The organism is Bradyrhizobium sp. Mp19 (genome assembly GCF_029952935.1).
Lineage (GTDB): Bacteria > Pseudomonadota > Alphaproteobacteria > Rhizobiales > Xanthobacteraceae > Bradyrhizobium > Bradyrhizobium elkanii.
Genome location: NZ_JASAUT010000022.1, coordinates 1 through 56,530, shown reverse-complemented (window position 1 = coordinate 56,530; position 56,530 = coordinate 1). Strand labels below are relative to the sequence as shown.

At 64.2% G+C, this 56,530-nt stretch carries 51 protein-coding genes and 3 pseudogenes; 27 read left to right on the top strand and 27 right to left on the bottom strand.

Going from position 1 to position 56,530, the window contains the following annotated elements; all coding sequences use genetic code 11:
• The first annotated feature begins 53 nt into the window (after positions 1 to 53).
• The 4 genes from pheS to QJT82_RS23330 all read left to right on the top strand — a co-directional run bounded on the left by pheS (position 54) and on the right by QJT82_RS23330 (position 5,681).
• On the top strand, positions 54 to 1,136 hold the full coding sequence (pheS, locus tag QJT82_RS23345; RefSeq protein ID WP_028341736.1) for a phenylalanine--tRNA ligase subunit alpha: 1,083 nt from the start codon (positions 54 to 56) through the stop codon (positions 1,134 to 1,136).
• Between the two features lie 163 nt (positions 1,137 to 1,299).
• Entirely contained in the window at positions 1,300 to 3,708 is a 2,409-nt protein-coding gene (gene pheT / locus QJT82_RS23340; RefSeq protein ID WP_028341737.1) for a phenylalanine--tRNA ligase subunit beta, read from the top strand.
• Positions 3,709 to 3,924: 216 nt separating this feature from the next.
• On the top strand, positions 3,925 to 4,701 hold the full coding sequence (locus QJT82_RS23335) for a sulfite exporter TauE/SafE family protein (protein WP_028341738.1): 777 nt from the start codon (positions 3,925 to 3,927) through the stop codon (positions 4,699 to 4,701).
• A 35-nt stretch (positions 4,702 to 4,736) separates the two neighbouring features.
• The gene (locus tag QJT82_RS23330) at positions 4,737 to 5,681 is read left to right on the top strand and encodes an MBL fold metallo-hydrolase (RefSeq protein WP_028341739.1); all 945 of its coding nucleotides are present in this window, start codon (positions 4,737 to 4,739) and stop codon (positions 5,679 to 5,681) included.
• Between the two features lie 310 nt (positions 5,682 to 5,991).
• Here the strand turns inward: QJT82_RS23330 and QJT82_RS23325 are convergent, their stop codons facing one another.
• The gene (locus QJT82_RS23325) at positions 5,992 to 7,404 is read right to left on the bottom strand and encodes an NAD(P)/FAD-dependent oxidoreductase (protein WP_028341740.1); all 1,413 of its coding nucleotides are present in this window, start codon (positions 7,402 to 7,404) and stop codon (positions 5,992 to 5,994) included.
• Positions 7,405 to 7,602: 198 nt separating this feature from the next.
• Here QJT82_RS23325 and QJT82_RS23320 point away from each other — a divergent pair, with 198 nt between their 5' ends.
• On the top strand, positions 7,603 to 8,475 hold the full coding sequence (locus QJT82_RS23320) for a YiiX/YebB-like N1pC/P60 family cysteine hydrolase (RefSeq protein ID WP_245288768.1): 873 nt from the start codon (positions 7,603 to 7,605) through the stop codon (positions 8,473 to 8,475).
• Positions 8,476 to 8,602: 127 nt separating this feature from the next.
• Here QJT82_RS23320 and QJT82_RS23315 read toward each other — a convergent pair whose 3' ends face one another.
• Positions 8,603 to 9,550, bottom strand: coding sequence for a hydroxymethylglutaryl-CoA lyase (locus QJT82_RS23315; RefSeq protein ID WP_028341741.1), 948 nt, complete (start codon positions 9,548 to 9,550; stop codon positions 8,603 to 8,605).
• A 7-nt stretch (positions 9,551 to 9,557) separates the two neighbouring features.
• Positions 9,558 to 10,727, bottom strand: coding sequence for a CoA transferase (locus tag QJT82_RS23310; protein ID WP_035631891.1), 1,170 nt, complete (start codon positions 10,725 to 10,727; stop codon positions 9,558 to 9,560).
• A 171-nt stretch (positions 10,728 to 10,898) separates the two neighbouring features.
• On the opposite strand from QJT82_RS23310, the gene QJT82_RS23305 reads away from it, so the two are divergent.
• The 3 genes from QJT82_RS23305 (at position 10,899) to QJT82_RS23295 (ending at position 14,445) form a co-directional block, all read left to right on the top strand.
• Complete coding sequence (locus tag QJT82_RS23305; protein ID WP_028341743.1) at positions 10,899 to 11,822, top strand: LysR family transcriptional regulator; 924 nt, start codon at positions 10,899 to 10,901, stop codon at positions 11,820 to 11,822.
• A 253-nt stretch (positions 11,823 to 12,075) separates the two neighbouring features.
• Complete coding sequence (locus tag QJT82_RS23300; protein WP_028341744.1) at positions 12,076 to 13,488, top strand: MFS transporter; 1,413 nt, start codon at positions 12,076 to 12,078, stop codon at positions 13,486 to 13,488.
• Between the two features lie 204 nt (positions 13,489 to 13,692).
• The gene (locus tag QJT82_RS23295) at positions 13,693 to 14,445 is read left to right on the top strand and encodes a sulfate transporter family protein (protein WP_028341745.1); all 753 of its coding nucleotides are present in this window, start codon (positions 13,693 to 13,695) and stop codon (positions 14,443 to 14,445) included.
• Here QJT82_RS23295 and QJT82_RS23290 read toward each other — a convergent pair.
• The 6 genes from QJT82_RS23290 to nth form a co-directional block, all read right to left on the bottom strand.
• Positions 14,442 to 16,001, bottom strand: a complete 1,560-nt coding sequence (locus tag QJT82_RS23290) for a DHA2 family efflux MFS transporter permease subunit (RefSeq protein ID WP_210199788.1) — start codon at positions 15,999 to 16,001, stop codon at positions 14,442 to 14,444. The genes QJT82_RS23295 and QJT82_RS23290 overlap by 4 nt on opposite strands.
• Positions 15,998 to 16,510, bottom strand: coding sequence for an isoprenylcysteine carboxylmethyltransferase family protein (locus tag QJT82_RS23285; protein ID WP_028341746.1), 513 nt, complete (start codon positions 16,508 to 16,510; stop codon positions 15,998 to 16,000). Before QJT82_RS23285 ends, QJT82_RS23290 begins: the two co-directional genes overlap by 4 nt.
• Entirely contained in the window at positions 16,507 to 17,559 is a 1,053-nt protein-coding gene (locus tag QJT82_RS23280) for a type III polyketide synthase (protein ID WP_028341747.1), read from the bottom strand. Before QJT82_RS23280 ends, QJT82_RS23285 begins: the two co-directional genes overlap by 4 nt.
• Positions 17,560 to 17,699: 140 nt before the next feature.
• A complete protein-coding gene (locus QJT82_RS23275; protein WP_028341748.1) occupies positions 17,700 to 19,328 on the bottom strand; it encodes an MFS transporter in 1,629 nt (542 codons plus the stop codon).
• A complete protein-coding gene (locus QJT82_RS23270) occupies positions 19,315 to 20,448 on the bottom strand; it encodes an HlyD family secretion protein (RefSeq protein ID WP_028341749.1) in 1,134 nt (377 codons plus the stop codon). Before QJT82_RS23270 ends, QJT82_RS23275 begins: the two co-directional genes overlap by 14 nt.
• A 66-nt stretch (positions 20,449 to 20,514) precedes the next feature.
• On the bottom strand, positions 20,515 to 21,300 hold the full coding sequence (nth, locus tag QJT82_RS23265) for an endonuclease III (protein WP_028341750.1): 786 nt from the start codon (positions 21,298 to 21,300) through the stop codon (positions 20,515 to 20,517).
• A 22-nt stretch (positions 21,301 to 21,322) separates the two neighbouring features.
• On the opposite strand from nth, the gene QJT82_RS23260 reads away from it, so the two are divergent.
• Together QJT82_RS23260 and QJT82_RS23255 are read left to right on the top strand one after the other, a co-directional pair.
• Positions 21,323 to 21,883, top strand: a complete 561-nt coding sequence (locus tag QJT82_RS23260; protein ID WP_028341751.1) for a DUF2244 domain-containing protein — start codon at positions 21,323 to 21,325, stop codon at positions 21,881 to 21,883.
• Between the two features lie 107 nt (positions 21,884 to 21,990).
• Positions 21,991 to 22,884: a bifunctional helix-turn-helix domain-containing protein/methylated-DNA--[protein]-cysteine S-methyltransferase gene (locus QJT82_RS23255; protein ID WP_281446657.1), complete on the top strand. Its 894-nt coding sequence runs from the start codon at positions 21,991 to 21,993 to the stop codon at positions 22,882 to 22,884.
• A gap of 169 nt (positions 22,885 to 23,053) precedes the next feature.
• Here the strand turns inward: QJT82_RS23255 and QJT82_RS23250 are convergent, their stop codons facing one another.
• From QJT82_RS23250 to dnaK, 8 genes are all read right to left on the bottom strand, one after another.
• Complete coding sequence (locus QJT82_RS23250; protein ID WP_028341753.1) at positions 23,054 to 23,677, bottom strand: 2,3-bisphosphoglycerate-dependent phosphoglycerate mutase; 624 nt, start codon at positions 23,675 to 23,677, stop codon at positions 23,054 to 23,056.
• A 47-nt stretch (positions 23,678 to 23,724) separates the two neighbouring features.
• Positions 23,725 to 24,537: a 4-hydroxy-tetrahydrodipicolinate reductase gene (gene dapB, locus QJT82_RS23245; protein WP_028341754.1), complete on the bottom strand. Its 813-nt coding sequence runs from the start codon at positions 24,535 to 24,537 to the stop codon at positions 23,725 to 23,727.
• A gap of 65 nt (positions 24,538 to 24,602) precedes the next feature.
• Entirely contained in the window at positions 24,603 to 24,905 is a 303-nt protein-coding gene (locus QJT82_RS23240) for a DUF1330 domain-containing protein (protein WP_028335765.1), read from the bottom strand.
• 21 nt (positions 24,906 to 24,926) lie between these two features.
• On the bottom strand, positions 24,927 to 25,637 hold the full coding sequence (pyrF, locus tag QJT82_RS23235; RefSeq protein WP_028341755.1) for an orotidine-5'-phosphate decarboxylase: 711 nt from the start codon (positions 25,635 to 25,637) through the stop codon (positions 24,927 to 24,929).
• Positions 25,638 to 25,643: 6 nt separating this feature from the next.
• Positions 25,644 to 26,222, bottom strand: coding sequence for an NAD(P)H-dependent oxidoreductase (locus QJT82_RS23230; RefSeq protein ID WP_028341756.1), 579 nt, complete (start codon positions 26,220 to 26,222; stop codon positions 25,644 to 25,646).
• A gap of 51 nt (positions 26,223 to 26,273) precedes the next feature.
• Positions 26,274 to 26,876: an rRNA adenine N-6-methyltransferase family protein gene (locus QJT82_RS23225; protein ID WP_028341757.1), complete on the bottom strand. Its 603-nt coding sequence runs from the start codon at positions 26,874 to 26,876 to the stop codon at positions 26,274 to 26,276.
• A gap of 99 nt (positions 26,877 to 26,975) precedes the next feature.
• Complete coding sequence (gene dnaJ / locus QJT82_RS23220; protein ID WP_028341758.1) at positions 26,976 to 28,103, bottom strand: molecular chaperone DnaJ; 1,128 nt, start codon at positions 28,101 to 28,103, stop codon at positions 26,976 to 26,978.
• Positions 28,104 to 28,273: 170 nt separating this feature from the next.
• Entirely contained in the window at positions 28,274 to 30,175 is a 1,902-nt protein-coding gene (gene dnaK, locus QJT82_RS23215; protein WP_026192053.1) for a molecular chaperone DnaK, read from the bottom strand.
• 566 nt (positions 30,176 to 30,741) lie between these two features.
• On the opposite strand from dnaK, the gene QJT82_RS23210 reads away from it, so the two are divergent.
• From QJT82_RS23210 to QJT82_RS23195, 4 genes are all read left to right on the top strand, one after another.
• Positions 30,742 to 31,677 (top strand): hypothetical protein, encoded by a 936-nt coding sequence (locus QJT82_RS23210; RefSeq protein ID WP_028341759.1) that lies wholly within the window; start codon positions 30,742 to 30,744, stop codon positions 31,675 to 31,677.
• Between the two features lie 84 nt (positions 31,678 to 31,761).
• Positions 31,762 to 32,472 (top strand): bifunctional nicotinamidase/pyrazinamidase, encoded by a 711-nt coding sequence (gene pncA / locus QJT82_RS23205; RefSeq protein WP_259245060.1) that lies wholly within the window; start codon positions 31,762 to 31,764, stop codon positions 32,470 to 32,472.
• Between the two features lie 22 nt (positions 32,473 to 32,494).
• Entirely contained in the window at positions 32,495 to 33,349 is an 855-nt protein-coding gene (locus QJT82_RS23200) for a helix-turn-helix domain-containing protein (protein ID WP_028341761.1), read from the top strand.
• A gap of 68 nt (positions 33,350 to 33,417) precedes the next feature.
• Positions 33,418 to 33,843 carry a VOC family protein gene (locus tag QJT82_RS23195; protein ID WP_028341762.1) on the top strand — a complete coding sequence of 142 codons (426 nt, stop codon included), beginning with the start codon at positions 33,418 to 33,420 and terminating at the stop codon, positions 33,841 to 33,843.
• 39 nt (positions 33,844 to 33,882) lie between these two features.
• Here the strand turns inward: QJT82_RS23195 and grpE are convergent, their stop codons facing one another.
• Together grpE and hrcA are read right to left on the bottom strand one after the other, a co-directional pair.
• Positions 33,883 to 34,488: a nucleotide exchange factor GrpE gene (gene grpE, locus QJT82_RS23190; RefSeq protein WP_028341763.1), complete on the bottom strand. Its 606-nt coding sequence runs from the start codon at positions 34,486 to 34,488 to the stop codon at positions 33,883 to 33,885.
• A 165-nt stretch (positions 34,489 to 34,653) separates the two neighbouring features.
• Entirely contained in the window at positions 34,654 to 35,742 is a 1,089-nt protein-coding gene (gene hrcA, locus QJT82_RS23185) for a heat-inducible transcriptional repressor HrcA (protein WP_016841498.1), read from the bottom strand.
• A gap of 170 nt (positions 35,743 to 35,912) precedes the next feature.
• Between hrcA and rph the strand changes: the two genes are divergently transcribed.
• From rph to hemW, 3 genes are read left to right on the top strand one after another with little or no spacing between them, the layout of a single operon-like run.
• On the top strand, positions 35,913 to 36,626 hold the full coding sequence (gene rph / locus QJT82_RS23180; RefSeq protein WP_028341764.1) for a ribonuclease PH: 714 nt from the start codon (positions 35,913 to 35,915) through the stop codon (positions 36,624 to 36,626).
• Between the two features lie 11 nt (positions 36,627 to 36,637).
• Entirely contained in the window at positions 36,638 to 37,273 is a 636-nt protein-coding gene (gene rdgB / locus QJT82_RS23175) for an RdgB/HAM1 family non-canonical purine NTP pyrophosphatase (RefSeq protein WP_028341765.1), read from the top strand.
• Positions 37,260 to 38,417, top strand: a complete 1,158-nt coding sequence (gene hemW / locus QJT82_RS23170) for a radical SAM family heme chaperone HemW (RefSeq protein ID WP_028341766.1) — start codon at positions 37,260 to 37,262, stop codon at positions 38,415 to 38,417. Before rdgB ends, hemW begins: the two co-directional genes overlap by 14 nt.
• 88 nt (positions 38,418 to 38,505) lie before the next feature.
• Here the strand turns inward: hemW and QJT82_RS23165 are convergent, their stop codons facing one another.
• Positions 38,506 to 39,720: a penicillin-binding protein activator gene (locus QJT82_RS23165; RefSeq protein WP_028341767.1), complete on the bottom strand. Its 1,215-nt coding sequence runs from the start codon at positions 39,718 to 39,720 to the stop codon at positions 38,506 to 38,508.
• Between the two features lie 322 nt (positions 39,721 to 40,042).
• Between QJT82_RS23165 and rsmI the strand changes: the two genes are divergently transcribed.
• The 4 genes from rsmI (at position 40,043) to QJT82_RS23145 (ending at position 43,500) form a co-directional block, all read left to right on the top strand.
• Positions 40,043 to 40,996: a 16S rRNA (cytidine(1402)-2'-O)-methyltransferase gene (gene rsmI / locus QJT82_RS23160; protein ID WP_028341768.1), complete on the top strand. Its 954-nt coding sequence runs from the start codon at positions 40,043 to 40,045 to the stop codon at positions 40,994 to 40,996.
• The gene (locus tag QJT82_RS23155) at positions 40,983 to 41,369 is read left to right on the top strand and encodes a YraN family protein (RefSeq protein WP_016841492.1); all 387 of its coding nucleotides are present in this window, start codon (positions 40,983 to 40,985) and stop codon (positions 41,367 to 41,369) included. The genes rsmI and QJT82_RS23155 overlap by 14 nt, the downstream gene beginning before the upstream one ends.
• A 25-nt stretch (positions 41,370 to 41,394) precedes the next feature.
• Positions 41,395 to 42,342 (top strand): glutathione synthase, encoded by a 948-nt coding sequence (gene gshB, locus QJT82_RS23150; RefSeq protein ID WP_028341769.1) that lies wholly within the window; start codon positions 41,395 to 41,397, stop codon positions 42,340 to 42,342.
• A gap of 186 nt (positions 42,343 to 42,528) precedes the next feature.
• Positions 42,529 to 43,500 carry an MBL fold metallo-hydrolase gene (locus tag QJT82_RS23145; RefSeq protein ID WP_028341770.1) on the top strand — a complete coding sequence of 324 codons (972 nt, stop codon included), beginning with the start codon at positions 42,529 to 42,531 and terminating at the stop codon, positions 43,498 to 43,500.
• A gap of 95 nt (positions 43,501 to 43,595) precedes the next feature.
• Here QJT82_RS23145 and fsrB read toward each other — a convergent pair whose 3' ends face one another.
• Both fsrB and QJT82_RS23135 read right to left on the bottom strand, forming a co-directional pair.
• Positions 43,596 to 44,885, bottom strand: a complete 1,290-nt coding sequence (gene fsrB, locus QJT82_RS23140; protein WP_028341771.1) for a siderophore utilization protein FsrB — start codon at positions 44,883 to 44,885, stop codon at positions 43,596 to 43,598.
• 29 nt (positions 44,886 to 44,914) lie between these two features.
• On the bottom strand, positions 44,915 to 46,906 hold the full coding sequence (locus QJT82_RS23135) for a TonB-dependent siderophore receptor (protein ID WP_028341772.1): 1,992 nt from the start codon (positions 46,904 to 46,906) through the stop codon (positions 44,915 to 44,917).
• A gap of 721 nt (positions 46,907 to 47,627) precedes the next feature.
• On the opposite strand from QJT82_RS23135, the pseudogene QJT82_RS23130 reads away from it, so the two are divergent.
• Positions 47,628 to 48,284 (top strand): annotated as a pseudogene (locus tag QJT82_RS23130) (magnesium chelatase domain-containing protein); the annotation flags it as partial.
• 153 nt (positions 48,285 to 48,437) lie between these two features.
• Positions 48,438 to 49,112 (top strand): hypothetical protein, encoded by a 675-nt coding sequence (locus QJT82_RS23125; protein ID WP_028341773.1) that lies wholly within the window; start codon positions 48,438 to 48,440, stop codon positions 49,110 to 49,112.
• A 323-nt stretch (positions 49,113 to 49,435) separates the two neighbouring features.
• On the opposite strand, the gene QJT82_RS23120 is transcribed toward QJT82_RS23125, so the two are convergent.
• From QJT82_RS23120 to QJT82_RS23100, 5 genes are all read right to left on the bottom strand, one after another.
• On the bottom strand, positions 49,436 to 49,963 hold the full coding sequence (locus QJT82_RS23120) for a hypothetical protein (protein ID WP_155258576.1): 528 nt from the start codon (positions 49,961 to 49,963) through the stop codon (positions 49,436 to 49,438).
• A 964-nt stretch (positions 49,964 to 50,927) separates the two neighbouring features.
• Positions 50,928 to 51,413 (bottom strand): IS5 family transposase, encoded by a 486-nt coding sequence (locus tag QJT82_RS23115; protein WP_080686800.1) that lies wholly within the window; start codon positions 51,411 to 51,413, stop codon positions 50,928 to 50,930.
• Positions 51,311 to 51,559, bottom strand: a complete 249-nt coding sequence (locus QJT82_RS23110; protein WP_245288770.1) for a hypothetical protein — start codon at positions 51,557 to 51,559, stop codon at positions 51,311 to 51,313. The genes QJT82_RS23115 and QJT82_RS23110 overlap by 103 nt, the downstream gene beginning before the upstream one ends.
• Positions 51,560 to 51,671: 112 nt before the next feature.
• Complete coding sequence (locus QJT82_RS23105; RefSeq protein WP_028341777.1) at positions 51,672 to 51,875, bottom strand: CsbD family protein; 204 nt, start codon at positions 51,873 to 51,875, stop codon at positions 51,672 to 51,674.
• Positions 51,876 to 52,152: 277 nt separating this feature from the next.
• Positions 52,153 to 52,506, bottom strand: coding sequence for a hypothetical protein (locus QJT82_RS23100; RefSeq protein ID WP_155258578.1), 354 nt, complete (start codon positions 52,504 to 52,506; stop codon positions 52,153 to 52,155).
• A 1,173-nt stretch (positions 52,507 to 53,679) separates the two neighbouring features.
• Here QJT82_RS23100 and QJT82_RS23095 point away from each other — a divergent pair.
• The 4 genes and pseudogenes from QJT82_RS23095 to QJT82_RS23080 all read left to right on the top strand — a co-directional run.
• Positions 53,680 to 53,829: pseudogene (locus QJT82_RS23095) on the top strand (transposase); the annotation flags it as partial.
• Positions 53,830 to 53,944: 115 nt separating this feature from the next.
• Complete coding sequence (locus QJT82_RS23090; protein WP_028344513.1) at positions 53,945 to 55,459, top strand: integrase; 1,515 nt, start codon at positions 53,945 to 53,947, stop codon at positions 55,457 to 55,459.
• A 417-nt stretch (positions 55,460 to 55,876) separates the two neighbouring features.
• On the top strand, positions 55,877 to 56,224 hold the full coding sequence (gene tnpB, locus QJT82_RS23085) for an IS66 family insertion sequence element accessory protein TnpB (RefSeq protein ID WP_259245061.1): 348 nt from the start codon (positions 55,877 to 55,879) through the stop codon (positions 56,222 to 56,224).
• A gap of 70 nt (positions 56,225 to 56,294) precedes the next feature.
• Positions 56,295 to 56,530: pseudogene (locus tag QJT82_RS23080) on the top strand (IS66 family transposase); the annotation flags it as partial.

Here is a 56,530-nt window from a genome sequence, read left to right as displayed (position 1 = left end):
GGGTAGCGGTACTTCCCACCAGATCATGCTCCGCTCAAGCGCAGGAATTGACCGTGTCCGACCTCGCAACGCTCGAACAATCCATCCTCGACCAGATCGCCTCAGCCGCTGACGAGGCCGCCCTCGAGGCGGTCCGCGTCTCGGCGCTCGGCAAGAAGGGCTCGATCTCGGCACTCCTTGCGACCCTTGGAAAAATGTCGCCGGAGGAGCGCAAGACCGAAGGCGCCAAGATCAACCTCGCCAAGGATGCGGTGACGCAGGCGCTCGCGGCCAAGCGCGACGTGCTGAAAGCGGCCGCGCTTGATGCGCGCCTCGCCGCCGAGACCATCGACGTCACGCTGCCGCTGCGCGAGGCGCCGGCGGAGACCGGCCGCATCCATCCGCTGAGCCAGGTCTGGGACGAGCTCACCACGATCTTCGCCGACATGGGCTTTGCGGTCGCCGAAGGTCCCGACATCGAGACCGACGACTACAACTTCACCAAGCTGAACTTCCCGATCGGCCATCCGGCGCGCGAGATGCACGACACCTTCTTCTTCAACCCGAAGGAGGACGGCTCGCGCATGCTGCTGCGGACCCACACCTCGCCGGTGCAGGTGCGCACCATGCTGACCCAGCAGCCGCCGATCCGCGTGATCTGCCCGGGCCGCACCTATCGCATCGATTCCGACGCGACGCACACGCCGCAGTTCCATCAGGTGGAGGGCCTCGTGATCGACAAGGGCTCGCATCTCGGCCACCTCAAATGGATCCTGCACGAATTCTGCAAGGCGTTCTTCGAGGTCGACCACATCAACATGCGGTTCCGGCCGTCGTTCTTCCCGTTCACCGAGCCGTCGCTCGAGGTCGACATCCAGTGCCGCCGCGACAAGGGCGAGATCCGCTTCGGCGAGGGCGAGGACTGGCTGGAGATTCTCGGCTGCGGCATGGTGCACCCCAACGTGCTGCGCGCCTGCGGCCTCGATCCCGACGTTTACCAGGGTTTTGCCTGGGGCATGGGCATCGACCGCATCGCGATGCTGAAATACGGCATCGCCGACCTGCGCCAATTGTTCGACAGCGACGTGCGCTGGCTCAACCACTACGGCTTCAAGCCGCTCGACATCCCGTCGATCGCGGGAGGGCTGAGTACGTGAGTCAGGTTCTCCTTGACCTACGTCGCGCTCTCTCCGACAGCGCGACGTCTTTCCGAGCAAGTGGCTTGCCCCTCTCCCCAACCCTCCCCCGCAAGGGGAGAGGAAGCCCTACCGCCGTCGCAAGCACGCTAGTCAACACCAACAAGAACCGAGGCATGCAGCCGTGAAGTTCACCCTCTCCTGGCTGAAGGAACATCTCGAGACCGACGAGCCGCTCGACAAGCTCGCCGACAAGCTCACCATGATCGGGCTCGAGGTCGAGAGCATCGAGGACAAGGCGAAGGCGCTCGCGCCGTTCACCATCGCGCGCGTGATCTCGGCCGAGCAGCATCCGAATGCGGACCGGCTGCGCGTCTGCATGGTCGACACCGGCGACGGGGCTGAGCCGGTGCAGGTGGTGTGTGGCGCGCCGAATGCGCGAGCCGGGCTGATCAGCGTATTCTCGCCGCCCGGCACCTATATCCCTGGCAAGAACATCACGCTCGGCGTCGGTACCATCCGCGGCGTCGAGAGCCGCGGCATGCTGTGCTCGGCGGCGGAATTGCAGATCTCGGAAGACCACGACGGCATCATGGAGCTGCCGGCGGACGCGCCGCTCGGCAAGGGCTATGCCGACTGGGCCGGGCTCGGCGATCCCACCATCGAGATCAATTTGACGCCGAACCGGCAGGACTGCACCGGCGTGCACGGCATCGCGCGCGATCTGTCCGCCGCCGACATGGGCAAGTTCAAAGACCCCGGCATCAGGCCGATCAAGGGCGAATTCCCCTGCCCGGTCCAGGTCAAGGTGGAAGACGCGACGCTCTGCCCGGGCTTCGCGCTGCGGCTGGTGCGCGGCGTGAAGAACGGCCCGTCGCCGGAATGGCTGCAGAAGCGGCTGACTTCGATCGGGCTGCGTCCGATCAACGCGCTGGTCGACATCACCAACTTCATGACCTACGACCGCGCCCGCCCGCTGCACGTGTTCGACGCCAAGAAGGTGCAGGGCAACCTCACCGTCCGCCGCGCCAAGGACGGCGAGACGCTGCTCGCGCTCGACGGCCGCACCTACACGCTCGACAGCAACATCTGCGTCATCGCTGACGAGCACGGCGTCGAATCGCTCGCCGGCATCATGGGCGGCGAGGCCTCGGGCTGCGACGACAACACCACCGATGTGCTGATCGAATCGGCGCTGTGGAACGAGATCAACATCGCGCAGACCGGCCGCAAGCTCGGCATCAATTCGGACGCGCGCTATCGCTTCGAGCGTGGCGTCGATCCGGCCTTCATGGTGCCCGGGCTCGAGCTCGCGACCAAGCTGGTGCTGGAGCTGTGCGGCGGCACGCCGTCCGAGAACGTCGTGGTCGGCAAGCAGTTCGGCGAGGATCGCGTCATCGACTTCCCGCTCAGTGAAGTGAAGCGCCTCGCCGGCATCGAGGTGCCGCTGGTCGAGGTGAAGCTGATCCTCACCCGGCTCGGCTTCATGCTGGCCGGCAACGGCCCCGTGGTGAAGATCGCGATCCCGTCCTGGCGCACCGACGTGCACGGCAAGGCCGACATCGTCGAGGAGATCGTGCGCATCGTCGGCGTCGACAAGGTGCCGATGACGCCGTTCGAGCGCGGCGAGGAGCCGCGCAAGCCGGTGCTGACGCCGATGCAGCTGCGCACCCGCCGCGCCAAGCGCGCGCTCGGCGTGCGCGGCATGGTGGAAGCCGTGACCTGGTCGTTCATCACCAATGACGCGGCAAAACTGTTCGGCGGCGGCCAGAGCGAGCTCGTGCTCGCCAACCCGATCGCGGCCGATCTCTCCGACATGCGGCCGAGCCTGCTGCCCGGCCTCGTCGCGGCGGTTCAGGCCAACATCAACCGCGGCTATCCTGACGTGGCGCTGTTCGAGGTCGGCCAGGTGTTCCGCGGCGACCGCCCGGAGGACCAGCTGGTCGCCGCCTCCGGCGTGCGCCATGGCTTCGCCTCGTCGAAGGGGATCGGACGGCATTGGGCCGGCTCGGCCGTGACGGATGCGATGGATGCCAAGGCCGACGCCTTCGCCGTGCTGGCGGCCGCCGGCGCGCCGATGCAGGCGCTGCAGATCGTCCCCGGCGGCCCGGCTTGGCTGCATCCGGGGCGCTCCGGAACCATCCAGATCGGCCCGCAGAATGTGCTCGGCACTTTCGGCGAGCTGCATCCGCGCGCGGCCGAGGCGCTCGGCGCCGACGGCCCGATGATTGTGTTCGAGGTGATCCTCGAGCGCATCCCGCAAGGCAAGCAGCGGGCGACGCGCGCCAAGCCGGTGCTGGAACTCTCGGCATTCCAGCCGGTGTCGCGCGACTTCGCCTTCATCGTCGATCGCAGCGTCAAGGCGGGCGACATCGTCCGCGCGGCACAGAATGTCGACAAGAAGCTGATCACTGATGTGACCGTGTTCGACGTCTACGAAGGCAAGGGCATCGATCCCGACAAGAAGTCGATCGCGATCGCGGTAACGATCCAGCCGCGCGAGAAGACCATGACCGACCAAGAGATCGACGCGGTCGCGGCCAAGGTCGTCGCCGAGGTGACCAAGAAGACCGGCGGCACGCTGCGCGGGTGATGTGAACCACAGGCGGTCCATTGCACCGTCACCCTGAGGAGGCCGCGTAGCGGCCGTCTCGAAGGGTCGACGGCCTCGCCTGTGGCCGTGCATCCTTCGAGGCTCGCTCTGCTCGCACCTCCAGCGACAAAGGCGAAGCCTTTGCGCGGGGATGACGGGTCTGAGTGGGGGCGCTTTGAGTTTGCCAGCCAGCTAGCTGAATCTCGTTATCCTTTCATGACCTCCTTCAGCCTGATCCCCTCCGACATCTCGACCAGCATCGCGCTCGCGATCTGTGCGATCGCCTTCGTGTCGGGGACGGCGCGCGGCTTCTCCGGCTTCGGCTCGGCGCTGATCTTCATGCCGCTCGCGAGCAGCGTCGCGGCGCCGCGGCTGGTGGCGGCGCTGCTGCTGATCATCGACTTCATCGCCGCCACGCCGCTGCTGCCGAACGCCTGGACCCACGCCGACCGCAAGGCGACGGCGGTCATGGTCGCCGGCGCGCTGGTCGGCGTTCCCATCGGCACCTATTTCCTGACCGTGCTGGAGCCCGTCACCACGCGCTGGATCATCTCCTGCTTTGTCGCGGCGCTGCTCGCACTGCTGCTGTCGGGCTGGCGCTATCACGGCAAGGAGCACGTCGCTCTCTCCGTCGGCGTCGGCGGTCTCTCCGGCTTCTGCAGCGGCCTCGCGCAGACCGGCGGCCCGCCGATCGTCGCCTACTGGCTGGGCCGCCCGATCTCGTCGGTGATCTCGCGCGCCAATATCGTGCTGTTCTTCGGCGCCTCGGATTTCTTCTCGCTGGTCAGCTACTGGTTCACCGGCCTGATCACGATCGAATCGGTCAAGTTCTCGCTGATCGTCGGCCCGATCTACGGTATCGGCGTCTGGTTCGGCGCCGCGCTGTTCGGCAAGGCGAGCGAAAAGGTGTTTCGCGCGATCTGCTACGCGCTGATCGCCGCGGCCGTCATCGTCGGCCTGCCGGCGCTTGATGGCATCTTGCGCGGCGGCTAGGGTCGCAGCACTCAAAAGAGACCAGGGAGACACCGATGATCGATCGGCGCAATGCATTGAAACTGGCGCTCGGAAGCGCCGCCGTGCTCGCAGCGCCTCACGTGCGCGCGCAAACCGACAAGGCGCGGACCCGCATCGTGTTCCTCGGCACCAAGGGCGGGCCGCGCGTCGGCATCGGCGCTTCGAACCCCGCCAATCTCGTCGTCGTCAATGATACCCCGTTCGTGATCGATTGCGGCATGGGCGTCAGCCGCCAGCTTGTGCGCGCGGGCGTGCCGATCCCGCAGGTCAAGTACATCTTCATCAGCCATCATCATTCCGATCACAATCTGGAATACGGCAATCTGTTCTACAACGCCTGGGCGGCCGGCCTCTCGACACCGATCCATTCGTTCGGCCCCAAGGGCATCGAGGCGATGACCAAGGAATATTGGGAGCTGAACAAGTTCGACGTCGAGACCCGGATCGAGGACGAAGGCCGACCCGATCCCCGAAAGCTGCTGATCGCGAAAGACATCAGCGACGACGGCGTGGTGCTGAAGACGTCGGATGTCACCGTGACCGCGTTCCGCACGCCGCATCCACCGATCACGGATAACTTCGCCTACAAGTTCGAGACGCCGGACGGCACCATCGTGTTCTCCAGCGACACCGCCTACAACCCGAAGCTCGCCGAGTTTGCCAAGGGCGCCGACGTGCTGGTGCACGAATGTCTCTACGTCCCCGCGGTCGATCGCCTGGTCGCCACGACCAAGAACGGCGCCACGCTGAAGAAGCATCTGCTCGACAGCCACACCTCGACCGAGGACGTCGGCCGCATCGCAGCCGCCGCCGGCGTGAAGACGCTGGTGCTCAGCCACTTCGTCCCCGGCGACGATCGGCAGGTCACCGACGATGACTGGACGAGGGACGTGAAGAAGAACTATTCCGGCCGCATCGTGGTGGCCAAGGATCTGATGGAGCTGAAGCTGCCGGTGTGAGGGGACACTCTCTCCCAAGTCGTCATTCCGGCGTGTGCGAAGCACGAACCCGGAATCCATCGGGTCGTGTCGCGAGAGTGCGGATGTATGCCTCAAGTGGCGCCAAAAATTCGCTGTCGTCCCGGGCAAGCGAAGCGCGACCCGGGACCCATAACCACGGGCCGTCATTGTTTGCACGATGCTGGGGCCGCAGCTCAGTCCTACAACACAACCCTGTGGTTATGGGTCCCTGCTTTCGCAGGGACGACATCTGCTATGCGGCACTCCTCTGCCCGCACATCCAGTAGCGATGCCTGATCTTCCTCAGCCGTCAATTCATCGCCCCGGAGCGAGGCGACGTGCGGCGCTTGTGTTTTGCTGCGGGCGCTGCGGGCGCCGGTGTCGCTTCCTTCACCCCGCCGATCCTGCGCAGCGCGGCATCGGCGGCGCGCTCGCCGCTGTCCCAGGCGCCGTCGATCGTGCCCCACAGCGTTTCATGGGTGGCCTCGCCCGCGAGATACATGGCGCCGATCGGCTCGGTCAGGATCCGGCGTGAGAATTGTGCGCCGGGTGCAGCGGCCGACATCGCGCCGAGGATGAAGGGCTGTGCATTCCAGCGCGTCGCGCTGGTCTTCTTCACGGCGGCGCCGACCTCGCTGCCATAGAGCTTGGTCAGCCATTCCACCGCGAAAGCCGCCATCGCCTTCTCGCCCTGCGCGGACAGGTCGCGGCCGAACGAACCCGCAACGTCGATTGTGCACAGCGAGGAGCCCGCGATATTGCCGTAGAGCAGCGCCGTCTTGGTGGAGTTGCTCTGCTCGATGATGACGTCGTCGCGCGACAGCCCGAGCGGATTGCCGGGAATCTGCAATGCGATGCGATCGTAGCTGCCGAGGCTGAGCTTGGCGGCGGCATCGAGCGCGCGCTTCGGAAGCTCCGGCGCGAACTTGATGTTGCCGCTCGCAAGCACGTTGCTCGACACGGTGACGATGGCGGCGCGCGCAGTAATCTTGCCGGAGGGCGTCTCGACCATCACGTCGCGATTGCTCCACAGGATGCGCTGCGCCGGCGTCGACAGCGCCAGCGGCAGTCCCTCGCCGAGCTTTGCGATCAGCGCGCCGAGCCCCTGCCGGCAGGCGATCGCGGTGTTGCGATCCTGCGCGCGCACCTTGTCGACGGCGGAAAGATCCTTCAGATCCTTGCCGCAGAAATTGGGCCCGAGCAGGAATTCCGCGGTGCCGGCCCAATCGCCGAGGTCCTTCGGCATGACCGCGGCGCAGGCGACATCGGCCTTGCGGGCAGCGTCGTCGATGGCGCGGTTGGCGCGCACCAGCGCCGCCAAAAACTCCTCGGTCTCGCCGGGGCGGGCATAGCGCCGGCCGATCCGGATCTTCTGGCCCGCGGGCGCCGTGACGATGTCGAGGACTGCGGAGCGGGCCAGCCGGATCATCGGATTGGTTTCGGGATTGTGCATCCAGCGCGCGCCGCGGTCGAACGGCACGCCGAATGTCGATGCGTCGGTCTGGCAGCGACCGCCGAGCTGGCCGGCCGCCTCCACCACGATCACCTTGCGGTTCGCGGCAACGATCCGTCGCGCCGCGGCGATGCCTGCGGCACCCGCGCCGATCACGACGATGTCGGCCTCGCGCGGCGGCGGCTGCGCAGCAAGCACCCGGCCGCCCAGCGCAGGCACCAGCGCGAAAACTGCGGACGCCGACAGGAAATCGCGGCGGGTCACTGGCATGACATAGCTTCTGGCATGGTTTCCGGGAGCTTGCGGAGAACGGGAACGCTTCGCGAACTGTGCCGCATCTCACCGACCGCAGCAACCATCATGGTAAATCAATCATGATTGATCCGCCGATGGCATGAACTAAATTGCAACGGCTTGCGACCATGATTAAGTCAGCACAAGCGGTCGTAGAACCGCTGGGGGGAATCCATGGGCGTAATGCTCGATACCGTCGGTAAATGGATCGCGGGGTACCTTCAAAAAGAAGTTCCCGGTTACGAGCCGTTCACGCCGAGCGACCCGGACCATCTGCGGAGCATCATGCAGCCCGGCGACGTGCTGCTGGTCGAAGGCAACAACCGGATTTCCGGCATCATCAAATACCTCACGCAATCGACCTGGTCGCACGCCGCGCTGTTTGTCGGACCGATCGACGGCGCGTTCGAGCCTGACGGCGAACAGCATGTGCTGATCGAGGCCAATATCGGCGAAGGCGTGACCTCCGCGCCGCTGTCGAAATATCTCGCCTACCACACCCGCCTCTGCCGTCCGGTCGGACTGTCGTTCGAGGACCGCACCACGGTGTGCCGCTACGCCATCAACCGCATCGGCTTCGGCTACGACACCAAGAACATCGTCGATCTCGCGCGCTATCTGTTTCCGCTGCCGATCCCGCAGCGCTGGCGTCGCCGCATGATCGCGTTCGGCTCCGGCGATCCGACCAAGATCATCTGCTCGGCGCTGATCGCGCAGGCGTTCGACGCCGTGCGCTATCCGATCCTGCCCAAGATCACGCGCGCTGCCAGCCGCAAGGCGCGTCGCGACATCCTGCATATCCGCGATTCCTCGCTTTACATGCCGCGCGACTTCGACATCTCGCCCTATTTCGAAGTCGTCAAACCCACTATCGTGCACGGTTTCGACTACACGGCCCTGCACTGGGCCGACAAGCAGAAGCCGCTCCAGGAGGTAGCCGGCGAATTCGGTGTGTTTCCAAAATCGCCGCCGCTCGTTCCTGAAGCGACTGACGAAGCGGCGACGCTTCCGGCTGCGGAAATGACCGTGAACACTGCCCCGGTGTGAGGGTTCACGCGGCAACGGGCATGAGCTTCGTAGCCCGGATGGAGCGCAGCGCAATCCGGGGCCTCGCACCCGCGGACAGGGCTTCCCGGATTTCGCTTCGCTCCATCCGGGCTACGCAATGAGTACGCTACGCCGCCCTCGCCTTGGTGCCGCGCGGCAGGCCGGCGCGGGCGAGGCCGCCATAGAGCGCCTCGTTCGGCATCTCGGATTTGAGGATCGCGCGCACCTCGACCAGGCGATCGAGATCGATGCCGGTCGGAAATCCCTTGCTCTCGCAGAGGAAGACGAGGTCCTCGAACACGACATTGCCGGTGGCGCCCGGCGCAAACGGGCAGCCGCCGAGGCCGCCGAGCGAGCCGTCGAGCACGCGGGCGCCCTCGTCGAGCGCGGCGGAGGCATTGGCGATGCCCATGCCGCGGGTGTCGTGCAGATGGACGCAGACCGGCTTGGAGCCTGCGATCTTCACCGCGCCCCGCGTCAGCTCGCCGACCTGCTTCGGCCCGGCATAGCCGACCGTATCCGCAATCGCGACCATGTCGACGCCGACCTCGTAGAGCTTCTCGGTGAGGCGCAGCACCTCCTTCGGATCGACGGGACCGACGATCGAGCAGCCCAGTCCCATCGAGATCGCGGCGTTGACCAGCGGCTTATGCGCGCTGGCGTCGCGCAGCTCGCAGAGCCGCTTGATGTTCTCGATCGCCGATTCGCGCGAGCGGTTGGCGTTGGCCTGGCTGTGCTCCTCGGTCGCCGACACCACCGAGGCGATCTCGGCGACGCCGGAGGCCAGCGCCTCGTTGACGCCGCGCTCATTCAGCGCCAGCGCGACGCCGTGCGCGCCGGGCAGCGCGGCAATGGTGGCGACCACGTCGCGGACATCGACGAATTGCGGGAAGGTCTTGGCCGGCAGGAACGAGCCGACCTCGAAATGCCGGACGCCGGCGGCATATTCATCGCGCACCCAGCGCGCTTTCGCCGCGGTCGACGGGAACGTCTTCACCAGCTGCAGGCCGTCGCGCAGGCCGACCTCGCGCAGGCTCACCTTGTCGCTCGGATAGATATCGTGGACGCGGGTCATGTCAGCCTCACGCAGCGTTTCCGGTTGATGAAATTGTCTGTTGTGCAAGCTCGGCGCGCACCGCATCGGTATCGGCGCCCAGCACCGGCACTTTCAGGCCTTCGCCGATATTGCTGCCGTTCCATTCGAGCGGCAGCGCGGGGACGCGGAACGGCTTGCCGTCGGCGTTCACGTTGTTGACCAGACCGCCGGGACGCAGCACATGCGGATCCCCGAGCAGATCCTCCGGCCGGTTGATCGGCGAGAAGCAGATGTTGAGCGCATCGAGCCTCGCCGAGAGGTCCGCCACGTTCCAGCCCTTGATCACGGCGGCGACGCGCGGAATGATCCGGTCGCGCGCCATGATGCGGTCCGTGGTCGAGCGCAGCGTTGGATCGTCGGCGAACTCCGTGAGGCCGAACTCGCGGCAGAAGCTCTGCCAATGACCTTCGGTGACGACACCGATGAAGATGCGATCGCCGCCGGCGGCATCGAAGATGTCGTAGATCGGCCAGGCATGCTCGCGCTCTGGCATCGAGCGCGGCTTGCGCCCGGTCATCTCGTACTCGACCATGTGCTGGGCGACCAGGAACAGACAGTTCTCGAACAGGCCGATGCGGATGTCGGCGCCATCAGCCTTGCCGCCACGCTTCTGATAGAGCGCGGCGAGGATCGAGATCACCCCGAACATGCCACCCATGATGTCGTTGGCGGAGGAGCCGACGCGCTGCGGCTTGTCGCGCGTGCCGGTCATCGCCGCGAGCCCGGACATCATCTGCACGACCTCGTCGAGCGCCGGCCGATGATCGTAGGGACCGGACAGAAAGCCCTTGTGGCCGGCGATGATCAGCTGCGGATATTTTTGGCGCAGCTCCTCGGCGCCGAGCCCCTGCTTGTCGAGCTGGCCGTCGCGAAAATTCTCCAGGAACACGTCGGCGCTGGCGAGCAGCCGGTGCATGGTGTCGCGGTCCTCGGGCTTGGCGAAGTCGAGCACGACGCTGCGCTTGCCGCGGTTGAACAGCGGAAAGAACGAGACTCCCATGCCGCCGAGCGAACGGGTCTTGTCGCCAGCGGGCGGTTCGACCTTGATCACCTCGGCGCCGAGTTGCGCCAGGATCATGCCGCAGGTCGGCCCCATCACCATGTGGGTCATCTCGACGACCCTCACGCCTTCCAGCGGCAGTCCGCTCCCGGTCATCGGTTTCTCCGTGCTCGTTGCGCTCTTGGTCTGACGCGTTTTCTTCATGCGAACCGGTACCCGCTTCGCTCGAAAACGCTTTGTGATCGGCGCAGGTTAGGCTTCCGCACGCTATCTGAAAAATATAATCTGTCGAATAGTGTATTCGTGGTTCTAGAACGCTGAACCCTCATGGATTCGCGCCAGCTTCGCTATTTCATCGCGGTTTACGAGCAGCGCAACCTGTCGCGGGCGGCGGACCAGGCCAATGTCGCGCAATCCGCGCTCAGCCACCACATCGCCAATCTCGAGGCGGAATTCGCCACGCCGCTATTCGAGCGCAAGCCGCGCGGCATGGAACCAACCGCGGCGGGCGAGCGGCTCTATGAACATACCCGCATCATCCTGCGCGCGATGGCGGCGGCCGAGCGCGAGATCAAGGAAGGCGCCAGCGTGATCGCCGGCGATATCTCGATCGGCATGGCCAATTCCGGGATGAAGGCGATCGGCGTGCCGCTGATGCGGACCGTGCTGACGAAATATCCGAACCTGAAGCTGTCGCTGACCGAGAGTCTCTCCGGCGCGACGCTGCTGCATCTGCTGAGTTCCGAGGTCGACCTCGCACTGGTCTACAATCCGCCGTCGGAAAAGGACCTGATCGCCGAGCCGGTACTGGAGGAACAGATGTTCTGCGTCGGCACCGAAAAGCTGATCGGCAAGAAAACGCCAATCACCTTCGAGGAGGTGACGCGGCTGCCCCTGATCCTGTTGCGGTACGGACTATCGGCGCGCGCACTGCCGGATGATCCCGTGCTGCTGAAGCGGCTCGAGGCCAATGCAATCATGCACCTCAACTCGACCAGCGGCATGATCGGTGCGCTGACCGCGGGTTTGGGCTGCACGATCGCGACCACCCATTTCGTCAGCGAGCCGTTGAAGGCGCGATCGCTGGTCGCGCGCGAAGTCATCGAACCCAAACTGACCCGCACGCTCTATCTTTGCCGCTTGCGCAACCGCCCGATGACCTACGTCATGGAGGAGATGTGCCGCCTGATCCGCGCCCTGATCGCAGACCAGGTGGGCCGCGGCGCCTGGGAGGCGACGCTTCTGATCTGAATGCATGACTCAGTGGTTGCATAACAGGTTCAGTGTCGTCTCTGCCTAGTGCGCAATTGCGCACTGGGCAGGGACGACAGTTGAACAAGCCGTTTGACGGGTGAATCAAAGCAACCCTTCCCCCTGAGTTCGAAAATATCGAACGATCCCTTCGATATGTTCGTCTGGATTTCTGGCTCCCGGCTGCCAAACATGCGCGACCGGCCCGCCTTCGCAAGAGGGGCGGCCGTTGCACCATTCGGGGAGGACCATCATGAGCGCCGTCGAACTCGGCTCGGTCGCCGATCTCGCCAACACGACAAGCGGACCCGACCAGATTTCGCGACGGCTCGAGGCGCTGCCCACCTCCTTCTATGTCTGGCGGCTGGTGATCCTGCTCTCGCTCGGCGGCTGCTTCGAAATCTACGATCTGTTCTTCACAGGCTATATCGCGCCGGGCCTCGCCCGCAGCGGGTTGATGACCACGACGACGCAGGCGTTCTTCGGCTTCTCCGGCATCGGCGCCTTCGTCGCGGCGACCTTCGCCGGGCTGTTCATCGGCACCTTCTGCCTCGGCTTCCTCGCCGATCGTTTCGGGCGCAAGGCGGTCTTCACCTGGTCGCTGCTGTTCTACAGCGCAGCATCGGTGATCATGGCGTGCCAGACCACACCCGGCGGCCTGCTGCTGTGGCGCTTCATCGCCGGGATCGGGATCGGCATCGAGGTCATCACGATCGACGCCTACATCACCGAGCTGGTGCCGAGCTGGATGCGCGGCCGGGCCTTTGCGATCAACCAGGCGGTGATGCTGTCCGCGGTGCCTGTTGTCGCCGCGCTGTCGTGGTGGCTGGTGCCGCTCTCGCCTCACGGCATCGACGGCTGGCGCTGGGTGGTGCTGATTGGCGCCGCCGCCAGCATGATCATCTGGGTGTTGCGGCTCTACGTTCCGGAAAGCCCGCTCTGGCTGGCCCGCCATGGCCGCGCTGCCGAGGCCGAGAGGATCATGCGGACGCTCGAGGCCGCAGCGCCGACGGCTGCGCCGCGTCCTGCTCCCGCGGTCGTAACCGCACCAGTTCGTGCGCTGGTCGAGACCGGCTATGCTGACCTGTTCAGGCCCCCCTACGTCTCGCTGGTCGTGCTGTTCATGATCTTCAATCTCTGCCAGGCGTTCGGCGTCTACGGCTTCTCCAACTGGGTGCCGGCGCTGCTGGTGCAAAAGGGCATCAACGTCACCAAGAGCCTGCAATATTCCTTCATCATCGCCTTCGCCTATCCGCTCGCGCCGCTCCTGGCCGCAACCTTCGCCGACCGCTTCGAGCGCAAATGGATCATCTGCGGCGCGGCCGCGGCGATCTCGGTATTCGGCCTCGCCTTCTCGCAGCTCACCGAGCCGGTGCTGCTGATCGCCAGCGGCGTGCTGGTGACGGGCGCCAACATGACGCTGTCCTACGCCTATCATGCCTACCAGACCGAGGTGTTCCCGACCGCGATCCGGGCGCGCGCCGCGGGCCTCGTCTATTCGATGAGCCGGCTCAGCGCGACTTTCTCCGGCTTCATCGTGGCGTTCATGCTGAAGGAGGCCGGCGTCGGCGGGGTATTCGGCCTGATCACCGCGGCGATGGTCATCGTGATCATTGCTATCGGTGTCTGGGGGCCGAACGTCCGCGGCAGGCCGCTCGACGCCTAAAGCATGATCCGGAAAAGTGCGAAGCGGTTTTCCGAAAAGATCATGCGCAAACAAGGAGCTAAAGCGCGATGGCAATTCAACCTAATCTCATCGCGCTTTAGAGCCTTTCGCTCGAAACGCTCGCACCGCGGCACAAACGGCACTTGCCGAAGCCATATTGGGTGTCTACCTCTCGCGGGTCATGTGTGCAGAGGTAACCCAGTCATGTTAGCCGCCGCCGTCAAGGCGCTTTCGCAAATCCTGTCGCCGCCGATGCGCTCGATCCTGTGGCGCTCGATCGGGCTTGCGCTGGTGCTGATCACCGTGCTGGCAATCGGATTGCAGCGGCTGCTGAGCTGGTTTGCCGACACCGGCGAGGTCTGGGCCGAAGGCATGCTTGGCCCTAACTTCCATTCCACGCTGCACGTGCTGTCCTGGATCGTCTCGATCTCGGCGGGCCTTGGCGTCGTGCTCGGTGGCATCTTCCTGATGCCCGCGATCACCTCGCTGGTGGCGAGCCTGTTTGTCGACGACGTCGCCGACCATGTCGAGCGCGAGCATTATCCGGCCGACCATCCCGGCACGGCGCTGCCGGTCACGCTCGCGACGATCGAGGGCGTCAAGACCGCGCTGCTGACGATCCTGGTCTACCTCGTCGCGCTGCCGTTCGTGTTGTTCGCGGGCGCAGGCTTCATCATCTTCTTCATCGCGACGGCCTGGCTGCTCGGCCGCGAATATTTCGAGCTTGCGGCGATGCGGTTCCGCTCGCCTGATGACGCCAAGGCGATGCGCAAGGAGAACGCGGCGACGGTCTTTACCGCGGGCCTGTTCATCGCCGCCTTCGTCTCGATCCCGATCGTCAATCTGGCGACGCCGCTGTTCGGCATGGCCTTCATGGTGCACATGTACAAGCGGCTGTCGGGCCCGCGGCGCGAGCTGATCGAGCCGGCGCGGCGAACCAATGTGTCCTCGGTCTAGGTGGTATCCGGCAGCGATGCCGATACCCGATCGCTTGCGAATGGCACGAGCAGCAGTCCGACGATCGCCACGCAGGCGAGCATCGCCCATGCCTCGTTGACGGTGAGTGCGAGCGACGCCCGTTCGACCAACGGCCGGATGAACGCCACCGTCGCGTCGTCCGGCAGACCCGGCGGACGGTCGATCAGCAACTTCGGATCGAGCCCGATCGCCTGCGCCGCGGTGACATCCCCTGCCAGCAGGCGCACGCGGAAATCCTCGCCATAGATTGGGCTTCGCCCGTAGAGGATGGTATCGATCAGGGCGATCCCGATCGCGCCGCCCAGATTACGCATCAGGTTGAACAGTCCGCTGGCGTCGGCAATGTCCGCCTCCGGAAGGGCACCCAGCGCAATGCGCGTCGGTGGCAGCAGGCAGAACATGATCGCGGCGCCGCGCACGACCTGCGGCCAAAACATCTCGCCAAAATCCGCCGTGCGCGGTTGAAAGGCGCTCCAGCCGAGGCCAAGCGCGAACAAGGCGAAGCCCGCGCCGGTCAACCGCCGCGCGCCGACGCGGCTTTCGAGGACCGCCGCAAGCGGCGCCGCGACGAGCTGCGCAACTCCCGTGACCAGCATGATGGTGCCGATCTCGAAGGCGTCATGGCGGCGGACGAAACCGAGGAATACCGGCATCAGATAGGTCGATCCATACAGGCCAATGCCGAGGCAAAAGCTCAGTGCGCAACCGATCGCGAACGGACGCCGCTTGAAAAGCGTCAATTGCGCGATCGGATAGGCTGTGCGGAGCGTGCGTCGGATCAGCAGCGCGATCCCGGCAATGCTTCCGATCAGCAGGCCGAGGCAAGGCATCGAGGCCCAACCGCGTTGCGGCGCTTCCTTCAGACCGATCATGAAGCTTGCGAGCGTCGCCGCGAGCAGGACCAGCGACCATTTATCCAGTCTGGAGAACGCCCGAAGCTGCACGCCTTCCCTCGGAAGCAGCAACGGCGTGACCGCGGCTGCCACCGTTCCCAGAACCACATTGATCAGGAACAACCACGGCCACGACCAGGTCTGCGTGATCCAGCCACCGACGACGGGTCCGACGGTCGGCGCGAGCACCGCGACGACGCCGCCGATCGTGGTGGCCACCGCATGAAGCCGCGCCGGGAACAGCGTGAACACGGCGGAGAACACTGCGGGGATCAGGACGCCGCCGGAAAATCCCTGCAGCACGCGAAATGCCAGCAGCGCGGCAAAGCCGTCGCTGAGGGCGCAGCCGACCGACGCGACGGTGAACAGGCTCACGGCAAGCGCGAACAGCCATCGTAACGACAGCGCATGCGTGAACAGGCCGGTCAGTGGGATCGCGATCACTTCCGCGATCAGATAGGCGGTCTGGATCCAGCTCATCGCCGCCGGCGAGATCGCAAGCGCGCGCTGGATCGTCGGCAACGAGGTTGCGACGACCTGGATGTCGAGAATCGCCATGAACATGCCGAAGCACATCAAGAGGAAGCCGGCCCAGGTCGCAGCCGATGGGCTGTCGGCTCGGTGATCCGCCAGGTCGCTCATGGCGCGCTTGTGCGTGGCCAGTCGGAAACGGAGAGCGCGCGGTTCTCGACCCGAATCCGGAGCGCAAGCACCGCGAGATTGAGGAGGGTGAAGATCAGCGCCAATCGCGGCAGGTGCAGCGTGAGGGGTAGCAGCGCGATTTCACCGACCACGACGGCGTAGTTTGGATGCGGGAAATATCGGTACGGCCCGGATGCGACCAGCGGCGCGCCCGGCAGCACGACGATTCGCGTGGTCCATCGCGGCCCGAGCGCGGCGAGGATCCACACCCGCAAGCCTTGCAGCACCAGAAAACCCGCCAGCGCGGCCAGATTGACGTCCTGGTCGCGGCCCCAGATCCACAGCGCGGTCAGCCAGCCGGCGTGAACCAGGACAATGAGCGGGTAGTGACTGGCGCCGACCTCGACCGCGCCTCGTGCGAGAAGCCGCTCCGTGTTGCGACGTGACAGCACAAGCTCGCCGAGACGCTGCAGCGTGACCAGAGCGAGGATGACCGACGCGAAGCTCACGCCGCGTGCCTGAGCGCAACGCAGCTGAGCGTGAAGCCCGGCCCGAGCGCCGTGAGCAGCGAGCGCCGCGGCAATCCCTTGGCGCAGGCACGCTCGAGAACAAAGAGAACCGTCGGGCCCGACATGTTGCCGCAAGCCGCGATGACGTCGCGTTCGTGATCGAGCGTGCCCTGATCGAGCGCGAGTGCCCGCTCCAGCGCGGCGATGACCTTGGCGCCGCCGGGATGGCAGAGGAAGCGGTCAACGTCATCGGCCGTCAGCTGCATCCGCGCGAGGATCTCGGCAACGGCCGGCCCAACATGGTCGCGGACGAAATCCGGAATGGTTCGCTGAAAGACCACGCCGAATCCTTCCGGATCGACCGTCCAGCCCATGATGTCGAGCGTATCCGGCCACAGCTTTTCACCCGTCGCCTCGATCCGCGTCGCACCACCGTCCCCGGCGCGCAGCACGATCGCGGCCGCGCCATCGCCGAACAGGCTGGCCGCAACGATATTTGCCTTGGTGAGCTCGTCGTGCCGGACCGCGAGCGTGCAGAGTTCGAGCGCAACCAGCAGCACATTCGCTCCCGGCCGCGCTTCGGCCAGCCGCGCCGCGATCGACAGGCCAGACACACCGCCCGCGCAGCCGAGGCCGAACACCGGCACGCGCGACACATCCGTCCGCAGAGCGAGCTTGCCGGCGACGCGCGCCTCCAACGACGGCGTGGCTATGCCGGTCGAGCAGACCGTGACCACGATATCGATATCCCTGCCGGTCAGGTCGGCGCGCGCAATCGCCTTGCGGGCCACGTCGACGTACAGCGTCTCCGCGCCTTCGAGGAACGCCAGCGTTCGCTCCGGCCAGCCGCGCCGTTCGAGATACCATTCGATCGGCTTGACGCCGTAGCGATGCTGTATGCCGGTGTTGGCGAACAGGCTGGAGAGCGTCTCGAATTCGGCATAGCGGTCGGCGAGGAGGTTACGCGCGGCCTGCAGGACCTGTCCCTGATGGAATAGATGCGGTGGAACCGCCGTCGCCAGGGAAACAAGCGCGGCCGTCTGCTTCATCTCGATCATCGTGGCTCCATTTCCCCCGCTCTTGGAACCGCGCGATGAGCAAAATATTTCAACACGCCTGCGACATAGCGCGAGCGCCGCATTCACTATAAATTGACCCGGCGCCGATATCCGCGCCGCCGCTTCGCAAATCAGGAAGCGGTGGCGCCCAGCCTGCGCATCGCGCTCTTCACCAAGCCGAGCGGCGCCGGCGACAACGGGCCCTGCGGCGCGCGCGTGATGAAGGCGACCAGGACCAGCGCCAGGATCGCGAGCCAGAAGCACAGCCAGAAGCCGTCGATATAGGCGAGCGTGTTGGCCTCGCGCTGGACCAGCGCCGCCAGCGTGCCGACGGCGCGCCCCGTCGCGGTCCCGATGCCGTCGCCGGAAAATTCACCTGCCAGCCGCTTGAGCAGGTTCACGACGTCGATATTGCCGTTCTGCACATGCTGTCCGAGATAGTTGGAATGGATCTGCTCGCGGACGCGCAGCCAGGTCCCCATCAGCGCGACGCCGATCTCGGCGCCGCCGAGGCGCATGATCTGGATATAGGCCGCGAACGCCGTCGCCCGCGACGGATCGGAATTCGACAGCGCCATGATGATGATCGGCAGCAGCGTGAACGCCTGACCGATCGACGTGAGCAGGACGATGCCGACAAAGTCCTCGCGCGCCCAGACATGGCTCAGCTGCGTGCCCCAGAGATTGGCGGCCGCGAACGCCGAGAAGCCGAGCACCACGACGATGCGCGGATCGAGGTGGCGCAGCAGCAGAATCGAGATCGGCACCAGCACGAACATCGGCAGCGCGCCGTAGGTGAACAGCAGCACGCCCGACTGCTCCGGCCGCAGCGCGCCGACGGTGCCGAGGAAGTTCGGCACCAGCGACGAATTCGACAGGCTGGTCAGCGTGTACAGCAGGATGACGACCAGCGAGAGCCCGATGTTGCGCGAGAACAGCACGTTGAAATGCGCCCACGGCCGGCGCGCGACCATTTCGTTGATCATGAAGGCGACGATCAACAGCCCGCCGCCGATCAAGAGCGCCATCACCGTGCCTGACGAGAGCCAGTCCAGCCGGTTGCCCTGATCGAGCCCGGCATAGACCATCGACACCCCGGCGCCGAGCAGCAGCATGCCGCCCCAATCGGCATGGTGCAGCAGGTCGCGATTGACGGGTTCTTTCGGCGTGCCGAGATACACCATCAGCCCCATCAGCGGCGCGATCACCACGCCCTGCCAATACAGCCACTGCCAGCCGAGATGCTCGACATAGAAACCGACCAGCGAGCTCGACGAGTCGAGCGCGAAGCCGACGCGGATCGAGTACATCGCGATCGCCGGCAGCCACCATCGGATGGGCAAATTGCGCAGGATGATCATCAGCGTCGCCGGCACGAAGGTGCCGAGCAGCATGCCGTGGGCAATGCTGAGCGCGATCAGCGTCGTGTAGTCGCGCACGAACGGGATGGTCAGCGAGACCACCGCATAGACCAGGCTCGGAATGCCGAGCACACGGCGCAGGCCGAACACGGTGGCAAGCCAGGCCACCGCTGGCGCGACGAAGATCTGCGAGCCGATCGCAGCCGTCGAGAGCCAGGCGCCCTCGTCGAAGCTGAGCGAGAACGCACCGCGCAAATCGGGCAGGCCGACCGAGGTCAGGCGGCTGTCGAAATTCGCCAGGAACGCGCCGAGCAGCACGGCGGCGACCGCGAACAGCGGATAGCGCGCGACATCGCCGCGCGAGACCGGACCACGGTCGCGGTCGTCACTTTCCGCCATTGGCGACCGCCTCGCCGGTGTCGATCCGCGTGACGACCGACATGCCCGGCAGCAGGCGCTCGAGCAATGGCTGGCCCTTGTCGAACTGGATACGCACCGGAATGCGCTGCACCACCTTGGTGAAATTGCCGGTGGCGTTGTCGGGCGGCAGCAGCGCGAATTGCGATCCGCTCGCCGGCGCGATGCGCTCGACGACGCCGCGCAGCTTCTGGCCGGCGAATGTGTCCACGGTGACCTCGACCGGCTGGCCCGGCTTGACGTTGGTCAGCTGGGTTTCCTTGTAGTTGGCGATCACATAGACGTTGGGCAGCGGCACGACGTTGATCAGATTGGCGCCGACGTTGACGTAGTCGCCCGGCTGCACCTGGCGCTCGCCGGTGACGCCGTCGAACGGCGCGACGATCTTCGTATATCCAAGCTTGAGCTTGGCCGATGCCAGCAACGCCTTGGCGGCGTCGAGGTCGGCGGCACGCTGCTTCTTGGTACCCTGCAAGACCTCGAGCTGATGGCGCTGCGCCGCAATCACAGCGCGGCTGGCGCGCACGTCGGCCTCCGCCTTGGCGTAGGATGCGGTCGCCTGTTCGAGCCGCTGCCGCGTGCCGGCGTCGGTTTGCGACAACGACTGCTGACGCTCTTCCTCCTGGCGTGCCAGAGTCTGCTGCGCCTCCGCGGACAACCGTGCGGCCTCGGCCTGCGCGATGGTCGCATATTGCAGCTCGACCTGGTTGTTGAGGTTGTCGAGCACGGCCTGCGCACCGACCACGCCGGCCTCGGCCTGCGCCACCTGCGCCTGATAATCGGCCGGATCGATCTGCACCAGGAGATCGCCGGCCTTGACGCGCTGGAAATCGGAGACGGCGACGGTGAGCACCTCGCCGGACACGCGGCTGGAGAGCTGGGTCAATTCGGCGCGCACATAGGCATCATTGGTGGTCTGGATCGTGGCGCTGCCGACCCAGGCATCCCAGCGACTGGTCGCCACCGCGACGAACACCAGCGCGATGAGCACGGCAAACAGCGGAATCGCAAAACGGCCCCAGAAGCCGCTTGCTACTGATCGCGGCTTGGCAGGCGCCGTCTGGCTGGCGGGCGACGGACCATCTTGAACCTGCTCGGCCACACCAAACTCCTCAAGCACGCGCCCAAACGCCGGACGAACCTATTAGCACATGATGACGATCATGCCTCAGACGGTCTTCTCCGGCCACCGGCAGAGATCATTGATCAGACATACATCGCAACGTGGACCGCGGGCGAGGCAGGTGTAGCGGCCATGCAGGATCAGCCAGTGATGGGCGTGCAGCATGAACTCGGTCGGGATCACCTTCTCCAATCCCAGCTCGACCTCGAGCGGCGTCTTGCCGGGCGCGAGCCCGGTGCGATTGCCGACGCGAAACACATGGGTGTCGACCGCCATCGTGTGCTCGCCGAATGCCATGTTGAGCACGACATTCGCGGTCTTGCGGCCGGCACCGGGCAGCGATTCGATCTCGGCGCGCGTGCGTGGCACCTCGCCGCCGAACTCGGCGATCAGCTTCTGCGAGAGCGCGATGACGTTCTTCGCCTTGTTGCGATAGAGCCCGATGGTCTTGATGTAGTCGCGCACCCTGTCTTCGCCGAGCTCAAGCATCTTCTCCGGCGTGTCGGCGACCGCGAACAGCGCCCGCGTCGCCTTGTTGACGCCGGCATCGGTCGCCTGCGCCGACAGCACCACCGCAACCAGCAGCGTGTAGGGGTTGAGGTGCTCGAGTTCGCCCTTCGGCTCGGGATTGGCTTTGCGGAACCGATCGAACGCCTCGTAGACCTCCTCCGATGTCCATGGCTTCGGCTTTACGGTTCGCTTGGCGGCCTTCTTGGCCGGCTTCTTTGCCCCGCGTTTGGGCAGCAGCCTTGCCGCTTTTGCGGCTTTCTTCTTCGGTGCGGAGCGAACGCTTGACGTGCTGGCGCGTTGAGAGCGAATGATTTTGGCCATGAACCGGATATACTGATACGTCATGACCGCAGGCAACGACTTTGATCCGGGCGAAGACCTCAGGGCCGATGACCTCGCGGCTGATGCCGCGGAGGCCGAGCCCAAATTGTTCTCGGCATTGCTGACGCCGCACCGCTCGCTGAATCGCACCGGCTTTATCGTGCTGATGTCGTTCGTCACCGCGGTCAGCTTCATCGCCGGCGCGGTGTTCTGGTGGCTGGGCGCCTGGCCGATCTTCGGCTTTTTCTGCCTCGACGCGCTGGTGATCTATTGGGCGTTCAAGGTCAATTTCCGCACCGCCAAGGCGAGCGAGGAAATCACCGTCACGCCGTCGGAACTGCGGGTGCGCAGGATCAGCCATCGCGGCCATGTGGTGGAATGGGTGCTCAATCCGCTCTGGGTGCGGTTCGAACAGATCTCGCATGAGGAGTTCGGCATTGAGCGGCTCTATCTGGTCTCCCGGGGCCGCCGGGTCAGCGTTGGCAGCTTCCTGGGCCCGGACGAAAAGGCAAGTTTTTCCAAGGCCTTGACGGCGGCGCTCAACGCCGCGAAACGCGGCCCGACCTACAACCCCATCCGCTAGGTCTTGTTTGAGCATGATCTTTTCGGAAAACCGGTCTCCACTTTTCCGGATCATGCTTGTCAGAAATCGGGTGGTTTGGAGGCGCCATGGCTCCTAAATCAGACACCATGATGACACTCGCCATACACGATCAGCGCCTGGCCAAGCCGGGCCTCCAGAGCGCCGCGCTGCGCGACTATGACTCGGTTCGGCGCGCCATCGCGTTCATTTCGGAGCATTGGCGCACGCAGCCGACCATCGAAGCGATGGCCGATGCCGCCGCCGTCACCCCGGATGAACTGCACCATCTGTTCCGGCGCTGGGCCGGGCTGACGCCGAAGGCCTTCATGCAGGCGCTAACCCTTGACCACGCCAAGAACCTCTTGCGCGATTCCGCCAGCGTGCTCGATGCGGCACTCGACTCCGGCCTGTCAGGGCCGGGACGACTGCACGACCTGTTCGTCACGCATGAGGCGATGTCGCCGGGCGAATGGAAGACCGGCGGCGGCATGACGCTGCGCTACGGCTTCCATCCCTCGCCGTTCGGCACCGCGATCGTGATCGCAACGGATCGCGGGCTTGCGGGGCTTGCCTTCGCCGATCACGGCGACGAGCAGACCGCATTCGCCGACATGAAGCGGCGCTGGCCGAACGCGACCTATGTCGAGGACACCAACGGCACCACCGCATTGGCGCAGCGCGTGTTCGATACAAGATTGTGGCGGGCGGACCAGCCGCTGCGCGTCGTCTTGATCGGCACCGACTTCGAGGTGCGGGTGTGGGAGACGCTGCTCAAGGTCCCGATGGGCCGCGCGGTCAGCTATTCCGACATCGCCTGCAAGATCAACAGCCCGAAGGCCTCGCGCGCGGTCGGCGCCGCGGTCGGCCGCAATCCGGTGTCGTTCGTGGTGCCCTGCCATCGCGCACTCGGCAAGAGCGGCGCGCTGACCGGCTATCACTGGGGCATCACCCGCAAGCAGGCCATGCTGGGCTGGGAAGCCGGCCAGGTGGGATTGCACTGATCGTCTGCAAGCGACAAACGAAGCGTGCGGTCTCTTACCGTCACCCTGAGGAGCGCGCTCTTGCGCGCGTCTCGAAGGGTCGACGGCCACCAGCGGGGCCGATTCATCCTTCGAGGCTCGCTCCGCTCGCGCCTCAGGATGACGGGTTGAGCGGAGTGATCGTCTGAGCCTACCCCGCCAGATCGACCTTGGACGCAACGGTGGAATCGGCATTGAGCCGATAGACCACCGGCGCGCCGGTCGCGAGCTCGCGCTTGAGGATCTGCTCCGGCGTCAGCTTCTCCAGCACCATGATCAGCGCGCGCAGCGAATTGCCGTGGGCTGCGATCAGCGTGCGCTGGCCGCGCAGCACGCCGGGCAGGATCTCCTGCACGTAATAGGGCAGCGTCCGCGCCAGCGTATCCTTCAGGCTTTCGCCGCCGGGCGGCGGCACGTCGTAGGAACGACGCCAGATCAGGACCTGGTCCTCGCCCCATTTCTTGCGGGCGTCGTCCTTGTTGAGGCCGGAGAGATCGCCGTAGTCGCGTTCGTTGAGCGCGAGATTCTTCGTGGTCGGCAATCCGGTCTGGCCGATCTGCTCCAGCATCAGCTTCAGCGTGTGCTGCGCACGGGTGAGATCGGAGGTGAACGCGACATCAAACGACAGGCCCTGCGCCTTCAGCTTGCGGCCGGCCTCGTTGGCTTCGTTGACGCCTTGCTCGGTGAGATCAGGGTCCTTCCACCCGGTGAAGAGGTTCTTCAGATTCCAGTCGCTCTGACCGTGACGAACGAGCACAAGAAGACGATCACTCATTTCAGATTCCGTTTTCGCTTAGCTGGATTTCATTCCGTCGAGCGGCGTCAGTCGCTCAACCCGAGGACATCGGCCATCGAATACATGCCGGGCTTCTTGCCATGCGCCCACAGTGCCGCCTTCAGCGCGCCCTGCGCGAACAGCGCGCGATCCTCGGCATGGTGCGAGAGCGTGATGCGCTCGGAGGGGCCGGCAAAGATCACGCTGTGATCGCCGGCCGCAGTGCCGCCGCGCAACGAGGCAAAGCCGATATCGCCCGCGCGCCGCGCGCCGGTGAGACCATCGCGACCGCGCGCCGAATGCTGGTCGAGCGCGATCTTGCGTCCCGCGGCCGCGGCTTCACCGAGCATCAAGGCGGTGCCCGACGGGGCATCGATCTTGGACTTGTGGTGCATCTCGAGAATCTCGATGTCAAAGCTCTGGTCGAGCGATTGCGCGACGCGCTTGACGAGCGCGGCGAGCAGATTGACACCGAGGCTCATATTGCCGGATTTCACCACAATGGCGCGGTTGGTCACGCTGCGGATCACCGCATCGTCGGACGGCGACATGCCGGTGGTGCCGATGACGTGAACGAGGCCGCGCTCGGCCGCGATCGCGACATTGGCGATGGTCGCGGCCGGCACGGTGAAATCCAGGATGCCGTCGGCGCCCGCCGACATCGACCACAGATCGGCCGACAGCTTGACGTCATTGGCGGGGAGGCCGGCGAGCACGCCGGCGTCCTTGCCGAGCAGCTCCGAGCCCGGCGCTTCCAGCGCACCGACCAGCACCGCCCCCGGGGTCTCGGAAATCACCCGCGTCAGCGTGCGGCCCATCCGGCCGCCGGCTCCCGCAACAATCAGACGCATGTCAGCCATGGCTCACCTCTCCACGCGATATAGCGAGCCAAGGCTGTTCCGGCAACCGAACCGGCCACCCGCGATCAGGGCTGCGGGCCGTCATAGCCCTCGATGATGATGAGGTCGGCGATCGAATGCGGCTGCCGCACCTTGATGTTGGCTTGGTATTCCGGGGAGTTGTAGCAGGCCATCGCGGTTGCGTAGTCGGGGAATTCGATCACGACATTGCGGGAGCGGCTCTCTCCCTCGACGCAGTTGAGCTGGCCGCCGCGCACCACATAACGGCCGCCGAACTTCTTGAAGATCGCAAGGTTGGCCACCGCGTAGGGCTTGTAGCCCTCGTCATTATGAACGTCGACGCGTCCAATCCAGTATCCCTTCGCCATCTCTGTTCTCCCTCTTGTTGTTCAGGCGAGCGCCTGGGCGATTTCGGCGTGAATGGCTTCGGCTGATGCCTTCGGATCGGCGGCTTCCATCACCGGACGTCCAACCACCAGATAGTCGGCGCCGGCGGCAATGGCGCGGGCCGGCGTCATGATGCGCTTCTGGTCGCCGGTCGCCGAGCCCGCGGGGCGGATGCCCGGCGTCACCAGGTTCATCTGATCGCCGACGATCTTGCGCAAGGCGGCGGCCTCCTCGGGCGAGCTGACGAGGCCGTCGACGCCAAGCGCCTGCGCCTGTTTGGCGCGCGCTTCGACGAGATCGGAGACGTTGAGGCGATAGCCCGCCGCATGCAGATCGGTGTCGTCGTAGGAGGTCAGCACCGTCACCGCGAGGATCTTCAGGTCGGAGCCGGCGCGCGCCTCGACCGCTGCCTTCATGGTCTGCGGGTAGGCATGCACGGTGAGAAAAGTCGCGCCGAGCCCGGCGACGCTTTCGACCCCGCGCGCGACGGTGTTGCCGATGTCGTGCAGTTTCAGATCGAGGAAGACCTTCTTGCCACTGCCTGCAAGCTGCTTCGCCAGGATGAGGCCGCCGGCATAACCGAGCTGATAGCCGATCTTGTAGAAGGTGACGGCATCGCCGAGCCGGTCGATCATCGCCTCGGCGCTGGCGACCGACGGCAGATCGAGCGCCACGATCAACCGGTCTTTTGGAGCGATCCTGGCTGGCTGCATGTCACCTCACATCATGCGTTGGGATTGGTCGATCAGCTGCCGCACCAGCGCCCGCATCGCGTCGATGTCGGCCTGGTGCTTCAGATGATCCATATCGTCGTAGGCCTGCTCGGCGAATGACAGCGCGAGCTGGTTCGGGATCACGGTGGCGTGGCACGCCGTCAGGATCAGGCGAAGCGCGGCCAGCGCGCGGGTGCCGCCGAGCCGGTTGCCGGATGCGGCTGAAATCGCGAACGCGCGGCCGTGGAACACCTGACCTCGCACCTCATGCGGATCCTGCACGCGGCTCACCCAGTCGATCGTGTTCTTCACCAGCGCCGGCACCGAGGAATTGTATTCCGGCGTCACGATCAGCACGCCATGATGGGCGCCGATCATCCGCTTCAGATTCACGGCATGCTGCGGCACGCCGGATTTCGCCTGCAGATCGCCGTCATAGATCGGCAGCGGAAAATCGCCGAGCGAGATGCGGGTGACGTCGGCGCCGGATTGCGCCAGTTCGTACGCCAGCACGGCGGCCAGCTTCGCATTGAGCGAGCCTGACCGAAGCGATCCGGGGATCACGAGGATTTTCAGCGCGGACATCTTGAAATCGCAGGTATTGGGCGCAGGCCCAGCGCGACGGGCGCTGGGTGGTCAGCCCTTGCGATACACCCAGACCCGCGCCGGCGGAAGGTTCATCCAGATCCGCTCGGAGGCCTCTGTGGACACGCCCGGCAGCGACTTCGGAATCGGAGGCACCACCGAATAGGTGAACTGAATGAACGGCGCGCCGGGTGCGAGCGCCAGGAAGGCGTCACGGACCAGCCTCAGGCGGGTCAGCATCGGCTTGGTGACGAGCGGCAGGCCGGAGACCACGGCCGAGGCGGGAGATTTCAGCACCTCCCACACAGTATCGCGCAGCGTGTAGGCGTCCCCCTGGACGACCCTGGCCTGCGGATAGCGTTCGCGCAGCAACGCGCAGAAGCCGGGATTGTATTCGACCAGGACGAGACGCTTTTGATCGACGCCGTGCTCGATCAGCGCGTTGGTGATCGCCCCGGTGCCGGGTCCAAGTTCGATGACCGGCCCTTCGGCGTCGCGATCGACATATTGCGCCATGGTGCGGGCGAGCAGCCGTCCGGACGGCATCACCGCGCCCATATGCAGCGGCTTCTCCATCCATGAACGGAGAAATCGAACCTCGTCGTCGAGACGGAGGGGCTTCTTCGACGCACGCACGGACGATTGCAAAGGCATGTCGCTACCAGGCGGGGACCGCACAATCGAGCGGTTGTCAGAAAACAGTCACAAACACGTATAGATCGAAGTCGTTACGGTCAAGCATAACGACTGCGGCTAGACGGAGCGATTGCCAAAGAAGTCCTTGACCTTAGAGAAGAAACCCGCCGCCTCCGGCTGGGTTGCGCCGGACGAGAGTTTTTCGAACTCCATCAGCAGTTCTTGCTGCTTCTTGGTCAGATTTTGCGGCGTTTCGACCACGACCTGCACATACATGTCGCCGGTCTGGCGCGAACGGAGCACCGGCATACCCTTTGATGCGATGCGGAATCGCCGGCTGGACTGGGTGCCGGCCGGCACCTTCACCTTGGTCTTGCCCTTGTCGATGGTCGGCACCTCGAATTCGCCGCCGAGCGCTGCGGTCACCATCGAGATCGGCACGCGGCAGTGCAGGTCGGCGCCGTCGCGCTGGAAGAACTGGTGCGTGGTCAGCGACAGGAAGATGTAGAGGTCGCCGGGCGGTCCGCCGCGGACACCGGCCTCGCCTTCGCCGGCGAGACGAATCCGGGTGCCGTCCTCGACGCCCGGGGGAATGTTGACCGACAGCGTGCGGTCGCGCGTCACCCGGCCGGAACCGGCGCAGGAGGTGCAGGCATCCTCGATCATCTGGCCGCGGCCCTGACAGCCGGGACAGGTCCGCTCCAGCGTGAAGAAGCCCTGGGCCTGTCGGATACGGCCGGCGCCGCCGCAATGCGAGCAGGTCTTCGGCTTGGTGCCGGCCTTGGCGCCGGTGCCCGAGCAGGATTCGCAGGTAACCGAGACCGGGATCTCGATCTGCGCGGTCTTGCCCTGGAAGGCCTCCTCGAGCGTGATCTCCATGTTGTAGCGCAGGTCGGCGCCGCGCTCGCGGCCGCCGCCGCGGCGCTGCCCGGCCATGCCGAACAGGTCTTCGAAAATGTCGGAGAAGGATGAGGCGAAGCCGGCGCCGAAGCCGGGGCCGCCGCCGCCCATGCCCTGCTCGAAAGCGGCATGGCCGAAGCGGTCATAGGCGGCGCGCTTGTCGCCGTCCTTCAGCACCTCATAGGCTTCGTTGATTTCCTTGAACCGGACTTCGCTGGTGGCGTCGCCCGGATTCTTGTCCGGATGCCATTTCATCGCGAGCTTGCGGAAAGCCGATTTCAGCTTGGTCTCGTCCGCGTTCCGCTCAACCTCGAGGGTCTCGTAATAGCAGCGCTTGGTGGACATCCTTCAATTCCGTCCGAAGTTCATCGCGATCGCCGAAGCTTGCGCTCAGGATCGCGTCAAGGATTGCGCCTGTCTGGAAGATGCAGCGATCGCCTTAAAGAAAAATGACCCCCACTCCTCCGAGCCGCGGCGCGTACTCATTGGTGTGAGGGTCATGATCGCAAATCCGCTTAAGCAGACTTCTTGCTGTTCTTGTCGTCATCGACCTCGGTGAACTCCGCGTCGACAACGTCATCCTTGGCAGCGTCCTTGGCCGCATCGGCCTCGGCCTGCTGCTTGTACATGGCCTCGCCGAGCTTCATCGAAGCCTGCGCCAGCGTGTTGGTCTTGGCCTTGATCGCCTCGGCGTCGTCGCCCTTCAGCGCTTCCTTGAGGTCGCTGACGGCGTCTTCGATCGCGCGGCGCTCGGTGTCGGCGATCTTCGAACCGTGTTCGGCCAGAGCCTTCTCGGTCGAATGAACCAGGCCGTCGGCATGGTTCTTGGCGTCGACAGCCTCGCGGCGCTTCTTGTCCTCGGCGGCGTTGACCTCGGCGTCCTTGACCATCTTGTCGATGTCGGCCTCGGACAGACCGCCGGATGCCTGGATCCGGATCTGCTGTTCCTTGCCGGTCGCCTTGTCCTTGGCCGACACGTTGACGATGCCGTTGGCGTCGATGTCGAAGGTTACCTCGATCTGCGGCATGCCGCGCGGAGCCGGCGGAATGCCCATCAGGTCGAACTGGCCGAGCATCTTGTTGTCGGCCGCCATTTCACGCTCGCCCTGGAAGACGCGGATGGTGACGGCGCCCTGATTGTCTTCGGCGGTCGAGAACACCTGGCTCTTCTTGGTCGGGATCGTGGTGTTGCGGTCGATGATGCGGGTGAACACGCCGCCCAGCGTCTCGATGCCCAGCGACAGCGGGGTCACGTCGAGCAGCAGCACGTCCTTGACATCGCCCTGCAGCACGCCGGCCTGGATCGCAGCGCCGATCGCGACGACCTCGTCGGGATTGACGCCCTTGTGCGGCTCCTTGCCGAAGAACTGCTTCACGACTTCCTGGATCTTCGGCATGCGGGTCATGCCGCCGACCAGCACCACTTCGCCGATCTCGCCGGCGGTCAGGCCGGCATCCTTCAGCGCCTTGCGGCACGGCTCGATGGTCTTCTCGACGAGGTCGGCCACCAGCGCCTCGAACTTGGCGCGGGTCAGCTTCATCGTCAGATGCTTCGGACCGGTCTGGTCAGCCGTGATGAACGGCAGGTTGATTTCGGTCTGCGTGGTCGACGACAGCTCGATCTTGGCCTTCTCCGCAGCCTCCTTCAGGCGCTGCAAGGCAAGCTTGTCGTTGCGCAGGTTGATGCCCTGCTCCTTCTGGAATTCGTCGGCGAGATAGCCGACCAAGCGCATGTCGAAATCCTCACCGCCGAGGAAGGTGTCGCCGTTGGTCGACTTCACCTCGAACACGCCGTCGCCGATCTCGAGGATCGAGACGTCGAAGGTGCCGCCGCCGAGGTCGTACACGGCGATCGTGCCGGACTTCGACTTGTCGAGACCGTAGGCGAGCGCGGCAGCCGTCGGCTCGTTGATGATGCGCAGCACTTCGAGGCCGGCGATCTTGCCGGCGTCCTTGGTGGCCTGGCGCTGCGCGTCGTTGAAATAGGCGGGAACCGTGATGACAGCCTGCTCGACCTTCTGGCCGAGATGCGCCTCAGCGGTCTCCTTCATCTTCTGCAGAATGAAGGCCGAGACCTGCGAGGGCGAATAGGTCTTGCCATCGGCTTCGACCCAGGCGTCGCCGTTCGATGCCTTGACGATCTTGTAGGGAACGAGCTTCTTGTCCTTCTCGACCATCGGGTCGTCATAGCGGCGGCCAATGAGGCGCTTCACCGCAAAGAACGTACGCTCGGGATTGGTCACCGCCTGGCGCTTCGCCGGCTGTCCGACGAGGCGCTCGCCATCGTCGGTGAAAGCAACGATCGACGGCGTCGTTCGCATGCCCTCGGCATTCTCGATCACCTTGGCGTTCTTGCCATCCATTACGGCGACGCACGAATTCGTGGTGCCGAGGTCGATCCCAATGACCTTACCCATGGTTTTGATATCCTCTTTGCTACGGCAGGTTGGTTGGGCCCTGACGGCGCTCCGTACCGAACCCCCAGACGTTCACATACTCGCGATATTGCGACGGTGAGCCTGATATAGGAGAGAGGGTCCTGCCCGCAAGGACTGGACGCAACGTTGAGGCCTGAAAAGACTGACGTTTGAAAGATTGTGTCAGCCCGACTGCGGCGCCGGTTCAAGCCCGATCCAAGTTAACAAATCGGCAATGATGCGGTCAGCCGTCGACCGCGAACATCCGCTACACGACATCAGCGCTGTTGAGTGAACACTCACAAACGTCGTATGCGGAAGCGGGCGCAGGCCAAGGGCGCGCTGTTTGGCCGCTGGCGGCCGATCGTCGGAAACGTCGGGAAACTGGAAAGTGCCAGCCAATCGGGACGAAAAGCCCATGGAATCGGGCCTGCAGGCCCGGAGCGCGGCTTTGGCGGCCTGTTGCAGGGTCATCAAAACCGCTAAAAGCGGTCCGACTGAAAGAGGCCATCCAGCCCTGCACCGGCCCCGTTGCGCGGCCACCAAGCAAAACCGGTAGATCCCCCATGACGCCTTTCCGACTTCTCGTTGCGGTTGCCTTGCTGCTTGCTGCCACCTGTCGTGGCTTTGCCGCCGACGTGGTGTTTCCGCCGGGCGCGCATGTCGGGATGAAGCCGCTGGTGGGCCTCAACCGCGCCAAATCGTTCATCGGCTTCGAGACCGAGGACCAGGGCGTGAAGGTCCTGATCGCCGATCTGCCCGCGGACGCCTACAACGAGGTCGTGAGCGCCTTCAAGGCCAACCCGGCCGGTAGCGGAAACATCAAGCCGGAGAGCCTCGAGACGCCGGCCGGCCTTGCCTATTACACCGTGGAGAGCGCGCGCGACGGCACCACCAATGTGCGGCGCTATTCCATGATCCTGCCGGGACCGACCTTCTCCGGCTATGTCGCGGTGCAGGTGCCGGAGAACGCGAGCAAGATCTACACCGACGACGCCGTGCGGCAGATGTTCGCCACCGCCCAGATCCGCAACGAGGTGCCGGTCGACGAACAGCTCGGCATGATGCCGTTCAAGGTCACCGAGCTCAGCAGCTTCAAGAATGTCCGCATGCTGGCGCCGGGCGCGGCGCTGCTGATGGCCGACGGCGACGACAAGGGCCTTGAGACCAAGCCCTTCATGCTGCTTGGCATCATCGGCTCGGCCCCGGCCACACCAGATGATCGCGGTCGCTTCGCCCAGCAGATCGCCACCACCATCCCCGGCGTGCGCGACGGGCGGATCACCATGTCCGAACCGATCCGGATCGACGGCCAGCCCGGCTTCGAGACGCGCATCGACGCCGTCAGCGGCAAGGACAATACCCCGGTGACCATCGTGCAGTGGCTGCGGTTCGGCGCGCAAACATCGATGCGCATCATCGGCAGCTCCCCGCGCACCGATTGGGAGAAGGCCTTCCCGCGCTTCCGCGCGGTGCGCGACGGCATCCAGCCGCGCGGCTGACAGGCCCGCCGAAAAATCGGACTTTCGCAGCTCCACGAACGGAACTAGCCTCCTCGCACGGTTATCAGAGCGAGGAGGGGCGCGATGTTGGATCGACGACAGGTCGTTGCAGGGCTCGGTACGCTGGCGCTTGCGGCGCTGGTTCCAAAACATCTCTGGGCGGCTGCGATCAAGCCCGACGACGGCTCCGCGCTGCTCGTGATCGACGTCCAGAACTGCTTCCTGCCCGGCGGCAGCCTTGCGGTGAAGGACGGCGAGCAGGTGGTGCCGGTGATCAACCGGATCGCCAAGAGCTTTGCCAATGTGGTGATGACGCAGGATTGGCACACGCCCGGGCACATCTCCTTTGCCTCGACCCATTCCGGCAAGAAGCCGTTCGAGACCGTCGACCTTGCCTATGGCAAGCAGGTGCTGTGGCCCGACCACTGCGTCCAGGGCACCGATGGCGCCTCGCTGTCGAAGGAGCTCGCGATCCCGCAGGCCGGGCTGATCATCCGCAAGGGTTTTCACAAGGACGTCGACAGCTACTCCGCCTTCACCGAGGCCGACGGCAAGACAACCACGGGGCTCGCCGCCTATCTCAAGGCGCGCAACGTCGAGCGGGTTTTCGTGGCCGGGCTCGCCACCGATTTCTGCGTGGCATGGACCGCGCTCGATGCGCGCAAGGCCGGCTTCGAGACCTATGTGGTGGAAGATGCCTGCCGCGGCATCGACACCCAGGGATCGCTCGCCAAGGCCTGGGACGACATGGCCAAGGCCGGCGTCAAGCGTATCCAGTCCTCGGATATCGCGTAGGACGCTGCCTCGCGAGATCCGCATGGCCGAGCCTGCGTCACCCCTTGCATTCGATCTCGCGCAGCGCCTGCCATCGCCGCGCCTGGCGGGCCTGATCGTCCGGATCACCGGTTATCGCGAGACCGCGACGGGCCGGTTCGCACAACGGCAGACCGCGCCGCTGATCGTCCCGCTGATCATCAGTTTCGGCTCGCCGTTCCTGATCGCGCTGTCGCGCGAGCCCGGCGCGGCCGATCGTCAGCTCAGCTTCGCCGCCGGCCTGCATGCCGGGCCTGTCTACATCGAGTCCGACGGCCACGCTGCCTGCGTGCAGGTCGATTTCACCCCGCTCGGCGCCTACAGCTTCTTCGGCGGCGCCGTGACCGACCTGGTCGGGCGCATGGTCGATATCGACGATGTGCTCGGCCATGATGGCCGTCGTCTGCGCGAGCAGCTCGGCGCCGTGGCGTGCTGGCAGCGCCGCTTCGACCTGATCGAGGCGTTCGTGCTGCGCCGCGCCGGCCACATGCCGTCTCCCGAAGTCACGTTCGCCTATCGAAAACTGGCGCGTTCGGCCGGTGCTGTCAGCATCACGGCACTGGCCGATGAGATCGGCTGGAGCCGCAAGCATCTGGCCGGCCGGTTTCGGTCCGAGCTCGGCCTCGCCCCCAAATCGCTGGCGCGCATGATGCGGTTTCACCGGGCGAGCCGGCTGGCACAAAGCGGCGCCGCGCTTGGCTGGGCGGGGATCGCGGCGGAAAGCGGCTATGCCGATCAGGCCCATCTCGCCCGCGAGTTCGTCGAGTTCGCGGGCGAACCGCCAACCGCCTGGGCGCGCCGCCAGGCGCTGACCGACCGCCGGCTGGTTCACGCCGGCGATGGGCTGGCAGACTGGTAACAAACCTTCAAGCCGAGGCCGCGTTGCCTCGTGCAGGATGGCGCCGTCAGCCAAGGAGGTGAGCGACCATGACGCACGACATCGAACCGCCCCGCATCTATCCGACCCTGCGCTGCAAGGACGCCGAGGCGATGACCAATTGGCTCACGACGGTGCTTGGGTTCACCGAACACGTCGTCTACCGCGATGGCGGCGTGATCCATCACGCCGAGCTCGCCTATGGATCCTCGATGCTGATGCTGGGCCAGAGCCGTGACGACGCATATGGCCGGCTGGTCGGCGACCTCGACAACCGTCGCACGGACTCGATCTATATCGCCGTCGACGATCCCGACGCGCTGCACGCGAAGGTCAAGGCTGCCGGCGCCAAGATCGAGATGGAACTGCGAGACACCGACTATGGCAGCCGCGACTTCGCCTGCCGCGATCCGGAAGGAAATCTCTGGAGCTTCGGCACCTATTGGCCGAAGGCACACGAAAAGCCGCGACCGTGAGCCCGCGCAATCCGCGAGCTCACAAACAGGCAGCCGGGATCAGGCAGTGATGTCGGCGGTCGGGGCGGCCTTGGCGCCGCCCTTGGAGACGCCGACCAGGGCCGGGCGCAGGATGCGCTCGCCGATCATGTAACCGGCCTGCACGACCTGCACCACGGTGCCCGACGGCACCGACGGATCAGGCACCTCGAACATCGCCTGCTGGAAGTTCGGATCGAACTTCTCGCCGATCGGGTCGAACTTCTTGACGCCGTTCTTCTCTAGCGCGTTGAGCAGCGAACGTTCGGTCAGCTCGACGCCTTCGATCAGCGCCTTCAGGCCGGGATCGGCGGCTTCCTTGGTCTCGGCCGGCACCGCATCGAGCGCGCGCTGCAGGTTGTCGGCGATATCGAGCACGTCGCGGGCAAAGCCGGTGATGCCGTAGGTCTTGGCGTCGGCGACCTCGCGGCGGGTGCGCTGGCGGAGATTCTCCATCTCGGCCAGCGTGCGCAGCGTGCGGTCGCGCGCCTCGGCGAGTTCCTTGGTCAGCGCCTCGGCCGATCCGGCCTCGGGCTCGTCAGGCATGATGTAGGGCTTCGAGACCACGGGCTCACCCGTCGGCGCCGAATTCTCGGTGTTGTCATTGGCCCGGTTCGGATCGGTCATGGCTTGCCTTCTCGAAAACTCGCGTCGGTTCAAATCTTGGGGATTGCTTGCCGGGATATCGTGCTTTGGGCGGCGAAAATCAAGCGCAACATACCGGTCTCGGGAACTGGGATCTCCGGCTTGGGTGAAGAAAACCCGTCAAATGAAAGCGAAATCGCCCTCCGGTCAGCCGCCCAGCATCTTGCTGACGATGCGCGCCGCATAATCGACGGTCGGGATCACCCGCGCGTAGTTCAGCCGCGTCGGTCCGATCACGCCGAGGACGCCCACGATCCGGCCCTGGGCGTCGCCGTAGGGCGCGATGATGGTCGAGGAACCCGACAGCGAGAACAGCTTGTTCTCCGAGCCGATGAAGATCCGCACGCCCTCGCCGCGTTCGGCGCGGCCGAGCAGATCGATCACGCCGCGCTTGGTTTCGAGATCGTCGAACAGCGATTTGATGCGCTCGAGATCGTCGAGCGCATGCAGGTCCTCGAGCAGATTGGCGTGACCGCGCACGATCAGCTGGCGGTCCTCGTTCTCGCCGCCGGACCAGCTCGCGATGCCCGCCGCGACCACCTTTTGCGTGAGCTGATCGAGCTCGGCGCGGTTTTGCGTCAATGCCGTCTCGAGCTCGAGCCGCGCTTCAGCCAGCGTCCGGCCGCGAATCCGCGCATTGAGGAAGTTGGTCGCCTCGGTCAAGGCCGAGGATGGAACACCCGGCGGCAGCGCCAGCACGCGGTTTTCGACCTGGCCGTCTTCGCCGACCAGCACGACCAGCGCCTTCTCCGGCTCCAACCGCACGAACTCGATGTGCTTCAGCCGCGCATTCGACTTTTGCGTCAGCACCACCGCCGCGGCGCGCGTCAGCCCCGACAGCCGCGTCAGGGCTTCGCCAAGCGCGGCCTCGACGGATTGCGCGCGGCCGACGGCCGCAAGCTGGGTCTGGATCGATTGACGCTCGGCCTCGGTGAGGTCGCCGACCTGCATCAGCGCGTCGACGAAGAAGCGCAGCCCGAGTTCGGTCGGTAACCGGCCGGCGGAGGTGTGCGGCGCATAGATCAGGCCGAGCTGCTCGAGATCCGACATCACGTTGCGGACCGAGGCCGGCGACAGCGGTAATGCGATCAGGCGCGAAATGTTGCGCGAACCGACCGGCTCGCCGGTCGCAAGATAGCTTTCGACGATTTGACGAAAAATGTCGCGCGAACGCTCGTTGAGCTGGGCGAGCCCGGCATGCGGCGCGATCAGGCCAATCGGATCGTGGTGAGTCACACTCCAGTCCCTCACAATTACTGCATAATTTGTCGATCCGAGGGGCCGATGACAAGCATGCATTCGGCCCCGTCGTACAGGACCCTGCCGGGGCCGAAAACCCTTGCCGCTGCCCCTTCCCCCTCCTACAAGCACGGCCAGCCAATTTTCTCGGATTTCTGGAGGATTTCATGCGGCCAAGCCGCCGTGCACCCGATGAACTGCGTCCCGTGTCGCTGGAACGCGGCGTCGTCAAATATGCCGAAGGTTCCTGCATGGTGAGGTTCGGCGACACCCATGTGCTGGTGACCGCGACGCTGGAAGAGCGGTTGCCGCCGTGGCTGAAGGGCCAGGGCCGCGGCTGGGTCACTGCCGAATACGGCATGCTGCCGCGTGCCACCCTGGAACGCACCCGCCGCGAGGCCTCGGCCGGCAAGCAGGGCGGCCGGACGGTCGAGATCCAGCGGCTGATCGGCCGCTCGCTGCGCGCGGCCGTCGATCTCGAGGCGCTCGGCGAGCGCCAGATCACGGTCGATTGCGACGTCATCCAGGCCGACGGCGGCACCCGCACCGCCTCGATCACCGGTGCCTGGGTGGCGCTGGCCGACTGCATCAACTGGATGAAGACCCGCAACATGCTGAAGACCAATGTGTTGCGCGACAATGTGGCGGCGATCTCCTGCGGCATCTACCAGGGCACGCCGGTGCTCGATCTCGACTATGCCGAGGATTCCGAAGCCGACACCGACGCCAATTTCGTCATGACCGGCGACGGCCGGATCATCGAGGTGCAGGGCACCGCCGAGAAGACGCCGTTCTCGGAAGGTGAGTTCCTGGCGCTGATGGCGCTGGCGCGCAAAGGTGTCGCGCGTCTGGTCGACTTGCAAAAGATCGCGGTGGCGTAGTCAGATTGGTCATGCACCGCCGAATCACCGGAAGGCTCGTCATCGCCACCCATAATCCCGGCAAGCTTGCCGAGATGCGGGAACTGCTGGCGCCGCACGGCGTGGAGGTGGTGTCGGCGGGCGAGCTTGACCTTGCCGAGCCCGAGGAGACCGGCGACAGTTTTCGCGCCAACGCGGCGATCAAGGCGATCGCGGCAGCGAAGGCGACCGGACTGCCCGCCTTCGCCGACGATTCCGGCATCGTGGTCGACGCGCTCGACGGCGCGCCCGGGATCTACTCGGCGCGCTGGGCCGGCGAGGGCAAGGATTTCATGGCGGCGATGACGCGGATCGAGCGGCTGCTGCAGGAACGCGGCGCCACCGCACCGGACCGGCGCAAGGCGCACTTCGTCTCGGCGTTGTGCGTGGCCTGGCCCGACGACCATCTCGAGGAGGTCGAGGCCCGCGTCGATGGAACCCTGGTCTGGCCGCCGCGTGGCACTGCCGGCTTCGGCTACGATCCGGCCTTCCTGCCCGACGGCTACGCGCGGACCTTCGGCGAGATGACGAGCATCGAGAAGCACGGCCTGCCGCCGCTCGGGCTCGGCCTGTCGCATCGCGCCCGCGCCTTCGTGAAGCTCGCGGAGATCTGCCTTGAGCCACGCTGACCGAGCAGCCTTCGGCGTCTACGTGCACTGGCCGTTCTGCCTGTCGAAATGCCCGTATTGTGATTTCAACAGCCACGTGCGGCATGCACCGGTCGACGAGGAGCGCTTCGTGCGCGCGTTCGCCCGCGAGATCGAGACGACGGCTGCGCGCGTGCCGGGGCGGCAGGTGTCCTCGATCTTCCTCGGCGGCGGCACGCCGTCGTTGATGCAGCCGCAGACCGTCGGTGCCGTGCTCGATGCCATCGGCAAGCACTGGCAGGTCTCGCGCGATGTCGAGGTCACGCTCGAGGCCAATCCGACCAGCGTCGAGGCGACGCGCTTTCGCGGCTATCGCGCAGCCGGCGTCAATCGCGTCTCGCTCGGCGTGCAGGCGCTCGATGACGCCTCGCTGAAGGCACTGGGCCGTCTGCACACCGCGCGCGAGGCGCTCGACGCGGTCGCGATCGCGCGAAGCGCATTCGACCGCTACTCGTTCGATCTGATCTATGCCCGCCCCGACCAGACGCCGCGGATGTGGGCCGATGAATTGAAGCAGGCGATCTCGGAAGCGGCCGAGCATCTGTCGCTCTATCAGCTCACGATCGAGGAAGGCACGCCGTTCTTCGGGCTGCATGCCGCTGGCAAATTGCAGACGCCGGACGAAGCGACCGCGCGCGCGCTCTACGACGTGACGCAGGAGGTCTGCGCCCGCGAGGGATTGCCGGCCTACGAGATCTCCAATCACGCCCGTGCCGGCGCCGAGTGCAAGCACAACCTCGTCTACTGGCGCGGTGAGGAATATGCCGGCATCGGCCCCGGCGCACATGGAAGGCTCGACATCGATGGCGTCAGGCACGCCACCGCGACCGAGCGGCGCCCCGAGGCCTGGCTTTTGAACGTCGAGGAGCGCGGCCATGGCGTCGTCAGCGATGACAGCCTCAACAGCGAAGAACGCGCCGACGAGTTTCTCTTGATGGGGCTGCGGCTCGCCGAGGGGATCGATCCAAAGCGCTATGCGAAGCTCTCCGGCCGCCAGCTCGATCCGCACCGGATCGCGATGCTGCGCGAGGAAGGCGCGATCGCCGTCGATGCCGACGGACGGCTGCGCGTGACCAAGTCGGGATTCCCGGTGCTCGACGCCGTCGTCGCGGATCTCGCGGCCTAGCTGCACGGCGCCAAAATATCGAAAACAACCCCATGCACAGTAGCTGGCGGGTGCTTTAGCGCGATTTCAGGCCGCCGCCTGACGAAAATTAAGCCCCAAAACTCTTCGGCGAACCTGCAACCGCAGTAGCGCCGCCCGAAGCCACCTTCATGACCGCAAGGCCGCGCTCATTGGTGCCGTCGGAGCGGAAGCGGAACAGACCGTCGATACCGGCGAAGCCGGATGGATTGGTCAGCGTCTCCGGCGCAAAGCGCTGCGCGCCTTGCGTGCGCGCGAGCGCCGCCATCAGCGCCACCGCATCATAGGCAAGCGTTGCAGTGCGCACCGGCTCGCCGCCATATTTGCTGCGGTAGCGGCCGGCGAAGCTGCGGAAGCCGGACGGATCGGGCGCGGCGTAGAGGCCGCCCTGCAAGACGGGGCTCGCGAACACCCGCGGATTGTCCCACAGCCCGGTGCCGAGCAGCTGGATGTTGCGCAGATTGGCGCCCGCCGCGGTCAAGGCATCGGCGGTCGCGACGACCGAATCACCATCGTCGGCGATCAGCAGCGCATCGGCCTGGCCGAGCGCCTGCGCCACGGTTCGCGCCGGCGTCGCGCGATCGGCGCCATATTTCTCGAATGCGACGACGCGGCCGTTCTTGCGGCCGACCGCCTGCTTGAACGCGGCCTCGACCACGTTGCCATAGGCGTTATCAGGCACCATCGCGGCGAACGAGCGCTTTCCGATCCCGGCGGAATAGTCGACGATGCGATTGATGTCGGATTCCGGCAGGAAGCTCAGCAGATAGACGCCGCGCCCGGCCACGCTCGAATCGGTGGAGAACGCGATCACCGAGGTTCCGCGCGGCCGCGTCAGTTGCGCGACGGCCGGCACCGAGCCTGCGAACAGCGGTCCCAGAATGATCTCGGCGCCTTCGGACAGTGCCTGCTGGGCACCCTGCGATGCGCCCTGCGGGCTGCCGCCATCGTCCTTGATCAGGAGCTGGATGTTCGGGTTCTGAAATTCCGCCAGCGCCATTTCGGCCGCGTTCCGCATCGACTGGGCGGCAAGCCCGGCATTGCCGGACGCCGACAGCGGCAGGATCAGCCCGATCTTGACCTGCCCGGTGCCGACCGCCTGCGGCTGCTGCTGCGGGCCGGCGGGACCGCCTTCCTGGTTGCCGCCGAGCGGGCTGGAAAACTGGCTCAAGCTTTGCTGCACGCCGGAACAGGCCGTCAGCAGCGGCGCGCCCACGAGGAGGCCGAGCGCGGTCCGCCGGGTGGTGCCCGACGGCGGGGACTTGCGGTGATGCGGGCCTTCCATCGTCTCTCTTCTCTTGGCCGACCGTGATCAGCCAGGACTCCATCCGGCTCTGATGAGGCGGGTGGATTCAGGCATATTCTCGGCGAATAGTTAACTAAAACAAAAGGATTATGGCCCCGCGGCGCCCTTGCCGCGGCCTCCATTTCCCCCGTCAGGCAGCGTTCCGTCACTGCCGTTTGCGGATATGGCGCTAGCGCCGCCATCCCTCTAGAGCTTATCCCGTTCCGATTGAATCGGAACGGGGCTCTAGATTCTCGGTTTGACGCGTTTTCTTCACGTGAACCGGTACCCACTTCGCTCGAAAACGCTCTAGATTGGCATTATGCGCGCAAAAGCCAGTTCCCTCCAGAGTTCGGATGCCACGACAGGCGCTGCGGCCAGAACCTTTTCGATCGGCGGACAGCAATTGGCCGCGCCGAGGGCCGCACCCGGGCTCCATCTGGTCGCGACCCCGATCGGAAATCTCGCCGACATCACCTTGCGCGCGCTGGAGACGCTGGCCGGTGTCGACGTCATCGCCTGCGAGGACACAAGAATCACGCGCCGGCTGACCGAGCGTTATGCGATCGCCGCCGAGCTCGCGCTCTACCACGAGCACAACGCGGCCCAGGCCCGGCCCAAAATTCTGGAGCGGCTGGCGCAGGGCGCCGCGATCGCGCTGGTTTCGGACGCGGGCACGCCGCTGATCTCCGATCCCGGCTTCAAGCTGGTGCGCGACGTCTGCGCCGCCGGGCATGCCGTCATCGCGGTGCCAGGGCCATCGTCGGTGCTGACGGCGCTGTCGGTCGCGGCATTGCCGACCGACCGGTTTTTCTTCGAGGGATTTTTGCCCGCGAAGGAGCACGCGCGCCGCGCACGGCTCAACGAGCTCGCGAGGGTCGATTCGACGCTCGTGATGTTCGAATCGGGCAATCGCGTACAGGACACGCTGCGCGATCTCGCCGCGATCATGGCCGGCCGCGATGCCGCGATCTGCCGCGAGCTGACCAAGCTGCACGAGCAGATCACGCGCGCGCCGGTCGCCGAGCTGGCGGCAAGTGCGGACGCGCTGGAAACACGCGGCGAGTTCGTGCTGGTCATCGGACCTCCGGCCGATGATGCCGGGGTGATGGACCAGGGTACGCTCGACGATCTCCTGCGGGCGCAGCTCGCCCGCGGCAGCGTCAAGGACGCGGTCGCCCATGCAGTCGAGCTGTCGGGCCGGCCGCGCCGCGAGGTCTATGCCCGCGCCCTCGAGCTTGCGAAGACCACCGGGGACGGCAATGGCCAAGACTGACAGCGCCTCGCCGGAGCGCGTCGCGGCGTTCCGGACCGGCATCTCGGCGGAGAGCCGCGCCGCAGCCCTGCTGATCGCCAAGGGCTATCGCATCCTGGCACGACGCTTCCGTACCCCCTTCGGCGAGATCGACCTCGTGGTGCGCCGGCGCAATTTGCTGGCCTTCGTCGAGGTCAAGGCCCGTGCCAGCCTCGACGACGCCGCCTATGCGGTGACGCCGCGGCAGCAGCTGCGCATCATCAATGCCGCCCAGGCCTGGCTGATGGCGCATCCCGAACATGCCGAATTTGACCTCAGATTCGACGCCGTGCTGATTGCGCCGAAGAGCCTGCCGCGCCATCTGTTAGCGGCATTCGACGCCAGCCCTGATTAACCTCAAGACCTCGCGGGACACGCTTATGAAATTGAAGATCGCCGTCCAGATGGATCCCATCGCGCGCATCAATATCCGCGGCGATTCGACCTTCGCGCTGCTGCTCGAGGCGCAAAAGCGCGGCCACGGCATTTCCTACTACACGCCCGACAAGCTGTCGCTGCGCGGCGAGGAGCTGGTGGCGCCGGTGCAGCCTCTCACCGTGCGCGACGAGGTCGGCGATCACTTCACGCTGGGCGAGGCGAAGCGCGAGCCGCTCAACGGCTTCGACGTCGTGCTGCTGCGGCAGGATCCACCGTTCGACCTCGCCTACATCACCTCGACCCATTTGCTCGAGCGCATCCATCCGAAGACGCTGGTCGTCAACGACCCGGCCAGCGTACGCAACGCGCCGGAAAAGCTGTTCGTGATGAATTTCCCGCAGCTGATGCCGCCGACCCTGATCTCGCGCGATCTCGACGAGATCAACGCATTCCGCGACCAGCACGGCGCCGTCGTCATGAAGCCGTTGCACGGCCATGGCGGCGCCGCGGTCTTCCGCGTGATGCCGCAGGACATGAATTTCGGCTCGCTGTTCGACATGTTCTCCGTCACGTTCAAGGAGCCCTGGGTGATCCAGCGCTTCCTCCCCGAGGTGAAGCATGGCGACAAGCGCATCATCCTGGTCGACGGCGAGTTCGCCGGCGCCGTCAACCGCGTGCCGGCGGCGGACGATCTGCGCTCCAACATGGTCCGCGGCGGCGCGGCCAAGGCGACCGAGCTCTCGGATCGCGAGCGCGAAATCTGCGCCACCGTTGGGCCCTCGTTGCGCGAACTTGGTCTGATGTTCGTCGGCCTCGACGTGATCGACGGCAATTTGACCGAGATCAACGTCACTTCGCCGACCGGCATCCGCGCAATCCAGCGGCTCAATGGCCCCGACGTCGCGGCGATGATCTGGGATACCATCGAGAAGAAGCGCGCCGCCAGATAACCCTCCCTTGTGCGCCGCACAGCCGGCTGAAATTTAGCCAGCGTTCGATCGCGCATGCGTTCTCCTTATTCTTCTTGCCAGCTTGCGCGGGCGAGGGCAGCATCCGCTCGCCTGCGTCAGGTCAAGCGGCGGGTCAACGCGCGGGCAACAACGCGAAATATCATAAAAAATGTGGAGGAAGACGTTATGACGCTCAATGTCTCACGACGATCCTTGCTCGCGCTCGGTGCCGGTCTCGGCGCCAGCACCCTGCTCGGGGGCACCGCACAGGCACGCGCGCCGAAGCTCGGCACGCAGACACCCTACTGGCACCGCTTCATGCTCGGCGAAGCCGAAGTGACCGTCGTATCCGACGGGCCGCTTCCGCTCGGCGATCCCTCCGGCACCTTCACCGGTGTGCCGAAGGAGGAGGTGAAGAAGATGCTCTCCGACAACTTCCTCTCGCCCGACAATGTCGTGCTCGAGCAGAATTCGCCGATCGTCAACACCGGCGACAAGTTGATCCTGTTCGATACCGGCATGGGCACCTCGCAACTGTTCGGCAAGACCACCGGCCGGCAGCAGAAGAGCATGAAGGAAGCCGGCATCAAGCCGGAAGACATCGACGCCGTCGTGCTGTCGCACGCGCATATCGATCATATCGGCGGCATTGTCGGCGCCGACGACAAGCCGCTGTTCCCGAATGCGCAATACTACATCGCGCAGAGCGATCTCGAGTTCTGGACCGACGAAGGCAAGATGGGCAGTCCGTTGAAGGATTTCATCGTGCATGCCCGCAAGAACCTGCTGCCGGTGCGCGACCGCATCGTGTTCTTCAAGGACGGCCAGGAATTCCTGCCCGGCGTGACGGCAATCGCGGCGCCCGGCCACACCGTGGGCCACACCATCTTCATGGTGAGCTCGGGCGGCAAATCCTTCGCGTTCCTCGGCGACCTCTCGCATCACGCGGTGCTGCTGCTGGAGCGTCCGCGGATGGAGTTCTCCTACGACACCGATCCGAAGCAGGCGGCGAACTCGCGGGTCAAGCTGCTGGAGATGCTGGCCGCGAACAAGACGGCCGTGATGTCCTATCACTTCGCCTGGCCGGGCTACGGCCACGTCGCCAAGGTCGGCGAAGGCTTCCACTACTATCCAGAGCCGATGCAGATGAACCTGTGACGGACTGATTGCGAAGACGGACTGCCTCGGGAGCGGCCGCCGCCGCTCCCGAATGCATTTGTCATCCGGTGCAAGGAGCCCACGGGGTGTCCGGCCTATTCCGCCGGCGCAAGGCGGCTCTCGGGGCGTGTGCGCATCGTTTCTCGCGCGCCAATCCGCGCACGACGTTTGCGCCACCAGATCACGACGCCCGTCGCCGACAGCGCCGCAACCACCAATCCCATCAGCGAGATCAGGATGCGCCCGGGCAAGCCGGCGATCCGGCCGGAATGCAATGGAAACTGCATCTGCACGAACACGTCGGCCGCGGTGCCGACCCATGGTAGCCGCTCGCCGAGCGGACGGCCGTCCTCGCTGTCGTAGTAAAGCTGCGCCGGCCCGACGCCCGCGGCGCCATGTTCGTCGCCCGGCTCGAAGAATGCGACCGCATAGACGCCGTGGGCCGGACCATAATTGATCGAACCGATCGGCGTGGTCCAGCCGTGCGCCCTGCCGTCGGCCGCGGCCTGCGTGGCGATCTCCGCATAGGTCATCCTTGGCTCGATCGGATCGTCGAGATGACGGTATGGTCGCTGTTCGTAGGGTGTCGGCGTGTAGTTGGACACGGTCTTCATCAACGGCGAGAACACCTCGAAATAGAGGTTCAGCGAGAATGCCGTGAACGCGATCACGAACAGCAAGGCCCAGGTCCACAGGCTGAAGGCGCGATGAATGTCGAAATTGATTCGATAGGCGCTGCCTGAGATCTTGATCTTCCAGGCCGGCGCCCAGCGGGTCCAGAAACCCTTGCCGCGCGGGCCCGATATCGCCGACGCCTGCTCCGCCCTTGCGCGCCGCCGCGACGGCAGGGTCAGGTAAAAGCCGACGAAGCAATCGATCGTCCAGATCACGGCGATGACGCCGAGGAAGCGCATGCCCCAACGATCGCTGCCCCAGAATTCGGGGATATGCATCGTGTAGTGCAGTTTGTAGAGGAACGAGACGAAGTTTTCGCGGGTCACCGGCCAGACCGCGCCCCAATAGCGGCGTCCGAGCTCGACGCCGGTGTTCGGATCCAGGAAGATCTGGTTGTAGTCGAGCGTGTAACGCTTGCCGGTCGCCGGATCGATCCGCGGCAGCACGAAGAACCACAGCGACTCGCCTTTCTCCGCCGTCATGAACATGTGGACGACGCGGGCGCGATGATCGCGCTGCTCGATCAGCTGGGCGAGCTCGACCGACGGGATCGCGGGTCCGGAGCTCGTCACCTCGAACAGCTTGCTGTTGAGCACATCGTCGATCTCGTGGTCCCACGAGATGATCGCGCCGGTCACGCCCGAGAAGAACAGGAAGGCCGCGGTGACAAGTCCCGCCCAGCGATGCAGTCGTCCGAAGATTGGTCTCATGGGGATTTCAGCAGGTTGTTCGGGGGTGATCACCAGCGATAGGTCAGCTTCGCGATCGCCTTGCGACCCTCCGCGTAGAAGCAGCTGGTGTTGCCGTAGCAGGCTGCCACATAGCGCGTGTCGGCGAGGTTGGTGACGTTGAGCGAGAAGCGGTAATTGTCCCTGGTGTAGGCGACGAGCGCATCGACGACCGTCGATGCCGGCACCTTGAAGGTGTTGGCGTCGTCGCCGAACGTCGATCCGACATAGCGGACGCCGGCCCCGAACTGGACCCCGGCGAGCGGCCCGCCCTGAACGGTGTAGTCGCCCCACAGCGAGAAGCGGTTGAGCGGCACCGTGGTCGGCGCCTTGCCGACATTGACGGGATCCTTGGTGACGACCGCGTCGACGTAGGCGTAGCCGCCACGGATGTTGACGCCCTCGACGAGCGTCGCGGTGCCTTCGAGCTCAATGCCGCGCGACCTGACCTCGCCGGTCTGCTCCGCGAAATAGGACGGCGGCGCGTAGGTGACGACGTTGGATCGGGTGAGGTCGAAGGCGGCCAGCGTGATCAGCGCATTGATCCCGACCGGCTGGTACTTGACGCCGACTTCGTACTGCACGCCGGACTCCGGCTTCAGCAGCTCGCCGGCGGCGTTGATGCTCAGCACCGGCAGGAATGATTCCGAATAGCTGAAATAGGGCGCGATCCCGTTGTCGAAATTGTACATGACGGCCGCCCGGCCGGTGAATGCCGAGGCATCGGTCGACGTCGACGTCCTCGCGAGATTGTTGTCGAGGTCGGTGGTGACGAAATCCTGCCGCCCGCCAAGCAGGAACGACAGCCGGCCGAGCCTGATCTGATCCTGCAGATGGAGGCCGGCCTGCGACTGCTTGATGCCGGTGTCGTCATACGGCCCGTTGTTGATCCAGCTGTTGGTGTAGACCGGTGCGAAGACGTTGATCTTGCCGGTGCTGTAGCTCGAGGCCATGTCGCGGAACGAGGTGTTGCGGTAATCGACGCCGAACAGCGTCGTGTGGCTCAGCATGCCGGTGACGAACTTGCCCTGCAGCTGGTTGTCGACCGCGAAGGAATCGATCGTCGAGCTGCCACCGGCGCCGCCGCGCGACAATAGGCCCGCAGCCTCGTCGGCGGCCGACGCATAGCCGGTGCCGTAGAAGCTCTTCTGCTCGTTTTGCATCCACGAATAGCGCAGGTTCTGGCGGAAGGTCAGCGCCTCGTTGAAGTCGTGCGACAGCATGTAACCGACCGAGGATTGCTCGGTGTCGAACTGGTTGAAGCCGGGTTCGCCGACGAAACGCGCGTTCGGAATGTAGCGGCCGTTGTTGGCCCAGACGGTGCCGGACGGCGGCAGGAATTGCAGGCCCCAGCCGGTGCGTTCCTTCTGGTAGTTCGCGAGGAAGGTGATCGTGGTGTCCTCGTTCGGCTTCACGGTGACGGCGGGCGCGATGAAGACGCGACTGTCCTTGGTGTAGTCGACCTGGGTCTCGCCATCGCGCGCGACGCCGGTCAGGCGCCACAGCACCGTCCCTTCCTTGTTGGCGCGGCCGCCGATATCGAACTCGCCCTGATAGCGGTTGAAGCTGCCGCCGGACAGCGACACTTCCCCGAACTCGCGCGCGGTCGGCAGCTTGCTGACATAGTTGAGGATGCCGCCGGTGCCGCTGCCGCCAAACATCGCCGAGGATGGCCCCTTCAGGACCTCGAGGCGCTCGGCCCCGTACGGATCGAGCCCGAGGAAGTGCACATAGTTGCTGCTCGGCAGCCGCAGGCCGTCGAGATAGAGGCCCGGCATCGTCATGTCGAAGCCGCGGATCTGCAAGCCGCCGAAGCGGGTGTCCGAGCCGCCATTCACGTCGCCGCTGACGCCTGCGGTGTAGCGCAATGCCGCGCCCACCGATTCCGCACCCTGATTCCTGATCTGCTCCGTCGTGACGACCGAGATCGATTGCGGGATTTCGATCAGCGGCGTGTCGGTCTTGGTCGCCGTGCCCGAACGCGTGGCAACGAACCCGACCACCGGACCGCCGGCGCGCTCACCGGCACCGGCACCGGATCGTGCCGCCGCTGGCGGCGTCGCCTGCTGGGATCGAGCCGCGCGGTTGGCGCGGCTCGTGCGTGCGGTCACCGGACGACGAACCGGTTTTGCATTCGCAGCTGCCGCGCGTTGCTGAGGCGCGTCCACGCTCACCGGCGGTAGTTCCGATTGCGCGTCGGCAGGTTCGATCGTGACTCCTGCGGCAAGGACGGCGGCGGTACACAGACCGATCGTTCGCAGCGTTGGATGTTGACGGGTGGAATGCGAAGCAAGTCGATCGATCACGCGAAGGCGCCCCTGATATCAGCCTGGATGGATTTGTGATCCGGCTCTACAGCGCGGGGCTCGCGAGTACAGACCTCGGCAGTTGGAATAGATCGAGACTGCGCGCGTGATCAGCGTGCGATCGCTGAAACAGCAAGGAAATTGAAGACACGCTGCGACAATAAGCGCGATGCTCGTGCGTGCTGGAATGATTCTTGAAAATGATTCTTGCAGTTGTCGACGACGCGAGCTGTGTTCGATCGCGAGAAACACGTGTCATCGCGAGCGACGCCCAACGCTTCCGCGCCGGCCGGGAGCGGGTGCGCCGCGCGGTGACTTGGTACCGGACGAGCCGAGCCAGCCGACCCGAATGTTCTTGTAATGTTCTTGCGCTCGTCGCGCGGTTCCGCTACCCTCGATTGCGGAAGATAGGGGCAGCATGGTCCAACGCGTTTCCACCGTCGCATTCGAGGGGATCGAGGCCCGCGCGGTCGACGTGCAGGTGCAGGTCGCGCCGGGATTGCCCGCGTTCGCGATCGTCGGCCTGCCCGACAAGGCGGTGTCGGAAGCCCGCGAGCGCGTGCGTTCGGCGCTGATCGCCTCCGGCCTCGCACTTCCCGCCCGCCGCATCACCGTCAACCTCGCACCCGCCGACCTGCCCAAGGAGGGCAGCCATTACGACCTGCCGATCGCGCTCGGCCTGATGGCGGCGATCGGCGCGATCCCGCCGGATGCGCTGAACGGCTTCACCGTGCTCGGCGAGCTCGGGCTCGACGGCTCGATCGCAGCCGTTGCGGGCGTACTGCCCGCGGCAATCGGCGCCAATTCGCGCGACGAGGGATTGATCTGCCCGGCCGCCTGCGGCTCGGAAGCCGCCTGGGCCAGTCCGGACATCCAGATCATCGCGGCACACTCGCTGATCCAGATCGCCAACCACTTCAAGGGCACGCAGGTGCTGTCGCGCCCGCAGCCGAAGGTGCAAGACCAGAACGAGGCGCGCGAGGAAACGCTTCTGGACCTGCGCGACATCAAGGGCCAGGAGAGCGCGAAACGCGCGCTCGAGATCGCCGCTGCCGGCGGTCATCATCTGCTTATGTGATGGCCTTTTGATCTGAGATTAATTGACCACCTGGTCTTCATATGAAGTCCAATTTACCTGATCGATCATGAACGTGGGGCAACTTGCGCTACGGTTTTATTGCTGCCTTGATCGGTTTATGCAGGCTGCCAGCAAGGATCGGCTAGCGCGATGTCTGGATATAAATTCACGGCTGCACAGAGGTTTGCCGTTTACACGGTCCACGGTGCGGTCTGTTACCTCAACGGCGAGCCACTCTACGTCAAGACGATGCGGATCGATCACGTCCTCCCGCGCACATTGAAGGACGATCCCGAACAGCTCGCGACAGTCCTGAAGGACTACGGCCTACCGGATGACTTTGACCTCGATTCATTTGAGAATTGGTTGCCCACGTGTGACCCGTGCAATTCAGCGAAGTATAAGGACGCTTTCCGGCCCACCCCGATCATCCTGAGGTACATCGACCGAGCGAGGGCAAAGGCAACGGAGACCAAAGCTCTTGCCGAACGAATCGTCACCAACCAAGCGATATCGAAGGCCTTAAACACTATCGAAATGGCTTTCGATCAGTGGCAGCTCGACCTAGCCGACCTTCGGCCATTGATCGAACTGTACGAGGAGCATCAACGGCGAGCTCAAATCCGAGAGTTCCGAGTGATGCCGCAGTTCACTATTCTGCATGAGCGTGAAGAGTACCGCATCGTCCAGACCAATTACGGCGTCGGGCATATGCCGTCTCAAGCGACGGCTCATCTTTCGACCCCATGTCCCAATTGCGGTAACTACGGACCCTGGAGTGGTGCACGTTGCCTCAGTTGCGGACACTTAATTGAAGTCGATTGAAGGCGATGAAGCGTAGTCTCCACGCAGCCGCCGATTCTGCTCTAGCTTGCTTTGCGGAGAGGCTGTCGTCCCTGAATGATCTCTGGGGGCAACTGTAATCCAGATTTCCCAGCCACACTTCGCAGCAACTCGAACTCATCAATGATCAATTGTCCACGCGGCTTCATTTGAACTCATTATTGCTGTCGATTGCACTCAGATGATCATTATTAACAATGGTTTAGATAAGGCTCAGAAGAGGCTCTCCTGATCCTTGTAAATCTGATGGGACACACGTTTAACGGGGATGATCTTGCATCAACAGGTTCGAGCCGCATGCAGACCTATTTAGTGTCAACAACGACGGCCTCGAGGACGATCGTGTCGGTCCATGCCTCGAGTTCAGACTTCGATCGATATTTTGTCAGATACGCGGGGCCTTCGTCATCGACTTCCCGACTGTGAAAGTTTGTGCTCCATGGGGACACTGACCAAGCCTTCTTGACGATCTGCAGGAAACGGACGTCAAGCATATCCTCTGGTTTCTCAATCAATAGATGGGCATGCCACCCTCGATCATGCCCATATTCAAGGAAGGGTATGCGGCGAACCCTGCGGTTGAAGCGCTGGACCAAACCACGATGGACAGCACGGTCCAATCGATTCCCAAATCTCTTGATTTCCGAGCAAGCGATGTGCTCGTCCAACGAGATCAAGTTTCCCAGGTCGCCACGCATCGTTGTTTTGAAGTTCAGACTTATAAATAATCTGGAGTTCCAGTCCGATATTGCCCGATGACACCACTCGCGCGCCTCTGACCTGAGCCGCTCTAAATAGACCAGCAGCGGATCTCCGCCCTCACTAACCGACATCTGCGATCTCCAGGAATGTGGGCGAGGAAAACCCTCGCCCACTAGCAGCATTACTCGTCATCGAAGATGCCGGGTCCATGTGCTCTGCCGATCAGATGAAGAACATCGCAAAATGCGTCGGGAATGCCGCAAATGACGAAATTGCCGAGAAGACTCCCGAATGACTCCACCGCCACCTGCTCGACTAAATTTGCCGGGAGATGTGGAGGCGCGTCTAGAAGGATCGAGTAGCTCCGACAATCTCCCGGTTGTTCTTCCAGAAGTGCAATCATCCGGAGGAGCTCGCACGGCTCGCCAAAGGCCGCTCTTGAGAGTTCGATTGAGAACCGATCCAGCGCCTCGTGACAGTTTGAAGGGGCGACGGCGACTGTCTCAGTAAGGTTGGCTCGGTTAGGAGGGATGAAGATCAAGAGCCGGAGACTACCTTCCCACGTGCACGGGTCCGCAGCCATGGCACCTTGACACGTTAGATAGGACCCATTCGCCCCGAGCTGCGGCGACGAAAGCCGGAGGTCAACCCTCGGGCGGGGCGTGTACGATTTCGGAAACGAAATAACTGTAGCAGTCATTCTACCTCGATGGTGAAATGCGAGCACGCGCCGGCTATCGCGCGCAAACGCGTGTCGCTGGTTGATCATTTTCACCGCTCGAGGGAGTTGCAGCCCGTCTCAGGGGGTGCGCCCAGTTGGTCAGGCTAGGAGCCGGCCGAGGGAACAAATTCCATTATGGAATGGTCGAATTTTATCTCAAAGCGTGCGCTCCACCAAGAAGAATCGTGTGGATGGCTGATGACCATCATACTACTTTTGATAGCGATCGCTGCAGTGGGATCGCAGCCAGTGCTATAGGGTCTCCAATGCGATACCGTTTACGCAGACAAGATGATCCGCCGCCTATGGGAGCCTTCGTCAGTCCGGACTTTCAAAGCAATTGACGATGCTTACAACCTAGGACGAATCCACATTCAGCGGAGCCAAATGCAGATTGCGGCGAGGTGGACGAAGGCGAGGAAGTAGTCTGCGCGTCGGTCATATCGCGTGGCGAAGCGGCGGAAGTGTTTGAGCTTGTTGAAGCAGCGCTCGATGCGGTTGCGCAGCTTGTAGGTCGTCTCGTTGTGCGGGATCGGGACCTTACGAGAACGGGTTGAAGGGATTACCGCTTCGGCGTTCATGTCTGCGATGGTCGTGCGCAGATCGTTGTTGTCGTAGGCCTTGTCGGCCAGCACGGCCTCGGCGGTGAAGCCTTCGAGCAGGGCTTTTGCCGTGAGGTTGTCGTGTCGTTGGCCGGCGGTGAGCCCGAAGCGCAGCGGCCGACCGAGGCTGTCGCAGAGCATGTGGATTTTGGTCGTCAATCCACCTCGGGAACGCCCCAACTCCTGAGTTTTGGCCCCCCTTTTCCGCTCGCTGCCTGCTGGTGGACACGAACCAAAGTGGTGTCGAGCATCAGGTATTTGTTGTCGCGGTCCTTGATCAGTTCGGCAAACACCTTCTCCCACACGCCGGCCTTGGCCCAGCGGGTGAACCGCGCGTGTAAGCAACTCTTTCTCAGCTTAATGCCAATACATGTCGGCCATACCTTCTGGTTCTTCAGCCTCAAGTTGATAGGCTCTGATGCGGATTTCTTCTTCGGTTGGTCCTGACATCAACTCCTCCGGCGGACTCGTTAGTTCTAAAAGCGAAGGGCCCTGCTTTCGCAGAGCCCTTGACAGCTACCACTTCTGACGACCGTACCAATCGTTCACTTCCTTTTGGGCTTGGTCCTTTGCGTACCCGTAACGTTGTTGCAACCGACCTTCGAGCTGGTCCTGTTTGCCTGCTATGACGTCAAGGTCGTCGTCAGTCAACTTACCCCACTGCTCTTTGACCTTACCTTTGACTTGCTTCCAATTGCCTTCGACACGATTCCAATCCATCGTTCGCCTCCTTCGAAATTGGGATAACAGGTAACTTAGTTCGGCTTCGATCGTTCCTATCGGAGGCATGGGACCGAAGTGTTACAAACTGGACAGTAGGATCGCTTCGATCGTGGGGCTGATTAACGACTTCCACGACTACGAGCTCCTCTGCTCTCAATTGCTAAAGGGTGGGATCCGTTGGAACACAGCTACCTATTAAAGCGCCCCCGTGCGAGACGCCCTTTGCTTGGCACAAAGATGATCGGTTGCCTGAGAGGGGCCTTTCGCCCAGCAATCAAAGGTGGCAGTTGGTCCAATCTATGGAATCAAGCAGCGACCGCTTCTGCCGCAGCTTGAGGAGGTAGTCAGTCCATCCGGCGTCAGATCGGTCCTGGACGTCTACCTGGTGATAGCCGAAGTCTGTTTTCGACCATTGGTCTCGAATGATCGCCTCGAAACGCTCAAAAGAGTAGTGGTAAGGGCGCTCAAATATGCAGTGGTAGTGCAGCCGGTGGTCGGCACTCATTTCCAGGACGCAGACCATCCGCAATCGCTTGCCATGCACCTTCGCGGCACGCCCCAGCACTCTGGTTTCCAAGCGCACGCGAAAGAGCCGAAGGTTCGCCGATGCGATGATGTCGTCTGCCACTCGCGCTCCGGCACGCTTCTTCATAGTCAACGTTACGGCCACCGGATTTTGGAACCGCACCGCATTGACCAGACTCTCCAACACATCGCGGCAAGCCAAACAGCTCGCTGGCGTTAGTATCTGATGGGCGGCCAACGTTCGGACTTACGCAGTCGACAGAGTGTGCGCAGCAGGAAATGTCGTGCCTTGTCGCTGAGAATTAGAACGGCACTGGCGGGTCCTGTCAGCATCATCTTTTGCTCGCCGGCCAAGGTAAGGCCACCAAGCCGTATTCGATATTTTCCTGTTGTGCGGCGGGCATACAGGGCTCTCCGTAAGTCCATCAACTCATCGAAGCTTTGTGGCTTATTCAGCTGAAGCCATTCAAGAACGTCAGTTGGCCAAGCGTTGGGATATCGTTGATGATATGTCTTGCGACGTTCTGGCGGCGCAGGTTGTGCGCCCAACGGTGTGGAGGAAGAATGCCCCGGCTCGTCCCAAAGCGATCGCGATGCGGAGGGTGGGCGATTCATTGCAACTCCCCACGGTGGCGTAGATCGCTCTCATATTGCTTCCGTTGCTCTTCGGTGTAGACGCGAGCCGGCCCTGCGGCTCCATACGTCCCGCCTCGCAGTCCGCGTTCATGTTGAAGGTTGTTGCCGCCATACCGGTTGGTCGCCATCCCACGAAGATGCGAGGGATAGTTGCCGATAAGGCGATCTTGGGTGCTTGTGGATTTCGAGTTTTTGAATGCTGGATCGTGCCAGCGGGTCGACTTACTAGTCATCGTATCTCCGTTCAGTTGCGAATGGGGTGGTCAGCTGATGCCAGATCAGCCCCAACGGAGATATTTAGAAGCCGGGAGACTTTGGTGCTTGGTGGTTGGGAGCAATACTTCGGGCCCTGCCAAGCCTTTCTTTAGCAGCAGACTGGCTTGGCATCGCTTTGATGTGCCACCGCGCCCTATTTGGCTTGGGTGCCTACATTGTGAACCTGAAGGAGCAGCTCATACTGGCGAGCCTTCTCCAACAGCGCATCTCGAACCGGACCTGGAGGGAGGAGCTCGGCTTGCTTGCGAGCTTCTCTTGCGCACTCCGCGCTAACTTCGTATCTCTCCGGCGAAGGCCGCCTTGTGTAGTTTGCGAGGGGGCCTGAGGATTTGACCTTAAGTCTAGCTTTAAGGTCACGTCGGGAATGCAGGTCAATGTGTTGGGCGCCGAGCGTCGGCGGCGATGGAGTTACGACGAGAAGGTCCGCCTTGTCGAAGAGACCTTGCAGCCCGGCGAGACGGTCTGCGGGGTAGCACGCCGGCACGGGGTGGCTCATAGCCTGCTGTTCACCTGGTATAGCGCGACAATCTGGGTGGGAAGCCGCATTGCCTCGCCTTAATTGTTACCGGATGCTGAGCCGTTGCCTCACGTAAATTGCTCCCCTGGATCGGGAACGAGCGGGGGCGCAGATGGGGTGGCTGAGCATGGCAACGCGGAAGGAACTGGCGGCGGCGGCAGGCGTGCGCTATCGACGTTCGGATCGCGCCAAGAAAGTGCGGATATTGGACGAGTTCGTCGACATCACCGGATTCCATCGCAAGCATGCGATGCGTCTACTTCGAGGCCAGGAAGACGTATGCCCAGGCCGACGGGCGCGACGTCGGATCTATAATGAGGCAGAACACAACGCGCTCGTGCTCCTTTGGGAGGCGTCAGACCGGATCTGCGGGAAGCGGTTGAAGGCGTTAATGCCTGCGCTGATTGAGGCGATGGAACGGCACGGCCACCTCGACCTTGCCCCTGAGATCCGCGACAAACTTTTGGCGATGAGCGCTGCGACGATCGATCGCGCATTGGTGCGGGTCCGAGAACAATTAGGTCGCAAGCGCCGACGGCACACAGCGCATTCCCTGCGTCGCAGTGTTCCAATACGGACGTCGGCAGATTGGAACGATCCGGCGCCGGGATTCGTCGAGGCTGACCTTGTAGCGCATAGCGGTCCATCTGCGCGCGGCAGCTTCATCCAGACCCTCGTGCTCACGGACATTGCTACCGGCTGGACAGAGTGCGCTCCTCTGATCGTGCGCGAACAGACGCTGTTGAGCACGGTGCTGACGGAATTGCGCAAACATTTGCCTTTTGCGCTGCTCGGCCTCGATACCGACAATGATACCGTGTTCATGAACGAGACGCTGAAAGCCTACTGCGAGGCGGGCAACATTGTCTTCACGCGTTGCCGTCCCTACCGGAAGAATGACCAGGCGTTCGTCGAGCAGAAGAACGGCGCGGTCGTGCGCAGGATGGTTGGCTATCGTCGGTTCGAAGGCCTGGAAGCGGCCGAGCTGCTGGCCGAACTCTATCGATCAGCGCGGCTGTTCGTAAACTTCTTCCAACCCTCGTTCAAACTGATAGCCAAGCAACGCGACGGTGCTCGTGTGCGCAAGACATACAGCGCGCCGGCAACACCTCACCAGCGCCTGACCGCGGACTCCCGCACGCCTGATGCGGTCCGCCAGCATCTCAAAGAAATCTATGCCGCTCTCGATCCGGTCGCGTTGTTGCGCGACATCCGCGACGCGCAGGAGCGCCTCGCGGCGCTCGCGGATATCCAACCAATCACCCATCCTGCGGCGGCATCGCAATCGATCGATCGCTTCCTGGCAAGCCTGCGCACGGCCTGGAAGGATGGAGCCATGCGACCGACGGATCGGCCAATCGTGAAGGCGAAAAGAGGCCGACGTCGTCCCGACCCGCTCATCCGGGCAACGCCAGATTTGCGAAAATGGTTTGAAGCCGAGCCCTGGCGAACTGGCAGCGAACTCCTCTCGCGCTTGCAGGTGGAATATCCTGGAGTCTATCCGAACAAGCTTCTTCGAACCCTTCAACGTCGGCTGAAATCCTGGCGCAGCGAGCAAGCGAATGCGCTGCTGTTCGCTCCTAGCGAAAAACTGCTGCCAGGGTATGAAGTCACAACACCCCAATGACGTGCGAGGTGCCAGCGGAGGAGGCCGGGCGCTCCGAAACCCCGGCCATCTCCGCACCCGGCCTCCTCCTCAACCCAAGCCAGGAGCAAAATAAATGAGGCAACCGATCGCACCCGGGAGCATCAATATGTGAGGCAATACGCACTGTCACCCTGATTGCCGCGCGGCAACCTGGCGTCGACAAGCGCGCCAGGGACGACTGGGCGGAGATGCTGCGCCTGCTCTTGTTCCCGTCGAGATCACACCTGTAGCGGCTCCGATCTCGAGCGGCGCACCACAACTGGCGTCTTCACCACCTGCGCAGCGCGCAAGGGCTGGAATCATCGAGATTGAGCTCGGGGGCGGCTGTCGTGTTCGCGTTGACCGTGACGTGGACGTTGAGGCGCTGCAGCAGGTTCTTGAGCTCTTGCGACGACGATGATCCCGATTCCGAGCGGCGTCAGGGTCTGGATCGCCACCGGCCACACCGATATGCGTCGCGGCATGCGAAGCCTGGCGCTCACAGTTCAGGAAAGCTTGAAGCGCGATCCTCATGCCGGCGATCTCTACATCTTCCGGGGCCGCAGCGGCGATCTGGTCAAGATTCTTTGGCATGATGGGTTGGGCATATCGCTCTATGCCAAGCGCCTGGACCGAGGCAAGTTCATCTGGCCTTCGGCGGCGGACGGCGCGGTATCGATCTCAGCGGCGCAGATGGCCTATATGCTGGAAGGGATCGACTGGCGGAATCCACAACTGAGCTGGCGACCGAGAAGCGCGGGCTGAGCACAAAATCCAGCAGATTTTGCATTTTTGGGGAGTCCCAACGCTTCCAATCTGTGATTCACTGTGTCGCATGGATGCTGAGCGCGACGCTGCTCCGGATGACGTTGCGGCCCTGAAAGCGGCGCTGGCGGTCGAGCGCGCGAAGGCTTTGGAGGTCGCCGCTGAACTCGCGGTGGCCCGCGCGAAAGCGTCGGAGGACGAGGCGCTGATCGCCCAGCAGAAGCTGCAAATCGCCAAGCTAAAGCATCAGATCTACGGCCAGCGGTCGGAGCGTTCGTCGCGCCTGATCGAGCAGTTGGCGTTGAC

Bases quoted from the DNA above. Each gene is read 5' to 3' on its own strand.
- QJT82_RS23335 (WP_028341738.1), top strand. From the start codon at position 3,925: ATGACCTCCTTCAGCCTGATCCCCTCCGACATCTCGACCAGCATCGCG.
- QJT82_RS23330 (WP_028341739.1), top strand. From the start codon at position 4,737: ATGATCGATCGGCGCAATGCATTGAAACTGGCGCTCGGAAGCGCCGCC.
- QJT82_RS23325 (WP_028341740.1), bottom strand. From the start codon at position 7,404: ATGCCAGTGACCCGCCGCGATTTCCTGTCGGCGTCCGCAGTTTTCGCG.
- QJT82_RS23320 (WP_245288768.1), top strand. From the start codon at position 7,603: ATGGGCGTAATGCTCGATACCGTCGGTAAATGGATCGCGGGGTACCTT.
- QJT82_RS23315 (WP_028341741.1), bottom strand. From the start codon at position 9,550: ATGACCCGCGTCCACGATATCTATCCGAGCGACAAGGTGAGCCTGCGC.
- QJT82_RS23310 (WP_035631891.1), bottom strand. From the start codon at position 10,727: ATGACCGGGAGCGGACTGCCGCTGGAAGGCGTGAGGGTCGTCGAGATG.
- QJT82_RS23305 (WP_028341743.1), top strand. From the start codon at position 10,899: ATGGATTCGCGCCAGCTTCGCTATTTCATCGCGGTTTACGAGCAGCGC.
- QJT82_RS23300 (WP_028341744.1), top strand. From the start codon at position 12,076: ATGAGCGCCGTCGAACTCGGCTCGGTCGCCGATCTCGCCAACACGACA.
- QJT82_RS23295 (WP_028341745.1), top strand. From the start codon at position 13,693: ATGTTAGCCGCCGCCGTCAAGGCGCTTTCGCAAATCCTGTCGCCGCCG.
- QJT82_RS23290 (WP_210199788.1), bottom strand. From the start codon at position 16,001: ATGAGCGACCTGGCGGATCACCGAGCCGACAGCCCATCGGCTGCGACC.
- QJT82_RS23280 (WP_028341747.1), bottom strand. From the start codon at position 17,559: ATGAAGCAGACGGCCGCGCTTGTTTCCCTGGCGACGGCGGTTCCACCG.
- QJT82_RS23275 (WP_028341748.1), bottom strand. From the start codon at position 19,328: ATGGCGGAAAGTGACGACCGCGACCGTGGTCCGGTCTCGCGCGGCGAT.
- nth (WP_028341750.1), bottom strand. From the start codon at position 21,300: ATGGCCAAAATCATTCGCTCTCAACGCGCCAGCACGTCAAGCGTTCGC.
- QJT82_RS23260 (WP_028341751.1), top strand. From the start codon at position 21,323: ATGACCGCAGGCAACGACTTTGATCCGGGCGAAGACCTCAGGGCCGAT.
- QJT82_RS23255 (WP_281446657.1), top strand. From the start codon at position 21,991: ATGATGACACTCGCCATACACGATCAGCGCCTGGCCAAGCCGGGCCTC.
- QJT82_RS23250 (WP_028341753.1), bottom strand. From the start codon at position 23,677: ATGAGTGATCGTCTTCTTGTGCTCGTTCGTCACGGTCAGAGCGACTGG.
- dapB (WP_028341754.1), bottom strand. From the start codon at position 24,537: ATGGCTGACATGCGTCTGATTGTTGCGGGAGCCGGCGGCCGGATGGGC.
- QJT82_RS23240 (WP_028335765.1), bottom strand. From the start codon at position 24,905: ATGGCGAAGGGATACTGGATTGGACGCGTCGACGTTCATAATGACGAG.
- pyrF (WP_028341755.1), bottom strand. From the start codon at position 25,637: ATGCAGCCAGCCAGGATCGCTCCAAAAGACCGGTTGATCGTGGCGCTC.
- QJT82_RS23230 (WP_028341756.1), bottom strand. From the start codon at position 26,222: ATGTCCGCGCTGAAAATCCTCGTGATCCCCGGATCGCTTCGGTCAGGC.
- QJT82_RS23225 (WP_028341757.1), bottom strand. From the start codon at position 26,876: ATGCCTTTGCAATCGTCCGTGCGTGCGTCGAAGAAGCCCCTCCGTCTC.
- dnaJ (WP_028341758.1), bottom strand. From the start codon at position 28,103: ATGTCCACCAAGCGCTGCTATTACGAGACCCTCGAGGTTGAGCGGAAC.
- dnaK (WP_026192053.1), bottom strand. From the start codon at position 30,175: ATGGGTAAGGTCATTGGGATCGACCTCGGCACCACGAATTCGTGCGTC.
- QJT82_RS23210 (WP_028341759.1), top strand. From the start codon at position 30,742: ATGACGCCTTTCCGACTTCTCGTTGCGGTTGCCTTGCTGCTTGCTGCC.
- pncA (WP_259245060.1), top strand. From the start codon at position 31,762: ATGTTGGATCGACGACAGGTCGTTGCAGGGCTCGGTACGCTGGCGCTT.
- QJT82_RS23200 (WP_028341761.1), top strand. From the start codon at position 32,495: ATGGCCGAGCCTGCGTCACCCCTTGCATTCGATCTCGCGCAGCGCCTG.
- QJT82_RS23195 (WP_028341762.1), top strand. From the start codon at position 33,418: ATGACGCACGACATCGAACCGCCCCGCATCTATCCGACCCTGCGCTGC.
- grpE (WP_028341763.1), bottom strand. From the start codon at position 34,488: ATGACCGATCCGAACCGGGCCAATGACAACACCGAGAATTCGGCGCCG.
- rph (WP_028341764.1), top strand. From the start codon at position 35,913: ATGCGGCCAAGCCGCCGTGCACCCGATGAACTGCGTCCCGTGTCGCTG.
- rdgB (WP_028341765.1), top strand. From the start codon at position 36,638: ATGCACCGCCGAATCACCGGAAGGCTCGTCATCGCCACCCATAATCCC.
- QJT82_RS23165 (WP_028341767.1), bottom strand. From the start codon at position 39,720: ATGGAAGGCCCGCATCACCGCAAGTCCCCGCCGTCGGGCACCACCCGG.
- rsmI (WP_028341768.1), top strand. From the start codon at position 40,043: ATGCGCGCAAAAGCCAGTTCCCTCCAGAGTTCGGATGCCACGACAGGC.
- QJT82_RS23155 (WP_016841492.1), top strand. From the start codon at position 40,983: ATGGCCAAGACTGACAGCGCCTCGCCGGAGCGCGTCGCGGCGTTCCGG.
- gshB (WP_028341769.1), top strand. From the start codon at position 41,395: ATGAAATTGAAGATCGCCGTCCAGATGGATCCCATCGCGCGCATCAAT.
- QJT82_RS23145 (WP_028341770.1), top strand. From the start codon at position 42,529: ATGACGCTCAATGTCTCACGACGATCCTTGCTCGCGCTCGGTGCCGGT.
- fsrB (WP_028341771.1), bottom strand. From the start codon at position 44,885: ATGAGACCAATCTTCGGACGACTGCATCGCTGGGCGGGACTTGTCACC.
- QJT82_RS23125 (WP_028341773.1), top strand. From the start codon at position 48,438: ATGTCTGGATATAAATTCACGGCTGCACAGAGGTTTGCCGTTTACACG.
- QJT82_RS23120 (WP_155258576.1), bottom strand. From the start codon at position 49,963: ATGTCGGTTAGTGAGGGCGGAGATCCGCTGCTGGTCTATTTAGAGCGG.
- QJT82_RS23105 (WP_028341777.1), bottom strand. From the start codon at position 51,875: ATGGATTGGAATCGTGTCGAAGGCAATTGGAAGCAAGTCAAAGGTAAG.
- QJT82_RS23090 (WP_028344513.1), top strand. From the start codon at position 53,945: ATGGGGTGGCTGAGCATGGCAACGCGGAAGGAACTGGCGGCGGCGGCA.
- tnpB (WP_259245061.1), top strand. From the start codon at position 55,877: ATGATCCCGATTCCGAGCGGCGTCAGGGTCTGGATCGCCACCGGCCAC.